Below are 57,671 nucleotides of genomic sequence, written 5' to 3'. Positions count from 1 at the left end.
CTGGCCCGCCGACGACCACGCGCAAAGGCGCACCCTCAAACGCATGCTGCAACGCGCCGGACTGCTCCGGTAATACGCGCACGCCAACACACGCGCCGGCGTCTGCGACGAAAGGCGTGCAGCGCAGATCAAAGCTATGGCTCACGCCATGACCTTGGCCTGCTCCAGTTCCACAAGCAGTGTGCTGGCCAGATCCTCGCGTGCGATCTCGAACTGCTGTTCGCGCACCAAGTCCTTGACCGCGACTACTCCACGCGCCAATTCGTCCTCGCCCGCCAGCACCACGAAGCGGATCCCGGCGCGGGCAGCGTACTGGAACTGCTTGCCGACCTTCTTCGGCTCCATCTGCACTTCGGTGTTGATCCCACCGGCACGCAAACGCCGGGCGATATCCAACGCATCGGCCAACCTAGCTTCATCCATCAACGCAACCATGGCCTGCACGCTACTGGAAGCGATGCCATCGATCAGCCCCGCCTCGCGCAACTGCCAGAACAACCGGGTCAGGCCGATGGAGATGCCCACGCCGGGCAGCCTGGACTTGCTGTAGTGGCTGGCCAGATCCTCGTAACGCCCACCCGAGCAGATCGAGCCGATCTGCGGGTAATCGTTCAACAAGGTCTCGTAGACGGTGCCGGTGTAGTAGTCCAGACCGCGGGCAATGGAAAAATTCAGGCAATACGCCCGCTCCGGCACGCCCAGCGCCTTGACCAGCGCCAACACTTCGCGCAACTCGGCCACACCCTCGCGCAGCGTCGCACTGGCACCGGCCGCTGCCTCCAACGCGTCCAGCCGCGCCAACGCATCGTCATGCCCCCTGGAACGCACCGCGACGAACTGCAAAATCTGCTCGACCTGCGCAGCCGGGATACCGAAACCCTCGCCGGCCAACGTCTCGCGCACGTAGTCGGCACCGCGCTTGTCCAGCTTGTCGACCTCGCGCAACACCGCAAGCTGGCGCTCACCCTCGGCCACGCCCAGGCTCTGGAAAAAGCCGCGCATCAGCTTGCGATTGTTCAACTGCACCGCGAACGCACCGATGCCCAGCTCGGCAAACACCGCGTGGATCACCGCCAGCACCTCGGCATCGTAGCGAATGCTCAGCGCATCCTTGCCGATCACATCGATATCGCACTGGTAGAACTCGCGAAAACGTCCGCGCTGGGCGCGCTCGCCACGGTAGACGCGCTGCATCTGGTAGCGGCGGAAGGGGAAGCTCAGTTCGTGTTCGTGTTCGGCCACGTAGCGCGCCAGCGGCACGGTCAAATCGAAGCGCAGCGCCAACTCCGGCATCGCCCCCTCCGCGCCTTCGGCCGCGGCATTGGCCAGGGCGCCGGTGGACTGCACGAAGTACACTTGGCGCTCGGTTTCGCCACCGGACTTGGTCAACAGCACATCGGACAACTCGAACACCGGCGTCTCCACCGGCAGGAACCCGAACCGCTCATAGTTGCGGCGGATGACGTCCAGCATGCGCTGGAACGCGATCTGCTCGCGCGGCAGCAATTCCATGATGCCGGGCGGCGTACGGGGCTTGATCACGAGTGGAGCTCCTGCGATTCGGGAGGTGGGCGGGACGCCAATTCTAGCCGCACCGAACGCAGACGACCGCAATGGCGTATGACGTCCACCTGTCGCCGGCGTTGCCTTCACCTCGACCACGTGGCAATTGCGCATGTTCAGCAGGTCTCCGACTGCGCAGACAAGCGGCCATGGACACTGCGCATCGAAGTGATGCCGCCCAGGGCCATGTCCGACACGCGCGATTGTCAGAACGAGCCACTTCACCAGGCAAAGTGGCCGCAGCACATTGATGAAGCAGACAAGCGAGCACATCAGTCAAGTGAATGTCGATCCGACATTCGAGACGGATGCGCCGCGTGTGCGTTCCAAGAAACCAGGCACAAGGGCGTTCAACGATCCGGCCATCCAGCGGCTGCCGCTGCGCGACTGATTCAACAGGGCCTGAAGCAGACGCTGCCAGACACCGGCCGCCTGCCAGGCTCATCCATGCTGCGGCTGTTCCAAGGTGCTGCAAATCGCGCCTTTAATACCGCGCTTGAAAATATCGTGAAGAAAAATTTATATATTGCACGCAATCATCACACAACATAAAACATGCTGTTCAATACACAAAGTGCGACCTACTCGCGAAGTGAATTTTCACAGCCATTCTTATATCGCACACGCACTCTTCAATCAAGGAAAAAATAAACAAAAATCGAAAAATAATATTCCCGCACACATATCGTAAAGATGCAATCCCGCTAATTCAAGCAGAAAACACGAATTTATCCGCCAATACACCGCATTGGCGTTATGCACTTTCGCACACCATTTTTATATATCACCCTTAATCCAACCATACGAGGATGACAATGAAAATTTTTTCCGGCTTCCAAAATTTACGTACAGTCATGCTATGCGCCGTATTTGTCATGATCGCCGGCACCGCCACATCGGCAGGTGCGGACCCATACGAATCACAACCTGCAGGGCCATATATTGCCACACGCATATTAAATTACAATCCGAATGTCAAAGCCATATTTGCCTACACCGCTTTCGGGGCTTCTTGCACCCCGTTGACAACGGGAACCAGCGTACGCGGCCCGTTGTTGACTATCAATATCTGGGATCATGACGAATTTCACGCCATGTCTAACATCTACTGCGCAGCTGGCAGTGAAATTCAAAGTTTCACCCCTCTTTCAGCAACCTATGATCATCTGGTTCAAAACTTATATCTTGTTGTGGGCAGCAGCGATATGAGACTCCTTATCAAACAATAACCAACTCAGCACTGATTCGTGCCCTGTCGCATATTCGCAGAACACATGTTGCCTCGAGTGCGCCCAGTAGGAGCAACGACATCGGCGCAGCGACGGCCATCTGGCTCGCTACCGCTGATTTGATTCAACACAGGCACATCGCTGACGTGCATCGTGCTGTCTTGCGGTGCACGTCACGGCATGCCAGCAGGCCACTGCGCCGGGTGCTTCAAAATGTCGAGCAATCCCCGGCCAGCAGCTTGATGCTCCACACCGATGTCAGCCCACTCCATACTAGCGCCGACACACACGCTGGACTGCACCACCGCAAGCCACGCACGACGCCTGCGCTGGTGCACATCGCCCGTCCGCACACGGTGGTGAGCGCTTGCCGACTCACCCAGCCAGCAAGCGAGCGCGCAAGCCGGCATAGTCCGCTGCAATCGGCTCGGCATAGGCAGGGCGCTGTAACAACTCGGCCAATGCCGCTGGCACCGGCACCGGCTGTCCAATCAATGGCTCCACCACCGCCTCGAATTTGGCCGGATGCGCGGTCGCCACCACCGCCCAATCGCCGGCATCGGCCTGCGCCGCCTCGGCACGCAGCTGCTGCAGCACATGCAAGGCCGTCGCGGTGTGCGGACAATGCACTTCGCCATAGCGCCGGAAGCGCTCACCGATCACCTGACGGATCTGCGCATCGTCCACCGAATACGCCCGGAACTGCATGCGCAGCGCCGCATCGTCGCTGCGATACAACCACCGCAAGCGTTCGAAATTGCTTGGTGCGCCGACATCCATCGCGTTGGCGAGCGTGGCGATGCTGGACTGCGCCACGTATGCCGCGCCCGCGAAATACTCCGGCAATACACGATTGGCGTTGGTTGCCAGCACGATCTGGCCCAGCGGCACGCCCAACCCGCGCGCCAGAATCGCCGCCAGCGCATTGCCCAGATTGCCGGTCGGCACCACTAGATTCAGAGACCGCGCATGCGCGGCGTGATGGGTCAGCGCCGCATGCGCGTAATAGCTCATCTGCGGCAACAGCCGCCCCAGGCTGATGCTGTTGGCCGAACTCAACGGTACCTGCGCCTGCAGCGTGGCATCGTTGAGGGCCTGCTTGACCAACGCCTGGCAGTCATCGAACGAACCGGCCACGCGCAGGGCCTGGATGTTGTCGCCGAAACAGCCCAACTGGTGCGCCTGCCGCGGTGACACGCGGCCATCCGGATACAACACCACCACGCGCAAGCCAGGCTGGCGATGGAACGCGGCCGCGACCGCGGCACCGGTATCGCCGGAGGTAGCGACCAGGATGGTCAACGGCGTCGCCGTGTCGCGCCGCAAACGCGTCAGGCAGGCGGCAAGGAAGCGCGCGCCGAAGTCCTTGAACGCGGCGGTCGGCCCATGGAACAACTCCAAGGCGTGATCGCCCGGCGTGGCCAGCGGTTGCAGCGGCGCAGCGAAATCGAACGCCTCGGCGCAAAGCGCCGGCAATTCCGGCGCCAGCGCATCGGCCTCAAAAAACGGCGCCAGCAACACTGCGGCGGTCTCGGCCAGGCGAGCGCCGGGCGTCAAAGCCCGTGCTGGCGGCAGGCACTCAGGGACGTAAAGGCCGCCATCGGGCGCCAGACCGGCAGCGATGGCTTGGCTGAGCGAAACGGCCGGCGCGGTGTTACGGGTGGAAATGAAGTTCATTGTGATCCATGAAAAAAAGACGCAACCAAGGCGGTCTTATACCGCTTTTGCCCTGCACTGCCTCTGCACAGCAGGCACAGCGAACGGAAAGATCGGATTGGCGCTCGAAGCACTTTTGTGGAGCACAGTGAATAGAATGCTCCGCCATCGGGAACCACCATCGGGCCCCAACAGCCGTCGCGCATGCGTCACTGACACTCGCCAGTTGCGAACGTTACCAGATGACGAGGACACGGGCTTTCCCAGGGCCGGTATGGACTGGCCAGACGCGCCACAAACGAGCGCTTAGCCCAGCACGAAACGGCTTTGTCGCGACATGTCTGGCAGCGGGCATCGGGGTGGGCAGCACCGATGTCGCCGTGGGGAAGACTCTTGCGTCGGCGGCGTGGCGATCGCATCGTGCGCCCAGCTTTTTTGTGTACCCGCTGCTCTCGAGGTAAGGCCAGCGCCTACTCGTCGGCAGGTGTGCGCCGCCATACCTGCGGCCAAGGCCCACACGAGGCGAGCCGTTTCCAAGGAATGAAAAACACTCGGCCCATCGAGCGTGCAACCACCAACGCTCGCGTCCAACAGACGCGAGCGTTGCGTTCGTTTATCGGCCGTGCGACAGCACGCTCGCAGGCGCAGCCGAACCATCAAGGTACGCGCCACGCGGCCCGTCCACACAGATGAAGTTTTGCGCATCGTTGGTGCTGCCCATACCAATCCAGAGCGCGGATTGCGGATAGCGACACAGCGGCCGAGTGCGGATCACGCCTTTGGTAGGATCGTCACCGACATACTTTGCCGCAACAATGCGCTCCGGTGCGACGCCATGTTCAACCCATGCTTCCAACGCGGACAGCACATCGTGCTGGGGATCAATGGCTAACCCGGGTGGTCCAAAGAGCGCACCGAAGGCAGAAGTACCAGGCCCACCAGTGAAGTGGCCCATGCCTGGAACCAGAAACAGACGGAAGAATTGCTGTGTCTGCGCAAGAGCGCCCTCGGAGCTGTCGGTCTGACCATTGTCCAAGCCTTGCTTGGCGACGACCGATTCGTAATAGCTGATTGCGCCCCGCGGCGGAATCACCGCATCTTCCCAACCGATGTAGAGGATCAATTTACCATTGCGTGCGCGAAAGCCGCTCAAATCGGGAGAAGTAGCGTCAATCACACTGGCAAGCGACTGGCCGTTGATCGGCGTGCGTTCGGCGCGGGCGACATCGGTTCCGAAATTCACTTGCGTATGGTCGAAGGCGGTACCGGTGCCAAACACCATGTTCGCGAAGAACTGGTTGGCAAGGATCGAATGGCCGCCGCCGGGGACAGCAGCGTTGCCGGTGACATACGTGTCCCACAACCCCGGAGTGGCGACTGCGAACGGCTCAAATCCACTGTAGATGCGCTGACCGGTCTGCGGGTCGACCGGACCAGCCAGGATCGCCGAGAGGGTCTGGATCTGCCGCGCAGTGAGACAACTGTCGGTCTCGGCGCCTGAGCACAACAACACACTAGGATCGAAGTGGCATCGACGTGGATCATTGACCACACCGTCGGCAGTGTGGTCTTTGGCATCGCATTGGGCGAGCGCCGCCGCCTGGATAGCCGGCAGCTTGGCCGTAGAGATGGTTGCAGCCGAACTGGCGAATTCGGCATCCTCCGACCATAGCCAAGAGAACGCGTTGTGGATCCAGGCGTTGGACGGCGCATCGGCAATCACGCCGTCGAAGGCCTGCGGAAAGCGCTGCGCCGCAATCAGCGCATCCCGGCCGCCATTGGAAGCACCGAAAAAGTAGGAGTAGCGCGGTGTGCTATGCGTATACGCGGAAACCACCGACTTGCCATTCGAGATTGTGACGGCGAGCGCCTGGTAGCCCCAGTCGATGATCTTCTGCGGGTGGCCGAGCGCAAACGTCGCATCGCCAACCGATCCGGTGTGACCACCATCCGTGGTTGCGGTCGCATAACCACGCCGTAAAGCGAAACCGAGCGACTTATATTCGATGGTCCCGGCGAACACGATCGTGCCGACCTGCAGGTATTTCTGGTTCCAGCCCGACGACGGAATCCAAACCTCGAACCCGATCTGCGAATCGTCGACAGGTCGCGACACTCCAACGACACGACAGAACGCAGGTAGCTTATCGATCACACTGCCATCCGGAGCGGTAAAGTCACCGGCGGGCACATCCTCGGCCGTGGTGATCGTCGTGGACGGTAGTGTCAACTTAAGCAAATCCGAGCATGCGGCCGACGCTGATGCCGCCACCGACAACGAAACAACGCCTGCCGCAACACGCAGCAGTAATCCTGACCAGCTTAAACGAACCATGGCAATCTCCTTTCATCGAGGAGCCTGACCAGACTGCCGGCCAGGGCGTCTTGCACGCTGCGCAGCAGCGATCATGCAATTTAAGGTTCAAAATACATTCATACGCTGCGCAATGTAAAAACAGCGTATACGGTGCGTTTTTTGCCACAATCATGCGCGCATCGCGAAATGACAGCCAGCCACGCCGCCAAAACCCGATGGGATGAATTGAATTGTGTCCGCCTCGCACAATCGACCTTAATCAAGCCGGTGCAATCCGCAGCAACGTCAATCCGCACATTCTCAACCCGCTCAACGCGTAAACGACAAGGCGCCTGCCGAGCGGGCGGGTACGCCGACGCAACGCCGTTGGGGGCTGACGCTCACCTTGCAGCCACCTTCTCGTCAGTCCGCCGGTGTTTACTCGGGAGTAACGGCAGTCCGCAGGACAGGGGTGAAGGCACGGTAGACACGCACTCGCTACAACAGCCTGGCACCCTGGCAGTTCAACGCCGACACCCAATACTGACTATCCAAGCCGGCCGCAGCGAACGCCGCCTGCACTGCCGGTGCCGCCGCCTCGGCCTCAGCGCGGGTGGCGAACCAGGCGAATACGCTCGGACCGGCGCCGGAAATCCCCGCGCCCATCGCACCGGCGGCCAACGCGGCAGCCTTGGCCGCATCGAAGCCGACGATCAACGACGCCCGCCGCGGCTCGATCAGCGTGTCGTGCAGGCCGGCACGCACCAGCGCTGCGTCGCTGGCATAACAGCCTGCCAACACCAGCGCCAGATTGGCGCTTTGTGCGACGAATTCGCCGAGTTGGTAATCGCCGGCCAACGCCACACGCGCGCGGCGCGTCTCCAGCACGGCATCCGGATGCACCAGCAGGCTGTACCATTCCGTCGCCACCGGTACCGGCACCATCCGTTGCAAGGTGGACAGCACCAAACCGCCGAGGAACATCGGCCCGAGATTGTCGCCATGCCGGCTACCGCTGGCCACGGCCTCGCCATCGAGCGCATAGAGATAGAGTTGGTCCCGCGACAAGGGCACTTCCAACAGCGCATTGGCCGCCACCAACGCCGCCACGCACGATGCTGCCGAGCCGCCCATGCCGGAACTGAGTGGGATCCCCTTGTCGATCTCCAGCTCGAACCCGAATGGCAAACCCAGCGCCTCGCGCAGCGCGATCAGCGCCACGCCGGCGGTATTGCGCGTCGCCTCCAACGGCAACGCCGCGGTGGTGCCGCGGATCGCGGCAATGCGTACCTCGGGAGCGGCGATGCGACGCACGCTGACCGTGTCGCCAACGCCCTCCAGCGCATAGCCCAGCAGATCGAAGCCCACCGCCACATTGGCCACCGAGGCAGGTGCGAAGGCGCGTGCCTGTTGCGGTATGTTGCCCATATTCGCAGAGCCTGTCGGCGCGGTTTGCGCCTTGCTCACAAACGTGCCCCCTCGCCCGCCGCCACCCGCAGCAAATCGGCGAACACGCCCGCAGCGGTGACTTCCGGGCCAGCGCCGGGGCCTTGCACCACCAATGGATTGGCGCAATAACGGCGTGTCGTGAACTGGACCACGTTGTCGGTCAAGCGCAAATTGGCGAAAGCATGATCGGTCGGCAGTTCCACCAGGCCGACGCTGGGTGCGCGTCCCGGCGCCAACTGCGCTACGTAGCGCAACACGCAGCCGCGCGCCCGTGCCGCCTGCAAGCGCTGCGCGAACGCCGCATCCACTTCTTGCAAGCGCGTCATGAAATCGTCCACGCTGGCTTGGCGCAGCGTTTCCGGCACCAGGCTTTCCACCGCCACATCCTCCAGGCTCAATGCGTGCCCGGCCTCGCGCGCCAGGATCACCAACTTGCGCGCCACATCGGTGCCGGACAGGTCATCGCGCGGATCGGGCTCGGTATAACCCATGCCACGCGCCTGACTGACCAACTGCGAGAACGGCACACTGCCGTCGTATTTGTTGAACAGCCAAGCCAGCGTGCCGGAAAAGATGCCCTCGATCGCGGTGACTTCGTCGCCGGTATCGACCAGATCGCGCAACGTGGTGATGACCGGCAGGCCGGCGCCGACCGTGGCCTCGTAGCGGAAACGCGCACCACTGCTCTGCGCGGCGGCGCGGATCGCGTGAAAGCGCGCCAGCGGGCCGGCGCCCGCCTGCTTGTTCGGCGTCACCACATGGATGCCGGCGGCCAGCCAGGCCGCGTAGCGGTCGGCAACGTCGGCGCTGCCGCTACAGTCGATGATGACGACATGCGGCAGATGCGCCGAAAGCAGATGTGCTGTGAACGCATCCAGATCGGTGGGTTGCTTGCCGGCCGCCAGCGCCTGCCGCCAATCGCCGGCGAAGGCACGCGCTTCCAGCCGCATCGCGCTGCGCGAGGCAATCGCGCGCAGGCGCAGGTCGAGATTGGCCTTGGCCAACAGTTGCGGCTGCGCCGCGTGCAATTGGTCGAGCAGCGCAGCGCCGACATTGCCCGGACCGATCACACCGACCGAAAACGTCTGCGGCGACAGCCAGAAGCCGGCATGCGCGGCACGCAGTGCCTTGGTCGCGTGTGCGCTATCGATGGCAACGGAAATATTGCGCTCCGACGAGCCCTGCGCGATGGCACGGATATTGACCTGGGCGCGACCCAGCGATTCGAACAAACGCGCGGCCACGCCAGGCTGCCCGGTCATGCCGTCGCCGACCGCTGCCAACACGCTGATCCCGCTTGTGATCTGCACCCGCTGCACCTGCCCTACAGCCAGTTCATGGGCAAAGGCCGACAGTACGGCGCTGCGCGCGCGCTCGGCCTCGTGCTGCCGCACCACGCAGCAGATCGAATGCTCGGACGATCCCTGCGAGATCATCACCACCGACACCCGCGCATTGCGCAGCGCAGCGAACACGCGCTCGGCGGTACCGGGCACGCCGATCAGGCCAGTACCTTCGAGATTGAGCACAGCCAAGTCCGGACTCAGGGTCAAGCCCTTGATCGGTCCGCTGGTGGCGCTGCTGGCGGTAATGCGCGTCCCGGGGTGTTCTGGCTGAAAGGTATTGCGAATGATGATCGGCAAGCCGCGCTCGATCGCCGGCGACATGGTCTGCGGATGCACCACCTTGGCGCCGAAGTACGCCAGTTCGCAAGCCTCGTCGTAGCTGAGGGTTTCCAGTTGCACCGCTTCGGGCACCACGCGCGGGTCGGCCGAGAGCACGCCGTCGACATCGGTCCAGATGTGCAACTCGTCGGCATCGAACAGGGCGGCGAAGATCGCTCCGGAATAATCGCTACCGTTACGACCGAGCGTGGCGATACGTCCGGCACGGTCGCGGGCGACGAAGCCGGTGACCACGATCCGCTGCTGTGGATGCTGCGCACGCCACTGCGCCAGGCGCTGTGCGCTGGCGTCCCAGTCCACGTCCACGCCGAGTTCACCACGATCGACCACCAGCACCTCGCGCGCATCCAGGATCGCGCAGTCCTCGCCGAGCGCGCGCAGATGCTCGCCGAGCAATTGCGCCGAATACACCTCACCCAGACCCTGGACGCGCTCCAACACTTCGCGCGGCAGTTCGCCGATCACCGCCAACGCGGCGAGGATCTCGGCCAGATGTTCGAAACGCACATCCAGCCATTCCACCGTGGCGCCGGCGTGTTCGCCGAGCAACGCCACGGCCGCGGCGCGATGCCGGGCACGGGTCTGGTGCCAGCGCTCGCGCCAGTCGGCATTTTCGCGCACCGCCAGTTCGGCCAGCTCGATCAAGGCATCGGTGACGCCTTTCATCGCCGACACCACCGTGATCTGCAAGCCATCTTCACGCGCCAGCAACAGTTGCGCGACATGGCGATAGCACTCGGCATCGGCCACCGAGGAGCCACCGAACTTATGAACGACGGTACGCGCGGCGAGCGCAGGTGCTGGGACAGACGAGACGGCGGCGGACGACATGGGAGACCTCGGAGTGGAGGCCCCGCTCGTCTCAGGCTGCGGAGTGACCCGCATCCTGATCCGGGTGCGGGGCCGTGGTGTTCGACAGTTAGGCGAAGACGACGGACCGCACCGGATCAATGGTGTGGGTGGTAATCCCCGTGGTAATACCGGCACCGTACCCTGCCGCGTGCCGAAGCAAACGCGGGATCACAGCGACGATGCGGGCGGAGACCATAGGCATTGCCTACAAGAGGACATCATGCGCCGGGGCGCTGTCAAGCCGCCCGTCCACGTGTCACCAGCACGCCATCCAGCCAAGCGAAACGGTTGCAAAAGCGACTATCGTTTACAGGCTAGGCGAAATGTCCCGCCGACACCCGCGGCCACCACAGGTCTGGGGTCCGGCCTGGAGGGACTGCGCCTCTCGCGCACACCCCAGCCGAGCCGTCCCGGCATAGGGCGCGCAAACGGTGATGGTGATGGTGATGCCGCCGGGATGACGCTGGAGGCGTCAATGCTGCTTGCGATCCGTCGGCGGCGGTTGCTGCGGATCGGTGGGATGCATACCGCCCTGGGTCGCATCCTGGTGCTGCATCGTTCCCTGACCGGCGTCGGTTTCGCTGGATTTGCCAGCTGCTTCTCCACTGGTGCCGCCAGCCTGGCTGCCATCGGCGACGGCTGTTGGCGGCGGCGCCGCGCCCTGATCTGGAGCGGGCTTGCCGTCATCGCGGTGGCAGGCGACCAAGGCCGCCAGAATCGAACCGATCAGTAGCGTTTTCAACATTCTGCTCATGAGTGACTCCTGCTTCGCATTCGTACACGTGGTTGGAGGCTCGCACGGGAATGGCCGGTCATACCAGACGTATTCCTCGCCGAAGCCGGGACCACCGATGCATCGGCGGTGTTTGCCAGGTCTTCGCCATGCAGTGCAGGCAAGACATCTGCGGCACACGTGGCGGCAGTCGACCCGCCCATCGTGCTGTCCACCATGATCGAAGCGACGCGGGATCGCATGCCAAGGCGGTGCGGCGCTGCATTGGCGGACACGCACAGGATAGGCAAGACGATGCTCAGACCGCGTCGGCACAAGGTGTAATTGGCGTTATTGCAGCTCCGGTCATGAAAGCCAACGACACGCACGCATTTGCGCACCCGATGCCATGCGCGCACTGCGGCAAACTGCGCTCCATTCGCATCGTCCCGCCACACAGAGCGGGGCAGAAAAACCATTAAGGGAAAAGATGGTGACCCCGGCGCGATTTGAACGCACGACCTGTCCCTTAGGAGGGGACCGCTCTATCCAGCTGAGCTACGGGGCCATAAGGCTTTCAGGGCATCTATCGGAAGCGCTGTGCTATTTCTGTGCTGACGCCCTGGCCCATTCTATCACTGGCTCAGTGCTGCCTAATGGTGCCGGCCAGGCGCTGCTCAGGCGCCACGCGGGTTGAGCGGCCATCATGGCGCCGCGTCCGGCCAAGTAGCTGAACAAGTCAGATGGTTGTCCCTGAACCCACGATGCCAAGCCTCAAGTCTGTGACGGCGTCCTGGGAACTTGGCCGATGCCGCAAGGATGGGGCGGCGCCATCGCAGGGACCGGGATTTGAGGCGAAGGCTGACTTCCGGACCAACGGCAGTGCGAACTTGACGGCGATCACTTGCCTATACAATCTATAGGCTATAGTCTTCCTCTAGGAACAAGGCGGTGCCAATGACAGCGCAGAAAGTGGTGGCATTCCGGCTGACCGATGCAGCCGCAAAACGGCTGATGTCGAAGATTGCCGATAACAGCGCAAACGTCATCTTCACGGAGCACGCCGTGAAGCAGATGAAGAAGCGAAAGATCACGCGTACGCAGGTCATTGACTGCCTCAAGAAGGGAAGGATTGTTGAGTCTCCGTTTTTGGATCGCTACGGCATGTGGAAGGTAACTGTCGAGCGATACTCATGCGGCGAAACGATAGGTTGTGGAGTAGCGATCGACAACTCTCGAATCAGGAACATTGTCATCACTGCTTTCAGGGCTAGCAGATCATGAAGAACACCGAGGGAATGTATCACTACACGGAATCCGGATTGCGCAACGTTTGGCTGCGCAATGGCTTCACCGTGCACAAGACGCCGTATGGCGATGGCGTTGCAATTGAGGACGTGGATGGGCTGCACAAGGCTCTTGCACTTGCTCTAACCATGAAGCCACGCAAGCTCTCCAGCACTGAGATTCGATTCCTGCGAAAAGAAATGCAGATGTCGCAGATCGCGCTTGCTGCGGCCTTGGATGTGAATGTGCAGACCTTGGCGACTTGGGAGAAAGCAAAAGCCAAAATTTCTGGACCTGCAGACCGAATGCTGAGAGTGTTGCTTAAGGGTCACTTCAACAACAATGTTCATGTGCGTAGGCTGATTGAAACACTAAACAGCCTTGATCAAGAGCATCACGAACAAATGATGATTTTCCAGGAAGAAGGGCGTCGCTGGAAACAGACCGTCTAACAGCAAGAACCCCGCTCCGGCGGGGTTTTTGCTGTCAGGGACTGGCTCCCCGGCTCAATCAGTGGTCGCCGCGTCATTGTGTCAGGGTTTCCCTACCCGGCACGATCAGCCTCTAGGCAATTCGATCAGCAGTGAAGTATGTGGCGAATGGATAGCTCTTGATGGTGTAGCTGCCGACAGAGTTTGAGTAGGCCGTGATTGTGACTACGTCGCCTGCGGATAGCTGTACAACCGTTACTCCGCCACTCATGCCGCCGGCACCGGGTGCTGGCGCAATGCTGCCATACAGCGAGACCTCACTGATGCGCACAGCCTCTGAGCCATTTACATACAACAGCATCAGGATGCTGCGACTCAGTACTTGGTGCGAAGTAGGCTGATGCGCCCATCTGGTATTTCCCAGACCTCTGCGGGATGAATTGGAAAGTGCTCGTGTTATATTCGTTTCGTGCATCATACAGCTTGTTATCAAAGCTGAAAGTATTATGCTCGTTTTAACGGGGGATGAAGGCGTCGGCAGGTCACGCCGGCCAACGAGCAGGAGCGGGCCCAGGTGCGCTCGCTGGCGCAGGAAGTCCAGTATGTCACCGGCGAAACGGTGAAGCTCGCCTTCGTCGATCAAGGCTACACCGGCAAAGACCCGGCCGAAGCTGCGCGGGAGGAAGGCATCGAACTGCACTTCGTGAAGCTGCCGGAGGCCAAGAAGGGCTTTGTGCTGCTGCCGCATCGCTGGGTCGTGGAACGCAGTTTCGGTTGGCTCAATCGGTTCCGAAGCTTGGCCCGTGACGACGAACGCTTGCCTGAAACACTGGCAGGACTTCACTTCGTCGTTTTCACCATCCTCATGCTCGGAAATGCGGCATCTCTACTTCAAAGTTCATAACACGCTCTAGGTTCGGCTCGGTCAAACGGATCAGCTTCTTCAAAATCGATGCTGTTCCGCGCTGCACTGCCCGAATGAGAGGATAACTATGCGAGACGCTGTTCAAGTGCGGGAGCAAAGCATCGACGAGCGGCTCGTCCCTGGCTTCGACCGCCAGATCCAAGATCTCCCATGCAAAGCGCGATGGATCTTCCGCCGCCTGGACCAGTTGGATGATGGCCGCATGGTCTTTAATGTGCATCGCCGCTTGGATTAACGCTTTGCTTTCTCCGTTCATATGTCTCCTTTGTGAACATCCAGGCTAAGGCAGTCGGGGCATTCGTCAAGGCGCCCCAAAAAAGCACTGCACCTCCCCGCTCGTTCGCATGCATTTGCGCTTCGGAGAGGATTGCTGCCGCGCGAGTCCCTGGGACGGTGTCTCACATCTCGCAACTAATTTCTGGTTAGCGATAATTGAAAATAACTAAAGATCATAAGATCACATTTAGTCATCAATCCTGACTAAATAAACACTATAACGCTTTCTATACGGATCTCATCGTGACCACGGGCGCAGTCTTTGCTGCCTTGCGAGCAGGGAGCCAGGCGGCAAGCTGACCAAGCGCGCAAACCAAAACAAAGCCAGCGATGAGGAATGCGCCAGGCAGCTTCGGGGCACCGTAGTGAGCGGAGACCCACATGCTCAATGCCGCCGCCAGACCGCTCCCGACTCCCGCACCCACGACCGTTAAAAGCATGTTCTCCGTCATGAAATACCGACTGATGTCGATGGAGCGCGCGCCCAGCGATCGACGAATCCCGATGTATCGGTAGCGCTGGCGAACCCAAAAGCTCACCAAGCCGTAGACTCCAATCCCAGTGACTACCACTAATGAGGCGCCAGCTGCGAGAAAGAGGTAAGCCATCATTCGATCACGCCGGAAGTAGCCGTGGCGAAGCGCCTCGTAGCTCATGACCCGAGGAGTCATTCGATTTCGATCCAGGGCTCGGATCCCTGCCTCTGCATCGCTCAGCACACTGTTCAATCGATCGGGGTCACTTCGGATAGCATAAATCACACGCTTGGCATCCGGAACCAACGGCAAGAGCATCGACACATCATTGCCTTGACCGCTTCCCAGAAGCGGGCGGGACAAATGGTCAGCAACGCCTACGATGTGAACCGGATGCTTGCCATCGACAAAGATCGCCCTACCAAGCGCACTCTCTCCTGGAAACAGCGCCTGCGCTAAGGCCTTTGAGATGATGACCTCACCCGCGTCATAAAGCCCTGAGTAGTCATTGCTCGCGACCATGGGAACATAGGCATCAGGCGAGAAATCGCGTCCAGCCGAAAGTGCGATGCCAAGCGTTTGCAGTGCACCGGGTGAAACGCTATAAACGGATGGCTCTGCTTCAATCACACCGCGAAGATCGTTTCGGTCTGGAAGCTTGTTGGTGATGCCAACGGTCCAGTTGTTTTGACTCAATGGCAGCGCTTCAACGGCGGCGACATTTTGAACTCCTGGCACCTCGCGAATGCGCTGCAAATCAGCAAGCACCTTGGGCCGTGCGTCATCGCTTCCTTCACCGAGGAACTCGGTCTCGACAATGCCAAGCCCCCCTTCACCCAGTCCTGTCTGGTAGGTCAGAAGTTCAACCCGATCAGCCAGCAATGAGGAAACATTGCTAATGACCGCCGTGGTGATGATGATCTGCAAGAGAAAAATAGCAGAAATAAACCGATGCCGTCTGAGGCTGCGCGCAATGACCGGGATCTCAGAGATGCTCATTCTGCAACCTTGATTTGCATGGCTGTTCGACCAGAAGCGGTTCGGAAGGCCGGTAGCGCGGCAGCGGCGAGGCTCGATAGGCAGGCGAAAGCCAAGGTTGCTGCCACCATGGTCGGATCCAGGTGCGCTAACGCCGCGTAGTCTTCCGGCTGCGCTCTAACCACCGATAGCCCAACTTGACAGACGACCAGTGCGCCTAGCCCTCCGAGCACCCCGATCAGGAGCGCTTCGGTGCAAAGCTGCGCCAAGATATCGATCCTGCGAGCCCCCAGCGCCCGTCGCACCGCCACTTCATGGGTTCGCCGAATGAAACGTGAAAAGAGCAGCGCGCAGATGTTGACCATGCAGACAATCAAGAAGCCAATGGCCAATGCCAATTGGAGCTTCACATCATCTGGCACCACCTGACGCCGGATCAGAAAAGCTTCAAGCCCTTCCAAGCGAGCTGGGCTGCGCCGCTCAAAGCGGCCACTATTTGCTTGCTGCTCCACATAGCTTTGGAGCTGCTCCGCATAGCGTTGTTGCGCGGCCCGATCTTCAAGATAGACCCAAAATTGCAACCAAGCGGTTGAGGGGCTTTCCATCTTATTGGACTCCTCGCCCTGCTCCCACGAGAACATGCTCGAACTGACACTGAGCCTGTCGTCAATTGCTGTGTGGAGGGGAATGAAGAAATCGTCTTGCCCCCTGAAAGTATCCTTTTGCAGATCAGTGTGGAAGCGCGGCATCGGTGCCCAGTTGCGCGAAATGCCCACGATGCGAAACGCTTTTGAACCCAATTGCAGGATTTTTCCGACTTCACCCGCTTGCCCGAGGCGTTTTCTAAAAGACTCACTGATCACCACTAGCGCAGCTCGTGACAGCTCCTCGTCTTCGGTCCAAGATCTACCCTGGATCAGATCAATCCCAAACATGCCAAAAATGTCGGGGGTTGCATACTGGCCATCAACAAAAAATGGCGCATCTACCCCATTCTGTGCCGCCACAAGCAGGTGACCTGTGGCCATGGCAGCGCTCGACGGTGCCGGAAGTCTGCGCATGATCTCTTTGGCATCGACCCAACTCACTGAGTTGCGGGGATCGAGCGAGGCTTTCGCTTCATAAGAGCGAGGCAAAGGATCGAAGTAGGGGTGAAACAAGTGAGTGCTGCGACCTGGCATGGGGTCCCATGACAGCACCCGAACTACCGTGAGCATTGTCATGCTTGCACCAACACCCAAAGCAAGTGCAACCGCCAGCGCCAGGGTCATCACCTTTGACGCCAAGATGTTTTGCTTTGCCAAAGTCAGGTAGTAGCTAAACATTGCACCCTGCATCTAGTGGAAAAATTTCACACCCGCTGCCTGAATATCGATGGGCTCGATCCTCACCCAGGCAGTGCTGTTTTGAGCGCGATCGCTCGTTTCGGTCAGGTGCATGAGGCGAAACGACGAGCGCCTCACCCTTGTTTCGAGGTGCTGAACGCCAAGCTCATCCAGCCCCTTGGTGAGCCCTGCGGGCAATCGCCCCTGGTTAAGATGCTCCACAATCTTTTCAAGTGCCAGGTAGCTCAGCCGATGCGTTGAAGCGCTATCAATGAAAATAGACGAGGTCTCCCGCATGACCGGAAGAAAAGCGCCAAGCAACGCCTGGATGCTCTCAGGCGAGTGATTGAAGTCCGAGAACACCATGTCGACCCCCGATTGAAACGCATCATCCGATGCCACTTCACCCATCGCGATATCGCCCAGGTGAACAACCACATGCTCCTCCGCCCCCACCCACGACAGCAAACTTCCGATGAAGGCATTGAAGCCATCCAAGCCATCTCGCAGGTTTGCAAACGAGTTCAGGGGTTCAGACAGACCACTGAGGAACTTCTTTGAAGGCTCACTGATGTAATGAGACCCGTTGTCATAGGTGTGCAAAACACCCCTTCCGGCCTCCTTCATCGCGGCCGCTATCCAAGCCGTAGAAACCCCCAGCCCTGTTCCAAGCTCCACGACCATGGCCGGCTTTTCTCGCTTGACCAAGCTGTAAAGCAATACGCAGAGATCTTCGCTTCCGTAAAGCCAACCCATCTCCTCCCGAATTCGAAGAAGCTGCTCAATGGATGATCCGAGGCGCAGCATCGGCGAGGCTCCTTACAGCGTCAAAATGAGGGGGCAACAGCCAATTGCTCAGCATCACTTGGAATGTGGGCTCTTCTGCCACCGAGAGTAGATGGGGTGAAAACGCATAAAAGCGCAACGCTTGGTCTTCTGCATAGAGCAGCACTTCACCAGCCTCAGCACAGAAAACGCGTCTGGCAGCGCCAACCACTTCCCTGACCTGCCCAAGGTCCACACCTACGCGCTCTCGGGGCCAAAGTACCTCCAAAGCATCCCCCGCAAAATAAGCGATCAATGGCACGCCACGCGGGGCCTCCACGAAGAACTGATGTCGCTTGGCCTCATCAGGACTCAACTGTCGTTCCACTTTCCAATCGAAGAGCGACCACACCGATTTTTGCAACGGAGACGCCAAAGCTGAGATGTCAGGATGCTCGTAGCCAAAGCCATACTCGAAAGCGGGAGTTAGCAGATCAGGCAAAGAGCGCCTCATCTCAAACCATTGCGCGTTCAGCGGGAGCAGCGAGCGCGACACGCCTCTAACTCCGGTGTCATACGATACGCTTCTTCCAAGCTTCAATAGATCTTGTAAGCGGATATGAAACCAGCACTCATCGACGCCCCAGGCGGACAAGCAAGATGAAAGCTCAGTGCCAGATAGGGTGAAGGCACGGTTGATGATTTTAGCGCCCGAAAACACTGCTTCGATATCCGCTGTTGTCGTCATGTCGAGCACCTTGGGCCAATCTTGGCGGCCCAAGAGCGGAATCAACTGGTCAACATGGATGCAAGCAATCTCTGCGCTCGCCTTATCGAGTGCCTTCAATGCAACCGGGTCGTTCCGATCTGAGTAAAGCACGACAGTCCTTGCGTTCATACCGCTGCCTCATATCCGTATTGGCGCTGCATGTCTGACTGCATCATGTCGACCATGCTGCCAATGTCGTAGTTTAGCGGTGCCGTGGACATCAGGCGCTGGCTCAGAGGTTGCTGAATGAGAAATCCCGACGCACAAACTGCCAATCGCTTGTGGACATGTGCAACCGCACTTTCAGCAAGGTCCTTTGATCTTGCCAGATGACTTCTCAGAAGACGGTGGCAGATGTAGTAAACAAAGACCGCGTGAATGAACGAGGAATTCGGGATCTGATTTCCAGACCAAGGAGAAACTACGCGATGCTTGTAGTCGTTGGCGACGAAAAAGCCGTGAGCAATCTCCCAAGCAGCGAGGAAATTATGCGTGCTCTCGTGCATTAAGCTCTCCATGCACGCTTCGACGCTGAGTTCATCCCGATGGATGTTGAGTAGTCTGAGCGAACCGGGCTGCCGTGGAACATGCTCGGACCCGTAGTGCTTAGGGCCTTGATCAGATCGCTCTTGCGACTTGCGCACAACGATGCGCCTGACGAAATTCCGGATGATCAAGCCATAAAGCGGCTCCGATTCGTCGATCAAACGCAGACTTTCGGCGATTTTCGTGCGCACCGCACTGCGTTCGGAATCGTCGAGCGGCAAGTAGGCCTGACTTAGCACACCTGATCGCGGCTCGTAGTTCGTAGCAACGGGACTATCAAAGTCAACCGCAATGCACTCACCCACACTTGGAACCTTCTCAAGATTCCAGCTGCCCGCACTTGATCGATTGGCATAAGTGTCACCAAGGGGACTGTAAACCTGCCACTGGCGCGACTCAGCCAGATACTTGCTCACACGACCTTTGCTCAGCTCGTCAATGGCATGTTCGCGACAAACCAGGTCGTAGAGAAGCGAAAAATTTCGCGCCAATTCCCAGACATCTTGTTGATCAGACCTTCCAGTGCTGATTTTGCGCTGTGCAGCTTCAATGGCCAGGTAGCATTCGCAAAATTCTGAGCTTAGAAGCAGACGCGCCTGGCGGTCTGGCGGAATAGATATATAAAGCTGATAGATCGCTTCGAGAAAAGTTTCGGCACCTCGCCCCTTCAACACCTCCTGGAGACGCATGCGCATGCGGTTCAACCGCGCCCACATGATGCCCTCCATCACCTCATCGGTATGAACAGACGCCGTGGTGAGTTCCATGAGGCAAAGTGGACGACTAATTTCAACGCTTTGGCTATCCAATACAGCATTCATAGCACCTCACTCCCTGAGCAGTCTTGACTCACGCCGAGGGGACCCCATGCCCCCTCGGCGATCACGCTGAAATTAAACGTCGAAGCGACCCGATTCGGCCTCGCGATAGGCCGTCGTTGCCGAGGCGATGGCATGATGGTGATGCGAGCCGATGGAGTCGTCGTGATGGCCATCAGCGGCGACCAAAAGATTGTTGGCCCTTGCAGCTTGGTCGAACTCATCCATCGCCAGATCGTTAAGTGAGGTCAACGACACAGCGGTTTCAAGCGCAGCGTTGGCGCTCGGGTCCGCATTCATTCCAGCCATGGCAACGCCTGCGGTTGAGCCCACAACGAGCAATGTCAGCGCGGAGAGGGTTTTGGTGAGATTGCGATGGTCATTCATAGCGAGCGATTGGTCCTTTAATGAAAAATGGCAGCGAACAATCAAACATCGAAGCGCGAGGCTGTGTCAGCCACTTTCACGCCATCTGTGCTGGCAATGGTGTGGTGATGATGCGAGCCAATCGAATCAGAATGGTGACCATCTGCGGCGGCCAGAAGCGACTCGGGTGAAGCGAACTCAGCCATGCGCAGACTGTCGAGATCGGCATTGATTGCCGTAGACGATTCGAGATTGTGAGTAGCGACCGAGGGCGCTTCCGAAGCTGAGGCCGACCCGGCTGCACCGGCGATGATCAGGGCCAAGGACGAGATCGCCTTGTTGGTGATGCTCTTGCTCATTTCATTCCTTCCTTTGACATTGAGGGTTATGCGATGAAACCCTTTGACTTCGGCCTCACTCGCCCCCCTAATGTAAAGCCAGTTGGAAGTGTCAATCAAACCCCTTGCTGTGCTGCGCACAGCAGCGACAGAAGCACCACATCGGCTCGCCTTAGAGATAGAACTCAGCTTTCTCCAACAGCGCGACAACACTGGCCAGGAATGAAACGGGAAGGTGCTTAGAGAGGTCGAGCATTCTGCCTTCGAGATGAGATCTTGAAGTGTTCGGAGAAGCCGCTCGGGATGCTTCTTCATCACCACTGGTGAGCCAGTCGATCGTGACTTCCAGTACAAGACTAAGCGAATGAAGATGTTGAAGGTTGGGCGCAAAGCTTTCGCCACTTTCCCAGTGTCCAACCGTTGCGCGATTGACGCCAAGGAGTCTTGATAGTTCCGTTTGAGAGAGGCCTCGATCATTGCGGGCTAAGCGGATGCGTTCTGCGATTGAAGCCATCAAGTAATCACCTCCATGTGCACGCCTATTCAGATAACGCGAATGCCATCTAGCGGAAGAATGCTTGCACAGGCAGTGGCTGTCAATCCTGCAAGGAACGGAACCGTGGCCATAGTCCACACGCGAGTGAAATAGAGCACAGCTAAGCGCCGAGACTTCTATTCCAAGATTCCGAGTAAGCATGGGTGGCAAATGGAGGCAGCCTGACCTTCGACCGGTCCGTCAACCGAAATGGATCCAAGCGAGAACAGTGAGACTTCGCGGCACGACTCGACCATCGCAGCAAGCGAAAGTCTAACGAGACTTCCTCACCCCATGTGCCCCGCGCAGCAGATACGAGCCGGCTGCTTGCAAGCGCACGAGCTCATTCTTCATCGTTCGCGCATGTGCCGCTGAGATTAAGCAAGCTACTGGGTGTTGCTTCGCGAGCTGCTAGAAAGAAACTGCAAACCGCCCGGAAATCAAAGAAGGGTCGATCTCCCTCCTTAGACGGAGAGGTTATCACGCTGACGACTCGCCCTAGCCTTCGCTTCCCCATAGCGAAGCTCTCTCAGCACTCGCGCCGCGACCTCAGCCAGCTCATCGGCCAATTCCTGCTCGCCAATGACCCCCATCACTTGCTCCCAGAAGCCTGCCGCACGCACGAAGCTCAAACGCGACCCAATGGCGGATCGTCGCCGCGAGGATGAAGGGGTGATGGTGGGGTGATGGCGGGGTGACCGGCTGAGTCGCTGGCGCTGGATCCAAGATCTCGGCCAACGCTTCAAGCGGCATCTGGATCAATCCGTCGATCTTGCGGGCCAATGGGTAGCGCCCTGACTGCATCCCCTTCGCGAACGCGCTGCACGACGCCCCTGGTGCTCTGACCACGAAGCACATGGGCCACTTCTTCGGACCGATGTGCGTAGCGCTGCGGATACAACTCTCGCAGCGTTTGGAGCGCGCTTGCAGACATGTGCGATAGGCCGTCCGTAGACCACTACAAGGGTCTTATAAGGCATGGCCATCGCTTTTTGAGCGTGCCACACGCCGAGCAAGCCGAAACGGGGCGGCTAAGCCCAGTCTGCTAAAATGACAATTTGGTCACACCTCGCGCTCCACGCTTACAGTTGCCGTCCCTGTCGCCTCGATTTTCCAGGAGATTCCATGTCCGCTGATTTGCTGAAGGCGCTCGGCCTGGCCGCATCCAACGCCGGCACCTATCTCGGCAACGGCGAGTGGTCCAGCGCCACAGGCGCCGGCATACTGCAACCGTTGAATCCATCCAGCAATGCGCTCATCGCCGAAGTACAGGCGACCACAGACGCGGACTACGAGACCGTGATCGCCCGTGCGCAAGCCGCGTTCAAGCTGTGGCGCAGCACGCCGGCCCCGCGCCGCGGCGAGGCGGTGCGACTGTGCGGCGAAGCGCTGCGTGCGCACAAGGACTCACTGGGGTCGCTGGTCGCGCTGGAGATGGGCAAGAGCAAGCCCGAAGGCGACGGCGAAGTGCAGGAAATGATCGACATCGCCGACTTCGCGGTCGGGCAAAGCCGCATGCTGTACGGCTACACGCTGCATTCGGAGCGTCCCGGCCACCGTATGTACGAACAGTACCAACCGCTCGGCTTGGTCGGCATCATCAGCGCATTCAACTTCCCGGTTGCGGTGTGGAGCTGGAACGCCTTCCTGGCAGCGATCTGCGGCGACATCTGCATCTGGAAGCCATCCAATAAAACGCCCCTGACCGCGATCGCCTCGATGAAGATCTGCAACGCGGCACTGCGCAATGCCGGCTTCCCGGACATCTTCTTCCTGATCAACGACGCCGGCACGGCGCTATCCGAACGCCTGGTCGAGGACAGCCGCGTCCCGCTGATCAGCTTCACCGGCTCCACCCAGGTCGGGCGCCGCGTCGCCGAGACGTGCGCGCGGCGGCTGGGCCGCTGCCTGCTGGAACTGGGCGGCAACAACGCGATCATTCTCGATGAGAGTGCAGACTTGAAGTTGGCGATCCCGGCCATCGTATTCGGTGCGGTCGGTACCGCCGGTCAGCGCTGCACCAGCACACGTCGATTGATCGTGCATGCCGCTATTTACGACACCGTACTGGCAACGCTGGTCAAGGCGTACAAACAGGTCGAAGGCAAGATCGGCGACCCGACAGACCCTGCGAATCTGATGGGGCCGTTGAACAGCCGCAGCGCGGTCACACAATTCCTGGCGTCGATCGCCAAGGCCAAGGCCGCCGGTGGCACCATCGAAACCGGCGGCACCGCACTGGAGCGTCCTGGCAACTTCGTGCTGCCGACGATCGTCAGCGGACTGAAGAACACCGACGCCATCGTGCAGCACGAAACCTTCGCCCCGATCCTGTACGTGATGAAATACACCACCCTCCAGGAAGCCATCGACATGCAGAACGGCGTGCCGCAAGGGCTGTCTTCCTCGATCTTCACCCAAAATCTGAAAGCGGCAGAGACCTTCCTGTCTGCGGCCGGCAGCGACTGCGGCATCGCCAACGTCAACATCGGCACCTCCGGCGCCGAGATCGGCGGCGCCTTCGGCGGCGAGAAGGACACCGGCGGCGGCCGCGAGTCCGGCTCGGACGCGTGGAAGGTGTACATGCGCCGGCAGACCAACACCATCAATTACTCCGATTCACTGCCGCTAGCACAGGGCATCAAATTCGACCTGTGACAGCGCGAACGCAGCCTTCTTAACGCACGAACACACATCTCTTCCATCTTCACCAGCAAAGGAGCGACACCGATGAATCAGATACGCGAAACGAACTCCCTGGCCGTGGTCAGCCTGGTCGCCGGCATCCTCGGTTGGACCTTGATGCCGCTGATCGGCAGCCTGAGCGCGATCATCACCGGACACATGGCGCGCGCGGAAATCCGCCGCAATCCGCAGCGTTTTGAGGGCGATGGCCTGGCGGTGGGTGGATTGGTGCTGGGGTGGAGCGCGGTGGTGCTCGCGGTCATCGCGCTGCTGACCATACTGGCGTTCTTGCTGTTCTTCGGCGGGTTAGCCTGGTTCGCGAGTACGCACGCATGAACATCGACGCCACCGATCCACAACACCGCTTCAGCAACCGCGTCGACGACTACGTGCGCTATCGCCCGGATTACCCACCGGCACTGATGGCCTGGGTGCACGGCACTCTGGGCGTGGCACCGACGGCGCTGGTGGCCGATATCGGCGCAGGCACTGGCATCTCCACCCGCATGTTCCTGCGCGCCGGGCACCCCACCCTGGCCGTGGAGCCGAACGCGGCGATGCGTCGCGCCGCCGAGAAGATGCTGCACAAGACACCGGGATTTCGCGCAATCGACGGCAGCGCCGAGGCCACCACCCTGGCCGACGCCAGCATCGAGCTGATCAGCGCCGCACAGGCATTCCACTGGTTCGATCCAGTGGCCGTGCGCCGCGAATGGGCACGGGTGCTACGTCCTGGTGGCTTGGCGCTGGTGTATTGGAACACGCGCCTACTCGACGCAACGCCGTTTCTGCAAGGCTACGAACAACTGCTGCTCGACTACGGCACCGACTACAGCGCCGTCTCCGAACGCCACCCGGACGATGCGACGATGCATCGCTGGTTCGGTGCTGGCCTGCGCGACAGTGCGCAGTTCCCCAATCTGCAACGCATGAATTTCGACTTCCTGCGCGGACGCTTGCTGTCGTCCTCATACGCGCCACTGCCCGAACATCCGCGCCATGCGCCCATGCTGGAAGCGCTGCGCGCGCTGTTCGACCAACACCAGGTCGATGGCACGGTCGAAATCCATTACCACACCCGCGCTTTTGCCGGGACGCTAAACTAAGCTGCATCGCCATGTATTCACTCGCTCGACCGTTTCTGTTCGCCCTCGATGCCGAGCGCGCCCATACCCTGGGCCTGCGCGCGCTCGAACTAGCCTATCGCACCGGCACGACCCCCCTGTTGGCGCCAGCGATCGCGCCGATACCCACGCAAGCCTTCGGCCTGACGTTTCCCAATCCGGTCGGGTTGGCAGCGGGCCTGGACAAGAACGGCGAGCACATCGATGCGCTGCTGGCGCTGGGCTTCGGTTTCGTCGAGGTCGGCACCATCACCCCACGGCCGCAGGCTGGCAATCCCAAACCGCGCATGTTCCGTCTACCGCAACAGCAGGCCGTCATCAACCGCCTGGGCTTCAACAACCTTGGAGTGGACGCCTTGGTGCGCAACGTCGCGCGCGCGCGCCGCCAGCGCGGCCTGCTCGGGATCAACATCGGGAAAAACAAGGACACACCGAACGAAGACGCCGTGGCCGACTACCTGCATTGCCTGGAAAAGGTCTATGCGCTTGCCGACTATGTCACGATCAACATCTCCTCGCCCAACACCGCCGGCTTACGCGAACTGCAGGAAGAGCAAGCGCTGCGACACTTGATCGCACGGCTGCGCGAAGCGCAGGAAACGCTGAGCGCGCGCCATGGCAGACGCGTGCCGATGCTGGTGAAGGTCGCGCCGGATCTGAGCGACAGCGACATCGATGCGGCGGCCCGGGTATTGTCGGACCTGCAGGTGGACGGGGTGATCGCCACCAACACCACCATCGCCCGGCCTGGCCTGGAACACGCGCCGCTCGGCGGCGAAAGCGGCGGCCTGTCCGGGGCGCCGCTGCTGGAACAATCGACACTGGTGCAACGCCGACTGCGCGCACGCCTACCCGAGGCGATCCCGCTGATCGGGGTCGGCGGGATCCTCTGCGGTGCCGACGCCGCAGCGAAGATGGCAGCCGGCGCGACACTGGTTCAGTGCTACAGCGGACTGGTGTTCCGCGGACCGGAACTGATCGGCGAATGCGTCGAAGCGATACGCCGACGCCGCGAAGCCCCCAGCCCTGGATCGGTAGCCGCACCATGAGCAACGCTTGGTCGCTTACCGCCAACGCGCCGCTGCAGGCGCTCAACACCTTCCACGTTACCGCGCAGGCGCCGTGGCTACTGCAGATCTACACCCCCGAGGCGTTGCCGGAGGCACTGCTGGCACCGCAACTGTCCGGCGCAACGCTGTTGCCGCTGGGCAGCGGCAGCAACGTGTTGTTCGCCAGCGATGCGCCCGGCGTGGTGTTGGCCTTCGGCAACCGCAGCATCGACACACTGGAACATCGCGCCGATTACGCCATCGTCCGCGCCGGCGCTGGCACGGGCTGGCACGAGTTGGTGGTGTGGTCGCTGGGACAGGGTCTGTCCGGCCTGGAAAATCTGGCTCTGATCCCCGGCACGGTCGGTGCCGCACCGATCCAGAATATCGGCGCCTACGGCGCGCAGGTCGAAGAGTTCATCCACGTCGTGGAAGCCTACGACCGTGCCGATGCGCGCTTCGTGCGGCTGGATACAGCGGCATGCGAATTCGGCTACCGCGACAGTCTGTTCAAGCGCCAGCCCGACCGTTATTTGATCGTCGCGGTGGAATTCAGGCTACCGCGCCTGCATGCGCTGCGCATGGACTACGCAGGCATCGCCGAGGAACTGGAGGCGATGGGCATCACCACGCCGAGCGCGCCCGACGTGGCCCAAGCAGTCATCAACCTTCGTCGGCGCAAGCTGCCCGATCCCGAAGTCCTCGGCAACGCCGGAAGCTTCTTCAAGAATCCAGTGCTGCCGCTAGAGCAGGTGCAGGCGCTGCAGCACGCGCATCCGGAGCTTCCGGTGTTCCACAGCGACGACCAGATGCAGCGCAAGCTCTCGGCCGCCTGGTTGATCGAGGCCTGCGGCTGGAAAGGCCACCGCGACGGCGATGCCGCGGTGTCCGCCACGCATGCCCTGGTGCTGGTCAACCATGGACACGCCAGCGGCACGGAATTGCTGGCGCTGGCAAGGCGGATCTCCGCTTCGGTACGCGAACGTTTCGGGGTGATCCTGGAACCGGAACCGCGCATCGTCGGCGCACAGTGGTAAGCGTACCCACACCGCTGCGCGCGGCGGCCCTGATGCTGGCCAGCACCATGGCCTTCGGGTTGATGGTGGTTGCCATCCGGTTAGCATCGGCGCAGCTAGCGACGGTGGAAATCGCCTTCTTCCGCAACCTGTTCGGCCTGCTGTTTCTGCTGCCGATACTGCTGCGTCCAGGCCGGCCGCTGCCACGCACGACACAGTTGCCGCGCTACCTGCTGCGCACGGCGATCGGCTTGGTGTCGATGCTGGCCGGGTTTTGGGCGATCGGCCATCTCCCGTTATCGCAGGCGATCGCCCTCTCCTATTCCACCCCGTTGTTCGTCACCCTAGCCGCGGCACTGTGGCTGGGCGAGATCGTGCGTCTGCGTCGCTGGCTGGCCGTGCTGTGCGGCTTCATCGGGGTGCTGATGATCGTCCGCCCCGGCGCCACTAACTTCAGCGCGGGCACCCTGGTCGCGGTGTTGGCCGCGCTGATGAGTGCATTGGTCGCCATCCAGATCAAGCAACTGGCGCGGGTCGATACCGCCAACACCGTCGTGTTCTACACCTATGCGTTCTGGCTGCCGATGTCGCTGCTGCCGGCGCTGTTCGCCTGGCAGTGGCCGCATGGCATCGCCTGGTTGTGGCTGCTGGCAACCGGCCTGTTCGGCACACTGGGGCAATTGCTCTGGACACGCGCGCTACGCCTGGGCGAGGTCTCGGCCCTGACCCCGATCAGCTTCATCCAATTGCCGCTGGTGACGTTATTCGGCTGGTGGCTGTTCGGCGAATCGCCGGACCGCTGGACGGTGCTGGGCGCGGCGATCATCCTCGCTGCCAACGCCTACATCGCCCATCGCGAGGCGCTGCTGGCGCGGCGCGCGGCAAATCGGAAAAATAGCGCCACGGCCACGCTCGACGCATAGCCCCCTTTGCGGCACAGATCGCATCAGGTATCGCCGGGCATTTGTTTACCGCATCGCATCGGCGCAGCACTAAGCTCTGCCCCCAAGTAGCGATTTCAGGGGGAAGCGACGATGGCCGAACTACTCCCCAGCTTTTCCTCGTGTTCGGCGCGGATGGAACCCGGCGAACGACGCCTCGCACAACGCCTTGCGGAGAAGCTAGACACCGAGGCTGTGTGCTGGTACGAGGCGTCGCTCGGCCCCCTGCAACGGTCTCCCGATTTTATCGTTCTACATCCACAGCAAGGCCTTCTGGTTCTGGAAGTCAAGGACTGGACATTGGGATCGTTTGAGCGGATCGACCCCGACAAGGTCGTCCTGAAAACCGAACGCGGCCCCAACGTCATCGCCAACCCGCTACGTCAGGCGCGCGAGTGCGCCCGTGAACTGTGCAAACTGCTGCAACACGACCCGGCACTGCGCCATCCCGACAACACCCCACGCGCCGGCAAGCTGCTCATACCCTGGGGATGGGGCGTGGTCCTGAGCAATATCACCCGCCGCCAGTTCGATGAGGCGCAGTTGCAGCGCGTCATTCCCTCGGCCAGCGTGCTGTGCAGCGACGAGATGAGCCAATCGGTCGACCCCGAAGCTTTCCGTAAACGGCTCTGGGGCATGTTCACGGTGCAGTTTGCCTGCAAACTATCGCCTGCCCAGATCGACCGCATCCGTTGGCATCTGTTTCCCGAACTGCGCATTCCGGTTCAAGCCGGCATGTTCGACAGCACGCCGGAAACACCTTCGTTGCTTGCCGAAATCCCTGACCTGATCAAGATCATGGATTTGCAGCAGGAACAACTGGCGCGCTCGCTGGGCGATGGGCATCGCGTTATCCACGGCGTTGCTGGTTCGGGCAAGACCATGATCCTTGGCTATCGTTGCGTGGAACTGGCACGCCGTCATGTCAAGCCCGTGCTCGTGCTGTGCTACAACAAGACCCTGGCCGGACGGCTGCGGCAGATCGTCGCGGACACGAATGTGCACGACCGGATCGTGGTGGCACACTTCCACGGCTGGTGCCGCCTGCAATTGGACACCTTCAAGGTGCTGCGTCCCGCGGCAGACACTGCAACTGCACAGGCCGCCGCGGACGCACTGGTGCAATGCGTGATCGATGGCCTCCACGCCAACGCCATTCCGCGCGGCCAATACGCCGCCGTGCTAATCGACGAAGGACACGATTTCCAACCCGAATGGTTCCAGTTGATCGTGCAAATGGTCGATCCGGACACCAACTCGCTGCTCGTGCTCTACGACGACGCGCAGTCACTTTATGAGAATGGACGCAAACGCAAGTTCACCTTCGCCAGTGTCGGCATCCAGGCCCAGGGACGCACGACCATCCTGCGCCTGAACTACCGCAACTCCCTCGAAGTGCTGGCGACAGCCAAAGCGTTCGCCCGCGAGTTGCTCGAAAACCACGACACGGATGAAGACCACGTCCCGGTCATCGCACCAGAGAGCGCCGGACGTCGTGGGCCACTGCCACAACTACTGCGTTGTCGGAACATCTGGGACGAGGCCGGGCACATCGCCGCGCACATCAGCAATGCCATCGGCAAAGGCGTAGGCATCGACGATTTTGCAGTGCTTTGCCGTAGCAGACAGCTGGCGAAATTGATCGCCGAGCGCCTGCTACAGGCGCAGATCCCGGTCGCACTTGCCGACGAGGGCAGCAAATGCAACCTGTTCGAGGGCGCACCGCGCGTGAAAGTGATGACGATGCATTCGAGTAAGGGGCTCGAATTCGACACCGTGTTCATTCCCGGCATCTGCGAAATAGGCCAGCACGGGCCGGATGACGAACAACGCAGGCAATTGGATGCAAAACTTCTTTATGTCGCGATGACCCGCGCGCTTGGAAAACTGGTGATGCTGCACCATGGCGAAGGCGGATTCGCGCACAAGATCAGCCTGGCATTGGATCAGGTACGCGAGCGCCTGCAGGCTGCCTAACCCCACGTAGGCACAATGCTACCATCACCGCACAAACAGCTCTCAACCGGACGCGACCGATACACGCCAAATCATGCACACTGCATTGGCCTAGAACCGTGTGCTGCAGAACGCGGAACCAGATGAACTTGTGCCGCCAACGACACGGACTGGCGGCGTTCCCGACAGGGGATTCACCCAACGCGACGCACATAGGTGCGCTCGACGTAATCGTCGATCAACGCAACGAACTCTTGGGCGATGTTCTCGCCACGCAAGGTGACGGTTTTTTCTCCATCGATGAACACCGGCGCCGCCGGCGCCTCACCGGTGCCGGGCAGGGAGATGCCGATGTTGGCATGACGCGACTCGCCCGGCCCATTGACCACGCAGCCCATCACCGCCAGGGTCATGTTCTCCGCGCCGGGATGCTGAATCTTCCACTCAGGCATCTTTGCACGCACATGGTTCTGCACCACTCTGGCTAGTTCCTGGAAGAACTCGGAAGTGGTACGGCCGCAACCTGGGCAGGCGGTGACCAGCGGGGTGAAGGCACGCTGACCGGTGGTCTGCAGCAGCTCCTGGGCAACAATCACCTCCTGCGTGCGCGACTGTCCCGGCTCCGGAGTCAACGAGATGCGGATGGTGTCGCCGATGCCTTCCTGCAACAAGACTGCCAGTGCCGCGCTGGACGCCACGATGCCCTTGCTGCCGATGCCGGCCTCGGTCAGGCCCAGGTGCAGAGCAAAATCCGAACGCTGCGCCAGGTCGCGATACACCGCGATCAACTCCTGCACCCCGCTGACCTTGCAGCTGAGCACGATGCGGTCGCGGCCCATGCCCAGCTCCACGGCGCGCTCGGCCGAATCCAGCGCCGAACGGATCAGCGCCTCGCGCAGCACCCGCGCAGCATCCCAGGGCACCGCGCGGCGCGAGTTCTCGTCCATCAGTTGCGTCGCCAACGCCTGGTCGAGCGAACCCCAGTTGGCGCCGATGCGCACCGGCTTGTCGTACTTCAGCGCAAATTCGATCAACTGCGCGAATTGGGTGTCCTTCTTCTTGCCGAAACCGACATTACCGGGGTTGATCCGGTACTTGGCCAAGGCCTGCGCGCAGGCTGGCTCAGCGGCCAGCAACTGGTGACCGTTGTAGTGAAAGTCGCCGATCAACGGCACCTCGATGCCCATCATCCGCAACTTGTCGACGATACGCGGGATCGCCGCGGCCGATTCGGGATTGTTGACCGTCAACCGCACCAGCTCCGAACCGGCGCGCCACAACTCCGCCACCTGCTTGACCGAGGCGGCCACGTCGGCGGTGTCGGTATTGGTCATCGACTGCACCACGACCGGCGCACCAGCGCCCATGGTGACGCCGCCGATGCGGACCGGTTGGGTCAGGCGGCGCGGGCCGGGCGCGGCGTCGGCGGAAGGGGCGGAACGGCTGACAGGGTCGGACATGCCGACATTTTAGCCTGCAAGGCGGGGGGCCGCCCCACTCCCAAGATGCCGGCGATTCAGCGAAACGGCGCGTACCGCAACCGGTAATCACAAGACGCACCGCTCCCGGCGCATACGATGCATGACATGGACTCCACCGACGCTTCCTTCCTACGCACCCTGTGCAGCCTGCGCTGGCTGGCCACCGCCGGGCAGGCAGCGACGATCCTCCTGGCGACCTGGCCGATGCGCTTGCTGTTGCCGCAAGCGCCGTTGTGGGCCGGCGTTGCCGTACTGGCGCTGTTCAACCTGTATGCGCAGTTACGCCTGCGCCATACCGCCGCGGCCACGCCGGCCACGGCATTTAGCCACATTTTGGTGGATATCACCGTACTGACCTGGATGGTCGGCTGGAGCGGGGGCATCGGCAACGCCTTCGGCTCCCTGTTCCTGGTGTTGATCGCACTGGCGGCACTGGCCTTGCCGCTGCGCTGGGCCTTGGCGGTGGCACTGGCCTGTATGAGCGGCTACGCGGTCAGCGCGCTGTTCGGGCTGCCACTGCCGCGCGGTCCGTATCAGGTGCTGGACCTACAGCGCTGGGGAATGGCAGCCAACTTCCTGCTGTCCACCGTGGTGGTGCTGGTGTTTTCCACCCGTCTGGCGATGGCCATGCGCGCACGCGAACGCGAACTGGCGCTGTTGCGTGAGCGCTTTACCCGCAACGAGGGCATCGTGGCCCTGGCCACCCATGCCGCCTCGGTCGCGCACGAATTGAACACGCCGCTGGCGACCATGACCCTGCTCACCGACGATATCGCCGAGCAGAGCATGCAGCCGGAACTACGCGAGGATCTGGACACGCTGCGGCAACTGCTGGTGCAGTGCCGAGAGCGGGTGCTGGCACTGGCTGCACCGGCTCAACGGGCAGGCGGGGGGATGGTCTCGCTGGCGCACGTCCTGCATCAATGGCAACTGGTGCGGCCGACCGTGCAACTGCACCGCAACGACGATGCGCCTTTACAACTGCGCATGGAAAGCGCAATCGGCCACTTGTTGCAAGTGCTACTGAACAATGCCGCCGACGCCGGCGAACGCACCGGTCAGCCACAAGTGGACCTGAACGTACACGTCACCGGCAGCGAATTGATCGGCGAGGTGCGCGATTATGGCGGCGGCTTCGACGCCAAGCAGGTCGGGCTGCCTGCCACCCTGTTCCGTAGCGGCAAGCCCGACAGCATGGGCGTCGGCTTGGCGCTGTCGCATGCGACCATCGAGCGCCTGGGCGGGGAACTGTGGACACAGCCCGCGCACGGTCACGGTACCCGGGTCGGATTTCGTCTGCCGCTGCTCGCTCTGGAGACCTCCGCATGACCACCGACACCCCACTAGGCCTACTGGTCGACGACGATCCGTTGTATCTGCGCACCCTGCAACGCACCCTGGCCCGCCGCGGCCTGGAAACCCTCACGGCCGAGAGTAGTGTGATGGCATTGATGCTGGCCGCAGCCAGCCCCCCGGATTACGCGCTGATCGACCTCAAGCTCGGCGACGAATCCGGCCTGGCACTGATTCAGCCGTTGCGCGCGATTCGCTCCGACATGCGCATTCTGCTGGTCACCGGTTACGCCAGCATCGCCACTGCGGTGGAAGCGATCAAGCTCGGCGCCGACGACTATCTGCCCAAACCGGCGACCGTGCCGATGATCCTGCGCGCGCTCGGCCTGGAGGCAGAGGACAACGAGGACGACGACGACGTACCTGACGCGATGACCCCGCTCAGCCGCTTGCAATGGGAACACATCCAGCAGGCCATGCACGAAACCGGCGGTAACGTCTCCGCCGCCGCACGCCTGCTCGGCATGCACCGGCGCTCGTTGCAACGCAAACTCGCCAAGCGCCCCAGCCCCAATCGTGATCCCCCCCGCTAAACCGTGCGGTCCGCATCGGCGCTTCAGCGCCTTGCATGAACGCTGCGCCTCCTACCCGTCCATCGTTCCTCAAGCCCTCTCCCCCAAGGCCGCTAAATCAGCATGTCCATCTTCCCTCCCCCCACGCTGCTGGACGAACCAACACGACTGAATGTCCTGCAGCAACTCTGCCTGCTGGACACCCCGGCGGACCTCGTCTTCGACCTGATCACGCAATTGGCCGCGCGTCACCTGAAGGTGCCGATCGCGATGGTGTCGCTGGTCGACGAGCGGCGCCAGTGGTTCAAGTCCAAAATCGGTGTGGACACCGCAGAAACCCCGCGCAGCCAGGCGTTCTGCGCATACACGATCCAGAGTACGGAACTACTGGTGGTCCTCGACGCCCGCGAGGATCCGCGTTTTCGCGACAGCGCGCTGGTGACCGGACCGCCATTCGTGCGTTTTTATGCCGGGGCCCCCCTATTGATGGCCGACGGCGCCAATCTGGGCGCGTTGTGCGTGGTCGACACCGAACCGCGCCAGGACTTCGACGAGTCGTCGCGTAAGACCCTGGAAGACCTGCGCGACATCCTGATGATCCGCATCGACGCCCTGCGCAACGCCGGATTCATCGACCCGCTCACCCAACTGCCCAACCGCCTGCGTTTCAACGAAGACCTGACCATGTGGCTCTCGCTGCAAGGCACGCAGCAGCACAACACCGCCGTGGCAGTGGACGTGTGCGGAACCAAGTACTTCCGCGAGATGGTCAAGGCGCTGGGATGGGAATACGCCGAAGGTTACCTGCTGTCCTCACGCGACCGGCTGGTGCAGGCACTGGATGGGATACCGCTCTATCGCATCGACACCACCACGTTCGTGTTCGTGATCGAAGGCAGCGACGAGGACAAGCTGGCGCAATGGTGCGATCGAGTCTGCGACGCCTTCACCTTGGCGATCGAACACCAGGGTATCCCGCACGTGGCCACCCCCTCGCTCGGCGCGGTCTACCTGGACGGCGGACTGAGCGCCAACCATACCCTGCGCTCACTGACGACCGCCGTGGATATGGCACGCCAGCGCGGCCTGCGCTGGAGCCTGTACGAACTCAGCCATGACGCCAACCAGCGCAGCGCATTCCGGATCCTGGCCGCGCTTCCGGAAGCGCTGAGCGCACACGGCCAACTGAGCCTGCACTACCAACCGCGAGTAAGCATGCACAGCGGTGCCTGCACCGGAGTGGAAGCGCTGCTGCGTTGGGAGCATCCGCTGCTGGGGGCGGTCGCGCCCAATAATTTCATTCCACTGGCAGAGAAGACCGCGCTGATGCCGCAGATCACCGCCTGGGTGCTGCAAACCGGTATCGCCCAGGCCGCGCTGTGGCAACAGCGTGGACATCGCTTCGCCGTGTCGTTGAACGTGTCGGCAGTGGATCTGGAGCAAGCGGATTTCATCACCAACCTGCGTAGCCTGCTGGCACAGCACGCACTTGCACCGGGCGCCATCGAAATCGAGTTCACCGAAAGCGCGATGATCCGCCATCCGCAACGGGTCGCCGAACAACTGCAACAAATCAGCGCACTCGGGGTGAAAATCGCCATCGACGACTTCGGCACCGGCTACAGCAACCTCGGTTACCTCAAAAGCATCCCCGCCCACGCCCTGAAGATCGACCAATCGTTCATCCGCACATTGCCCGCGAGCCGCAGCGACAGCGTGCTGGTACCAGCGATGATCCGTCTCGGCCACGACTTCGGCCAGCAGGTCGTGGCCGAGGGCATCGAGAGCGAAACCGTGTACCAGATGCTGCGCGACTGGGGCTGCGACGAAGGCCAGGGTTACTGGATCGCAAAGCCAATGTCGGCCGCCGCGCTGGACGCGTGGCTGGCAACACCCTGGCACGGCGCGTGAGCGCGTGGCGCCACCGCCCCTCGCCGGACAGCACTCACCAGAACACCGCGTAGAGCGCAATCAGAATCGTGATTACCACCGTGGCACCGAGCTTGAAGCCGAGCGCGGTGGCATAGCGCACGTCGTCGGTGCGGATCAAGTCTCGCGCTGGCGCCTGGGGAGTCAGTAGCGACACCAGCACCGCCGACAGCAGCGACAGCACGAACACCAATCCGATGCGGTCCATAAACGGCAGTTGCGGCCACAGTTTTTTCAACACGACCGACAACAGAACAGAACCGACCGCCGCACTCAGCGCACCTGCCTCGTTGGCACGCTTCCAGAACAAGCCCAGCATGAAGATCACCACCACGCCGGGGGTAAAAAAGCCGGTGAACTCCTGGATGAACTGGAAACCCTGGTCGAAATTACCCAACAGCGGGCGCGCGGCGAGAAGACCGATCAACACCGACGACACGGCGGCAAACCGGCCAACGCGCACCAAGCGTTTCTGGTCGGCTTGCGGGCGGAGCTTGGCGTAGAAGTCCAAAGTGAAGATGGTTGCCACCGAATTGATCTTCGATGCCAGCGAGGCCACGATCGCCGCCACCAACGCGGCGAACACTAGGCCGAGCATGCCGCTGGGCAACAGTTGCATCATGGTCGGATAGGCTTGGTCGGGTTTAGCCAGAGCCGGCGCCAGCACCACCGCGGCGATACCCGGCACCACCACCACCGCCGGCATCAACAGCTTCAAGAAGGCGGCGAACACGATGCCTTTCTGCGCTTGGCCGATGTTCTGGGCCGCCAATGCGCGCTGGATGATGTACTGATTGAAGCCCCAGTAGCTGATGTTCATCACCCACAGTCCGCCGAACAGCACGCTCAAGCCCGGCAGATCCTTGTAGAAGGGATTGTCCCTGGACAGGATCATGTGGAAGTGTTCCGGATGCGCGCTCCATAGATGCTTGAAGCCGGCCAGCACGCCAGCACCATCGCCGATACGCGACAGGGTCAGCCCGGCGACCAGCAAACCGCCCAGCACCAGCAAGGTGACCTGCACGATGTCGGTCAGCGCCACCGCCTTGAGGCCACCGTACAACTGATAGACAAGAGCGAACACACCGATCAAAGCCAGCGCCAGAGTCTGGTCCATGCCGGTAACCTGGCTCACCGCGATCGATCCCAACCACAGGATCGAGGTCAAGTTGACGAACACGTACAGCAGCAGCCAGAACACCGCCATCAGCGTGCGGATCCACTTGCCGTAGCGTTGTTCCAGGAACTGCGGCATGGTGTAGATGCCATTGCGTAGAAACACCGGCAGGAAGAACTTGCCGACGATCAACAAGGTCAGCGCCGCCATCCATTCGTAGGAAGCGATTGCCAGGCCGATCGCATAGCCGGAGCCGGCCATGCCGATGATCTGCTCGGCAGAAATGTTCGCTGCTATCAGCGAAGCGCCAATCGCCCACCACGGCAAGGTCTTGCCCGCCAGGAAGTAATCCTCGGCACTCTTGCGATGCCCGGCTTTCTCCCGCGACACCCACTGCGCAAGCACGAAGATGCCCGCCAAGTACACCAGCACGATCGCTACATCCAACCTCGCCAAACCCATGGCGTTCTCCTACGAGCCTCGGCCCTGTCGCATCGTTGAGTACGACGCCGCCCGCACGGGCAGCGCTCCTGACTATCACGCCTTTCTCACCCTGTGCGGCAGCATCGCACGCGTTGAACATCATCGGCGATGCGGCAATGTTCGCATCCGGCGAGGTTGAGCACCCACGCCGGCGCCACAGATCCGCCAATCAACGCAACGGACAATCGAGCATGCGCTGCGCGTCGTTGCTGGAACCCAGCGCAATTCGCGAGACCGAAAGATCCAATGCGGCATCGCTCTCGATCACGGGAAGCCGCTCGAGTTTGGCGAGGTCCGCACCGGCGACCGCGAAGCACTTCAGCGGTACTCCCAGCGTGTGCCATTCGCCCTTGGGCCACGCGGCCAACGCCTTGCCCCATGGCACCTGTGCCGCGCAACCATGACCACAATTCACACCGATGCTAGTGGCGCCAGCCGGCGGCGCATCCACTTTCATGGTCAGAATCAATTGCAGATCGCCATTGCTCTCACGCGAGACATCCAGCGGCCTGGGCAGCACCAGCGCCAACGCGGCCTTACCCTTGCCCGACCAGACGAAGCGACGTGCGTCCTCCTGCGCCTTGTAGTCGATCGCGGTGACCTTCAGCGCGCCGTCGGCCAGCGCCACCGGCACCGTCGCTGCCGGCAGATTGGCCTGCGTACCACCTTGCAGGATCAGGTTGATGCCCGCCGCGGGCTTGCCGCGTTCGAAGTACACCCCGCCCACCGCCTGCGCGCCGGACACGCCGGAAACTTCGGAAAGACGGTTCAGATCGCCCTTGTCGGCATAAGTCAGGCCCTCACCGAATGCGAACTGCGGGTTATAGTTTTTCTGCCCGACATTGTTGGCGTACTGCACCGCCGAACGCGGCCAGGAATAGCTGAGCTTGCCGTGGAAATCGTACTGAAGCTGCCCATCGGGTTTGCGCAGCAGCACATCGGCAATGCCGCCACCTTCCGATCCCGGCAACCAGGCAGCGACGAACGCATCGGCGGCGTTGATCTCGCGGTTCACCCACAACGGACGTCCGCTCAGGAACACCGCCACGACCGGAATACCATCGGCTTTGAGCTTTTTGATCAGTTGCAGATCGCTGTCGTCGCCGGGTTTGTACAGCAGCGTGGCGATGTCGCCCTGGAACTCGGCGTAGGGATTTTCGCCAAACACCACCACCGCCACATCAGGCTTATTCGTATACTTGCCGTCGATCGCCAACTCGGCGCTGCCACCGGCAGCCTGGATCTGTTCCCGCAGCCCCTCCCAGATGGTCGTGGCATGCGGATAGTCGGCGCGCTTGGTGCCGGTGCCCTGCCAGTTCAGGGTCCAACCGCCGCATTGCTTACCCATGTCGTTGGCGCCATCGCCAACGACCAGGAGCCGAGTCTGCGGCTTGAGCGGTAGCAGGTGGTTCTGGTTCTTCAAGAGCACCAGCGACTCGCGTACCGCCTGACGCGCCACTGCACGATGCGCGGGCGCGCCGAGCAGTTCGAACTTGCCGCCGAGCGGGCGCTGCGACGGCTTGCCGGCCTCGAACAGGCCCAGCCGCAGCTTCACCCGCAAAATCCGCCGCACCGCATCATCCAGCCGCGCCATCGGAATCTCGCCGGACTTCACCGCCTTCAGCGCACTTTCGTAATACCCCTTCCAACTATCTGGCGCCATCAGCATGTCCACGCCGGCGTTGAACGCCGCCGGACAATCGTCGTTGCGACAACCGGGAACCTGACCATGGCCGTTCCAGTCGCCGACCACGAACCCACCGAAATGCATCTGCCCCTTCAGCACGTCGGTCAGCATCACCTTGTTGCCGTGCATCTTGACGCCGTTGAAACTATTGAACGAGGCCATCACCGACTGCGCGCCAGCGGCAATCGCCGGTGGATAGCCCGCACCGTGGATGTCGCGCAACTGCAGCTCGCTGACCCGGGTATCGCCCTGATCCTTGCCGTCGGTGGTGCCGCCATCGCCGAGGAAATGCTTCACCGAGGAGATCACGTGGCTGCCATCGAGGAAACCCGGCTGGCCAGGCACGCCTTGCAAACCCTCGACCATCTTGCCGGCAAAACTGGACACCACCTCCGGCGATTCCGAATAGCCCTCGTAGGTGCGGCCCCAGCGGTCGTCCTGCGGCACCGCCACGGTCGGCGCGAAGGTCCACTCCATGCCGGTGGTGCGGGTCTCGGCGGCGGTGACTTCGCCGATCTTGCGTATCAGCTCCGGGTCGCGGGTGGCGCCAAGACCGATGTTGTGCGGGAACAGCGTGGCGCCGACGATATTGCTCTGCCCGTGCACGGCATCGATGCCGAAGATGATCGGGATCGCCGGGCCGGAGCCGGTCTTTTCCATCGATGCGGTGTAATACGCATCGGCCAACGCCAGCCACTGCGCCGGACTGGCGTCGTACTTGCCGCCGGGATCGGAGTTGCCACCGGCCAGCACCGAGCCGATGTGATACTTGCGCACATCCTCAGGAGTCATGCTGGCGATATCGCCCTGCACGATCTGCCCGACCTTCTGCTCCAGCGTCATCTGCGCCATCAGCTTGGTCAGGCGCGCCTCCAGCGCCGGGTCTTCCGGCAACGGCCAGGCCGGTGACGGCCACAGCGCCGGATGGATCACTGGCGTAGCGGCGGTCATAGCCGGTGCCGGAGCAGCGGCCGAAGAACGTCCAGCCGCCACAACCCCCAGGGCCAGCACCCCCACGGCCAACGCATGACGAAGCGGCGCGATCGCGCCAGCAAACTGTGTATCCAAGCAACTCCCTCCCAGGAACGGCGAACGCATGCCAGACAACGGCCGCCTCGCCCACCGCGATGCGCGACCGACGCCTACGCTTCCCGAATCGCCCCGAGGCTGTCAACCGTGCCACGCGATATGCCGTGGTTGTCGATGGATATCGACTGACGCTATAGCGATGAAATATCCGCTTTGGCTGTTCTACGCCGCCTTCGCATGCGCGGCGGCGGTGGCTGCACCAGCGACACTCCCGCGCTTTTTGTTGCGTCGCAATATGGACGAATTTGTAGACTGCGCGCGTGCGCGATGCAGCTTGGCGCGAAGCGTGGACAGGACGGCGCGTGCAAAAGCGGTCAGACCGGGCACGCAAAGGGGGCATGCAGCGCGACCTGCATCGACGTTGACCGTGTCTGGACTCGGAACAGGTCAAGCTCAGCGGCAAGTTCACCGACCCAGGTCATAACTTGAGAAGTGAACCAGCCCCCCCTACACCATGGATCGGGCCAAGATGATGATATGGTCCAATTGAGCGCACCACGCTGAAAAACGCATGGTGCGAACCACCAAAATGGATTGAATAAAGGATCGTCAACATGGGAATGAAGGCCCGTTTCGGAACCGCCCTGGTCTTGCTTCTGCTCGCCGCATTCGCTGGCCTGTACTTGTCCGGCTACATCACCTTAATGCTGCTCAAGCTCAACATCCCGCTCGAGTGGAACACCTATCTCCAATATGTCCGCGCCTTGGGCCTGCCGCAGGTCCAACCATACGCGATGAAAATCAAACTCGGCGGCATACTGGGTTTCGGCCTGACCTTCATCGTGTGGCTGCCGTTGAACGTCATGCTGCTCCGATTAAGTCGCCGGAATGAGTCACTGCATGGCGATGCCGGTTTTGCCAACCTGCACGACATGAAGCGCGCAGGCCTGTTGGAGAAAAAACCCGAAAGCATCATTATCGGCAAGTATCGCAGACACCACCTCTACATCAACGGTGCGCTCCACGTGATGGTGGTGGCCCCCACCCGCAGCGGTAAAACCACCTGCATTGCCATTCCGGTGCTGCTGACCTACGAGCACTCGATGTGCGTGCTCGACATCAAGGGCGAATTGTTCAAGGAAACCAGCGGCTGGCGCGCTGCGCAGGGACAGCGCATTTACAAGTTCGCCCCGTATGCCACCGATGGCAAAACCCACCGATTCAATCCGCTGTCCTTTGTCAGGCCCAGCCAGTACATCGCCGACCTGCAAACCATCGCCGCCATCCTCTACCCCGACGCACCCGGAAAGGACCCATTCTGGGCGACCCAAGCCCGCGCCATCTTCGTCGCCTTCGCCTCCTTCATGTTTGAAAAATGGGAGGACATGGAGCGCAAGGGTTTCCCAGGAGCTGACGCACAAGGCAAGCTCGACCTCCAAGCGCCTCTCGATCCCAACGTGGACCCTAGATTTCCAAGCTTTGAACGCATCCTGCGGCTCTCCTCCGGTGCGGGGAGCCAGAGCATCAAGGAAATCGTCGGAACCTGGCTCTCGGCCTCAGGCCAGCAGGAATTCTCCTTCATCAGTGAGCAGACCCGTACCACCCTGCGTAACCTGATCGGGATGGCCGAGCAGACCTTTTCCAGCGTGGTCGCCACCATGCAGGCGCCATTGCAGCAGTTCCTCAATCCGACCCTGGCGGCGGCCACCAATGCCACCGACTTCGACGTCACCGCCATCCGCAAGCGGAAAACCACCATTTACACGGTCATTCCCGCGCAGAAACTCGACGAGAGCGGCAAGTTGTTGAACATCTTCTTCAGCACCGTAATCGGCAACAATCTGGACAAGCAACTGGGTGATGAGCCCGCACTCAAGTACCAGATGTTGATGCTGATGGACGAATTCACCGCGATGGGGCGCGTGGACGTGTGGGCCAAGCGGATTTCGATCTCGGCCAGCTATGGGGTGCGCGACCTGTGCATCATCCAGAGCAACGCCCAACTGCGCTCGGTCTACGGCGAGCACGACGCCCAGAACTTCACCACCAACCACGCCGGCAGCGTGGTCTACACCCCGCACGAACAGACAGACGCCAATGCCTACAGCGAGCAATTGGGGTTCAAGACCATCCGCCGCAAGCACCGCTCTCAGGGCGGCGGCGCGCAAGGCAGCAGCTACAACATCCACTACACCGAAGAAAAACGCGCGTTGATGCTACCGCAGGAACTCAAGGAACTACCCAGCGATGACGCGCTGCTATTCCTGGAAGGATGCAAACCGATCCGCTGCAAGAAGAACTGGTTCTTCAAGGATGCTTTCTTCAAGCAGCGCATCCTGCCGCCGGTGGAGATTGTGCCGATAAACGTGGTACGCGATCCGCCGCCCGAGGCGAGCAAGGATGGGGAGTGAACACATGGATCGACGGCATCCATCGCAATGTGCCAAAAATTTCGACAACTTATTTAAAGCCATTGCAAGCAGAAACCATGCCTCCAGCACATCAAAAATCTACCGCGAATGAGACCAGAATAATGCAATGCACGCACCAATCCGAAAAATTATAATTCATCAAATTGGAAACTGATAAAATTTACGGAGATAAAAAATGAAACATTTCACTTACTTAATTCCATTAATTTCGATTGGATTTCTCACCCAAGCATTCGCCAAGGATAATAAATTCGATGGGAAATGGGTTTATGAACAAACCTGCGGCCCTCAGCAGGTGGCATCAATTGAATTGACCCAGAAAAAAAATCAAGTGGACGGAAAATGGAGCAATGGAAGCACAAGAGGGTCCGGAGTTTCTGGAAAACTCAAAGGAAACATCAAAAGTGGAAAGCTATTCGTAAATTATTGTGGAGATGATGAAAATTCAGATCATCCAATCTGTCCTGATTACGAATCCGAATCTAGTGATTATTTTGTTCGCCAAGGGAAAGACCTGATATGGTACAAGCTGACGATTGGCAAAAACGGACGTGAATTTGAAAAATATCTCTTGTTACACCCAACGGTCAACGGGAAAGTCGTAATTAAAGATGGCAAATGCACCAGTTGAAATTTAGATTCAACCCTTACAGGAAGAGGTAATGGATTATGCCAGTTTTAACAGATGAAGAAATGCGTGCCGCCGCATATTATGCAATCGGCGTTAGCTCAGAAGGTTCTGATATCGCTTATCAACTTAACTTCTGCGGCAATATAGTTAAAAACAAGGAAAATGGCTTAGAAATGCTGGAGCCAATTGGCAATAGTGGATACACGATAGGTGAAATGCAAACTGACTTTGGCGCCCACAAAGATATTGCCATAAATCTTGTAAATTCATTTCAAACATGGGCTGCGGCTAATCATCCAGATTGGATATTGAAAGAGGATGATGCTTCGCTTCTTGCATCCAGCCTAGGCCGAGATGGACATCACATTCGCGACTCATATTATGATGTTCACAACAAGAACTATATACAAGAACATCACGGATCGCAAATCCCAAGCAGCCTCTTGCCTGCCACTGGCGACGATATAGATAAAACATTAAAATCACACCTAAATATTTACCTTTCAACCGATGATGGGAAAAGCTTCGCCCATAAACAAGACGTCAAGCAGGTTGAAATTTTAATTAACACTATCGGAAGCCGCTTAAAAAATACCGCCCCATATAAAAATGCAACAACCGAAGAACAGATAAAAATTTTCTCATCTTTGGCAAAGGCATACAATCAAAGCCCAGCCCTTATTGTTGGATCAAAGCACACCTCAGGAATTCTTGAAGATATAGAAAGCAATAAAATAAGAAGCCTTTCCGAAATAAATAATAAGATAAATTCCTTCCCAGAATACATGCGAACTGGTCATGAAGCAGCATTATCTGGTGCCGAAACGCTCAATGCTATTCGACGTGTTAACGAACACAACCCTCTGCACGCCCACTGGCAGGCGGTCATGGCGAATCCCCTGGTCGATCCCACGCAACTCCACGCCGACCCCAAACGTCCCCATCTCGCCGAGCAATACGCCACGGTAAAAGCCCTCTTTGTCGATCCTGTCCAAGGGAAGGCGTTTGTAGAAGCCCTCGAACACGGCGGTTCCCACAATTACGGCAACCCCGCCAAATCCAACTCCCGTGGTTTCTACGCCGAAGGCAAGGACTTCGTGCAATGGGATCGGGATGGACACGGACGCGCCTTCGTCGGTGGCCAGTGGTCCGAGGTGTCGCGCAGCGAACTTGCCCTGGCTCAAAATCGCGACGGCACCCTCGACCTCAATCTCAACCGCAACGGCCAGACCCACAGCCTGCTGCACGTCACCCATCCCTCGCTTCACCACCACAGCCCTGCATCGGCGCACACGCACCACGGCCATGACGCCGGCACGCCACACCAAGGCACACCTGCGCGTGGGGCCACGCCAGATCACTCTCCCCCCGGCATCCCAGACGCGACGCACTCACAGAATGCCGCACGACACGAGACTCCGGTTGTGGGCGGGCAAACAGCGAGCCATGTGCCACATACCCCGGCGACGTCGAAACCATCCCACCTCTCGCTGACAACGACACAGTCCCTGGAGCCCGGTGACCGCGGCGCTGCGGTGCAAGCCTTGCAGCAACACTTGCAGACCCTCGGCGTCACCGACCGCGATGGCAACGCGATCCAGGACGACAAGGACTACGGCCCGCGCACCCAACAGGCGGTGGAGGATTTTCAGCGTTTGGCTGGCCGCGAGCCCACCGGCATCGCCGACCCTGGCACGCTCGAAGCACTGCAAACGCATGCCCAGTTCGCCGCGCGGCAGAAGGCGCAGCACCTCGCCCCCGACCGCTATTTGGCCGATCACGCTCAGCCTGCGCCTTCCCGTTCTAGCGATGCCATAACCCAGCACTCGGCCCCGCCTCGCCCCGACCAGCCCCCTGCACAACAGCAGCCCGCACCCAAGGCGTTGGAACCCTACAGCAGCCCCACGTCCCCGCTGCACGCGCTCTACGCTCAGACCAAGGCCACCATAGATAACAGGGGCGTGTCGATGTCCGAGGAGCGCATGCACCAGCTCGTCGGCAAGATGGCGCTCCAAGGAATGACAACAGAAGGGAAAAACGATTTCGCGGTCAAGGGCGATACGCTCTATGGCTGCAATCTCGATGTCCCTTATAACCACTTCATGCTGGACCTGCGCGAACCAGCTCCATCGGTGCAATCCACGCTCCAGCAAGTGCAGACCCAGCAGCAGGTAAAGGAAGCAGAGTTGACGGCAATGCGGCAGCAGCAACAACAGTCGTATGGCCGATAGCGAGACGGATCGCATAAGCGCCACTGAACCCAACACACGGAGACTGTGCCTTGTTCAATAAACGAAAGACTGCCCAATTGCAGGTGAATGCCGCCACCCTGATGACGCTGCGCCAGCGTCAACTCCCAGTGATGCAGACCTGCCAAGCCAAACTCGTACAAGGCACACGGCAGTTACAGACCACGGGGAAGATGACAGCCACCCTGATCTATGCGTGGTTCGGCCTCGAAGCATTGGCCGATACCCATGCGGCAGCGATGCGGGCGTTAACGGACAAACACGATTTTGGAGCCCAGATACTGGCACAGGGCAGCATTGAGATGGCGGTCGACGTCCTCTATCTGCTTGGCGACCAGGAGGGAGATCGCATCGCGGCCGCATTGCGACACCATATCGACGCCCAGATCGCCCGCTTCAAGGCATGGCAGGTGGCGCAACCGGAAGATACCCTCGCCAGCCAATGGGCAAATAGATTGGCATCCGACAGCCGCAAGACCTCTTGGTACGCCGATGCTCCCCACTGGCCCGACCTGGGAGCCCGGGCCGATGCCGCAGAAGTCGGTCGCTGGATTCACCCGGTGATGGCGTCGGCGGCAAACGCCACACAGCTATTGGCCGCCGGCGCGCAAAATTTCCTGCTCTGCGAACAGGGGGCGCCTGACCTGCAAAGAGGCAAGCACGCCTATCGCTCGGCGAAAATAAGGTCAGATGCGGCCTACATGGAAGCCGTCGGGTTGTATCTGTTCGCCCAGGCGCTGCATGCCATCGCCACAATTCTGGGAGATAAGATGGCTCTTACGATTGCGCAATCGGCTGTCAAGAAAATGGACACTCTACTGGTCGAACACCAGAAATTTGTCGAGGCACGCCAGAACGACGACAACGTCCATATGAAGTTCTTGTAATAAACAGGGAGCAAGCCGAAATCCACACACAAACAGTGGGCGAGTTGATCGCCCACTCAAGATTGGCACCAAGTCACAGGTAACGCCACATGCGGCCCTCAGGTGGACCGAAACCACCCTACACTGCAAGAAACGCTCAGCCGCGCAAGCGCGCTAGCACCGCGCGTGTCACCGGGTCGGCGACCTCGGTGGCTTTGCCTTGCAACGCCGGCAACAATTGGCTGGCCAACTGCTTGCCTAGTTCCACGCCGAACTGGTCGAACGCGTTGATCCCCCAGATCACCGATTGCACGTACACGCTGTGTTCGTACATCGCGATCAGCGCACCCAACGCTTGCGGGGTCAACGCATCAAGCAGGATCAGCGTGCTCGGACGGCCACCGGGGTAGTCGCGGGCCGGATCGTCGCTGCCCTGCCCGTTGGCCAGCGCCTCGGTCTGCGCCAGCAGGTTGGCCAGCAAGGCTTGGTGGTTGACGGTATACGGGTCGTCGCTGCGCACGCAGCCGATGAAGTCGGCCGGCACGATGCTGGTGCCCTGGTGCAGCGCCTGGAAGAAGCTGTGCTGCACATCGGTCCCCGCACCGCCCCACCACACCGGCACGGTGTCGGACTGGACCGAACTGCCGTCCAGACGCACGCGCTTGCCCAGGCTCTCCATCACCAACTGCTGCAGATACGCCGGCAACAATGCCAGCCGCTGGTCGTAGGTCATCACCGCCTGCGTCGCATGACCGAGCACGTTGCGGTTCCACAGCGTGGTCAAGGCATGCAGTACCGCCACGTTCTGCTGCAACGGCGCGTTCAAGGCGTGATCGTCGAACTGCGCCGCGCCGGCCAGCAATTGCTCGAACGCATCGGCACCGATCGCCAGCGCGATGGGGAAACCAACCGCCGACCACAACGAATAGCGGCCACCGACCCAATCCCACATCGGCAGCACGCGTCCGGCGGCGATGTCGAACGCCTTGGCCGCACGCTCGGGATTGGCACTGACCGCGTACAGGCGCTCGCTGCCACCGAGCCAATCACGCAGGATTTGCCCGTTGAGCAGGGTTTCCTGCGTACCAAAGGTCTTGGAAATCAGCACGCCGGCGGTACGCGCCGGGTCCAGCGTGGCAAGCGTGCGCTGCATCGCCGCGCCGTCCACGTTGGACACGAAATGCACACGGAAGCGAGCGCCGCTGACCGGACGCAACGCATCGGCGACCAGACGCGGCCCCAGGTCGGAACCGCCGATGCCGACGCTGACGATGTCGGTGACCTCGGTCTGGGCCAACGCGGCAATCAGCGCACTCATGCGCTGCTGCACCTGGCGCGCGCTGGCGTGCGCCTGGCTGGCCACCGCCGCATCGGTGAGATCGCCGCGCAAGGCCGTGTGCAACGCGGCGCGGCCCTCGGTGACATTGACCGTTTCACCGCGGAACAGGCGCTGGAACGCACCGGCGACATCGTGCTCGGCAGCCAGCGCCAACAACGCCTGCAGCGCCGCGCGGTCGTATTTTTGCCGGGCGAAATTGAAGTACAGCGGCCCGACCTGCAGGGCCAAGGCATCGGCACGGCCAGGTTCGGCCGCGAGCAGTTCGGGAAGGCGCGCCCCGCGCAGGCGCTGGGCGTGGGAGAGCAGTGCGTCGAAACCGGTGGACTGTGTCATGCGGCCTGCTTTGGAATGCTGTGGTTGGTGTGAGTAATCGCGTTGTTGCCGTCCACGTACACCAGAGTCGGCTGGAAGCGCGCGGCCTCTTCCTCGCTCATGCTGGCGAAGGCAGCGATGATGACGAGATCGCCGACCTGCACATGGCGTGCCGCGCCACCGTTGAGCGAGATGATGCCACTACCCTCGTCGGCACGGATCGCGTAGGTGCTCAGGCGCGCGCCGTTGGTGACGTCCCAGATATGCACCTGCTCGAACTCGCGAATCCCGGTGGCATCCAGCAGCAGTCCGTCGATCGCGACCGATCCTTCGTAGTTGAGTTCGGAATGGGTGACGGTGGCGCGATGGATCTTGGTTTTCAACAGGCTCAGTTGCATGCGGACGGCACTGCGGTCAGGAAAGGCGTGCAGTTTAGCAGTCGAGGGGTGCGGCGGCGTCCGCTCCTCGCCGCAGTAGCCTGGCGGCCAACGGCTCAGAACTCCAGGTTGTCGATCAACCGGGTCCGCCCCAGGCGCGCGGCGATCAGCGCCACGCGCGGGCCGGCCCGATCCTGCGGTTCGCTCAGGTCGGGCCGGCGCAGCACCGTGTAATCCACCTCGAAACCAACCGCCTGCAACTGCGCGGCCGCCGCCGCCTCCACCTGCGCGCGCGCAAGCCCGGCCAGATGGCCCTCGCGCATCGCCTGCAGGGTGCGGTGGATGTGCGCCGCGCGCGGCCGCTCCTCGGCGGACAGATACTGGTTACGCGAGCTCATCGCCAGGCCGTCGGCATCGCGCACGATGGCCCCGCCGATGATCTGGATCGGGAATGCGAGGTCGGCGACCATCTGCCGGATCACCGCCAGTTGTTGATAATCCTTTTTGCCGAACACGGCCAAGTCAGGCTGCACCTGGTTGAACAGACGCGCGACCACCGTGCAGACGCCATCGAAATGACCGGGACGGCACGCGCCTTCCAGCACCTCGCTCACACCCGGGGTATGCATACGCAAGGCCAGCTCCACGCCCAAGGGATACATGCTCTCCACGGTCGGCAGCCACAGTACGTCGCAACCGGCTTGGTACAGCCCGCTGGTGTCGGCCTCGGGCGTGCGCGGGTAGCGGGTGAAGTCCTCGTTTGGCCCGAACTGGGTCGGATTGACGAACACGCTGGACACCACGCGGTCGGCCTGCTGCCGGGCCAAGGTCACCAGCGAGAAATGCCCCGGGTGCAGATTGCCCATGGTCGGGACAAAGGCCACGCGCAGGCCCTGCCGCTTCCAATCACTGACGACCGCTCGCAAGCTCGCCAGTTCGGTGATGGTCTGGATCATTGGGCGTAGGCGTGTTCGGCGTCGGGGAAAGTCCCGGCGCGTACCGCCTCGGCATACGCGCGCGCCGCACCGGCGACAGAGCCGCCTTCGGCCAGGAAATCCTTGACGAAGCGCGGACGGCGGTGACCGCTGTCCAGACCGAGAAAGTCGTGCATCACCAACACCTGGCCGTCGCACCCGGGGCCGGCGCCGATGCCGATCGTGGGAATGGTCAGCTCGGCGGTGATGCGTGCGGCCAGCGGCGACGGCACGCATTCCAGCACCACCAGCGCGGCGCCGGCGGCAGCCACGGCGTTGGCATCCTCGCGCAGTTTGGCGGCGGCGGCGGCCTCGCGGCCCTGTACCTTATAACCGCCGAAGGTCAACACCGATTGCGGGGTCAGCCCCAGATGCGCGCAGACCGGGATATCGCGTTCGCTAAGGAAACGGATCACCTCGAGCTTGTAACCGGCACCTTCCAACTTGACCATTTCCGCCCCGGCCTGCAACAGCCGTGTCGCCGCATCCAAGGCACGTTCGGGCGTGGCATCGGACTGGAACGGCAGGTCGGCGACCAGCAGCGCCCGTTGCAACACCCGCGCCACCGCCGCGGTGTGGTAGGCGATATCGTCCACACTGACAGGAAGGGTCGAATCGTGGCCCTGCACCACCATGCCCAGCGAATCGCCGATCAGGATCATGTCCACGCCACTGGCGTCGAACACGCGGGCGAAGCCGGCATCGTAGGCCGTCAACATCACCAGCTTCTGCTGGCGGCGCTTGGCATCGGCCAGGGCGGGAACGGTCCAGGGCTTGCTGTCGGCGTGGCTGCTCATAAGCTCATGTGCGGCGGTAATGAGCCGACCATTATCTACCGATTGGCACGATTGCGCTGGTGTCGATGCGCTCGCATGCTTCGCGCACCGTGCCATGGCCGGGAATCGTCACCCCGGCAGCGATCTCGGCCAGCGGCAGCAGCGCGAAACCACGCGCGTGCAGGAACGGATGCGGCACCTGCAGCCCAGGAAGGTCGATCACCGCCTCAGCGTACAGCAACAGATCCAAGTCCAGGGTACGCGGCCCCCAGCGCTCGGCCGGATGGCGCTGCCGGCCATGCCGGGTTTCCAACGCAAGCAGAGCCTGCAATAACGCCGAAGCCGATAGCCCGGTTGACACCAGCGCGGCGGCATTGATGAAATCCGGCTGCGCCTGATTGCCCCAGGCTGGGCTTCGGTACAACTGCGAGGCACATAGCAGGCGCGTTTGCGGCAGCGTGTCCAATGCGGCCAATCCCGCGCGTAGTGTCGCCACAGCGTCGCCGAGGTTGCCACCTAAGCCAATGCAGGCATGGACAGGGGCAACGGCACCCGCGCTCACTCGACGGGAGCGGCGGCATCCGGACGCCGCCGACGACGCCGACGGCGCTTGGGAGTTTCTTCGCTATCGGCCGGTGGTGCCAAGGGCAGTTCGTCGCCGACATAGTCGATCTCCGGATCGAAGCCGCGCGGTGGCGGCGCGTAACCCGGCTGTTGTTGCAGTTCGCGCCAATACGCGATATCGGCAGCGTGCTCGTCGGAAGCGGATTGGCGCACGATCAGAAAATCGAACGCGGCACGGAAACGCGGGTGCGACAGCGTCCGCATCACCCGCTTGCGCTGACGCGAGCTGAAACGCGATTGCAACAACCAGATTTCCTGCATCGGCAGCGAAAAGCGCCGCGGCAGCGCCACGGTCCCCAATTGATGCAAGGTCACCCGGTCGGCGGCACGGCGCTGGGCCTCTTCCGTCTGCATGCCTTGCTTTTGCAGGGTCATCAGCGCGCGGCAGTAGGCTGGCCACAATAGCAACGCGAACAAGAACGCCGGCGACACCGGTTCGTCGTTAGCAACCCGCGTATCGGTGTTGCGAAGACCATCGATCAACATCCGTCGTAACGCACCACTGCGGTTGGAATGCAGCGCCGCTGTACTTTCCGGAAACAGCGCGGCAAGCAAGCCGTGCCGCTCCAGTCCTTCGAAGCTAGCCACGCCGTGGCCGGACAGAAACAGCTTGAGTACCTCCTCGAACAGCCGCGCTGGCGCCGCTTCGGCCAGTAACCCCGCCAGACGCGGGATCGGTTCGGCGGTACCGGCATCGATCTGGAAACCGAGCTTGGCCGCCAGCCGCACCGCGCGCAACATACGCACCGGATCCTCGCGATAGCGCTGCTCGGGATCGCCGATCAACTTCATCAGCCGCGCCTGCACGTCCTCGAAGCCACCGGTGTAGTCGCGCACCGAGAAATCCTCGATGGCGTAATACAAGGCATTGCAGGTGAAATCGCGGCGGAGCGCGTCGTCCTCGATGCTGCCGTAAACGTTGTCGCGAACCAAACGACCATTGTCGAGCTCGCGGTCGCCGCTGCCGTCGTCAACATTTGCGCGGAAGGTAGCGACCTCGATGATTTCGCGGCCATAGACCACGTGCGCCAGACGGAAGCGCCGCCCGATCAAACGGCAGTTGCGAAAAAGCTGCTTGACCTGCTCGGGGGTGGCGTCGGTGGCGACATCGAAATCCTTTGGCTGCCACTGGACCAGCAAATCGCGGACCGCGCCGCCAACCAGATAGGCGCCGAAACCGGCTTCGCGCAACCTATACAGCACGCGCAGAGCGTTGGGGCTGATGTCCTTGCGCGAGATCGTGTGCTGATCGCGTGGGATCACGCACGGGGTGAACGGCGGTGGAACTGGCGGATTGATGATGGCGCTTCCGTATCGGGTTGCAGGATTGCCGAAGGGCGGCGTGGCCCATATACTAGCGCGCTGCAATCGCGCGACCAAACGCTCCCTTCGTCTAGTGGTTAGGACATGGCCCTCTCAAGGCTAAAACAGGGGTTCGAGCCCCCTAGGGAGCGCCATTTTCGCCTGATCTGCCGCCGATGCGTCAAAAGAAAACCCCGCCTCGGCGGGGTTTTGTGTCTACGCGGTCGGCATCTGCCGAACTTGCCGGTTCACTGGATCAGCGCATCGCCTCGACAGGTCTGCTCGACGTCAGCGCGGCCTCGGCCACCGCATCGTGCGCATGCAGGCTCTCCAGATGACGGACCTGCACCTGTACATCCGCATGGCGTGCGCCCAGCGCCTGCTGCAAGCGCCGAGCGGCATCCTCCACGTACATCAGGTTGGCGCCATTACGGCGGGCGAACTCCTGTTCGTCGGCACGCCGCACCGCCGCCTGTACCGGCGTGGCCAGCGCCTGCTCGACCAGGTCGATCAGGGCCTCCACGTCAAAGCCCAAGGCAAGTGTGGAGACGCCGACCTGCACCGCCGCCACACTCCGCTGACTGTGCGGGGTGGCGTAACTACCATACTGTGCGAGCCAGTCGGCAACCGCCTCGCGCGGCAGCAAAACCTGCTCGGCATGATCGCGCAAGAACGCCTCGCTGAGCAGCTGCCGCGCCAGCGCCGCAGAACACGGACAGGTGGAGGAATACAACACCTCCACGCCCAACGTGATGCGAACCATCCCCTGGCAAAACTCCGAATCGATCCGCAGCGGATACGCCTTCCACCCGGCCAAGCCTTCGCTACGCAGGGCCGGACTACGCCGCAGCAGGCTGCTACGCAACGACAGCCGCGCGGCTGTGGAAGCGCAGTCGGCATGGCTATCGACCATCTCGCGCAGCAGCTGTGCCAACCGCGACGGGGTCAGCGGCTGCTGCGCATGCGCATCCAGCAAACGGTATAGGCGCGACATGTGGATGCCCTTGGCCTGGGTCGATGGCAGATCGACGTACAGCGCAGCCAGCGCGGCCAGCGGTGCGCTGCTCTGGCCTTCGTCAAAGCGAATCGGCATGGCAATGCCATCCATGCCCACCCAGCGCAGCGGCGCGGCGATCGCAGAAGGTTCGTCGGTGGCGACATCGGGCAACGGCAAGCGGATCGGCAGGTTCATCGGTTCTTGGCAGTTTGGAAAAAAGGAGCCATCGGCGACAGCGGCAGCGGCTCAGGCATGCAATGGGAAAGCCTGGAAATAGTCGTCGATCCCCAGGAGCAACGATTGCGCCAATTCGTCCTGATGACGATCCGTGATCAAGCGCCTGCAATCATCCTGGTTGCTCATGAAGCCAGTTTCGACCAGCAGCGACGGGATGTCCGGTGACTTGAGCACGGCGAAACCGGCCTGTCCGACTTCGTCTTGGTGCAGACGAGTCACCTGTTGCAGGCGCCCGAGCATGGTTTTGCCGAACTGCAGGCTGGACGCGATGGTGCCACTCATCGACAGATCCACCAACACCTTGGACAACACCGGGTCCTTCTGCCGTAGATAACGTTCGGCGGCACTGGCATAGCGGTCGGCACTGTTCTCGCTGTCGGCGATCCAGCGCGCCAGCGCGGAACTGGAGCCATTCTCCGACAGGGCGTAGACCGAGGCTCCCTGGGCGCTGCGATTGGGGGCGGCGTCGGCATGGATGGATACGAACAGATCGGCATTGCGCTGATGCGCAATCACCACCCGCTCGTGCAACGGCACGAAACGGTCGTCGCTGCGGATCAGCGTCGGTCGGTAGCGTGGATCGGCCTGCAACGCCTGGTACAGGCGCCCCGCCACGCCCATCGCCACATGCTTCTCGTAGCGCGCATCGGCACTGACCGCACCCGGATCCTTGCCGCCGTGGCCGGCGTCGATAGCAACCACGCGTGGCCGCGAGGTCACGACGATGGCGCTACGCGGCGGCGGCGCAACCGTAGCGGCTGCCTGCGCTGCCGTATCGGCGACGGTGTCCGCCGCGGAAGAAGCCGGCCCTAGATCCAGCAACAATTGCGCAGGGGTATCGGGTGCGGTCGCGTCCCAGTGCGCGTGGGCCGCCACCGGCTGGCGCAGGTCCAATACCAAGCGTAGGCCATTGTGCTGCGTACCACTGCGGATTGCAGCGACCACACTGTCCTGTGCCGACATCGCGATCGGCGGCGGCATCGCATCGACACCAGCCAGATCGACGACCAATCGTTCCGGTGCAGACAGCGCGAACACGCGGTAGTCCACGACAGCATCCAGCTGCAGACGCAGTTGCAGACGCCCCGACGCGGTTTCCAGCACGCAAGCCGATACCCGCGGCACCGCGGCGCGCGCGAATCCCGGCATCCACAGCATCGCCGCGCCCGCGCCGGCCAAGCCCAGCCACTCACGGCGATTCATACCAGACCTGGGCATAGCATGGGTTCAACGTAGACGAATACGGCACACGCAACGCAACGAGCAGGCACGAAGGCAACCCATTATTTTATAATTGTTATAAAGTAACATAAATACATGCCGCTGTCTTTGTGACTATGTTGGATGCAGCTCATCCGCCATCATCACAAAATTCTACGGGGTCGTAGACAAGTTCGCACTGACATCGAATCGTATTACATGCGTGACTGAAGCTGTCTTTCCCACAGCGAGTCACGCCCATGCATCTCCCCGCATTTCGTAGAACCCTGCTGGCCATCGCACTGTGCAGCAGCATTGCCAACGCTGCTGCCATGCCTGGCAACGACTGGGTCGCCACCGCGACCGCCAGCCAAGTAGTCGCCGGTCATCCCATCGCGCAACCGAACCAGTCACTGACGCCGGCGCCATTGGACGCCACTTTGGAGATCAGTATCCTGCTGCACCCCACAGACCAGGCGGCGCTGCAACGGGCCACCGCAGCACTGACTGCGCAGGTCGTGAGCGATCCCACACTGCGCGCACGAGTAAAAGCCCTCGCGATGCCGAACGTCACCGACGTACAACGGGTCAAGGACTATCTGCTAGGCAAGGGCATCAGCGACGTCCGCGTGGCCGGCAACGGCAGGCTGCTGCAGGCCAAGGCGAGCGTAGCCGCGATCCAAACCGCGTTCGACACCGCGATCCGCAGCTACACCGATAACGGCCAGCGTTACTACGTCAACGATGGGGCGGCCAAGGTGCCGGCCGCGTTGGCCGGCAGTGTGGCCGGCGTACTCGGTTTGGACAACATACGCAACGCGGCGACGCCGAAGATCACCACACAGCAGGCCATGCAGACCATCGCATCGACGCAAGCGGCAACGCAGGCGACGCCGGACCTAGTGCCGGTGACGCACCAGGTGGAAGACCTGCCCATCCTGTACGACGCTGCCAGCCTGCCGGCGGCGACCAGCACCACCGCAGCGATCATCGCGGTCGGTAACATGGGCGAGACCTTGCGGCACCTGGCCAGCTTCCAGGCGCAGCACAACCTGCACACGATGGTGCGCGTGGTGCAGACCGGCGATCCTGCCTCGCCCGGCTACCGACCGACCGGCTCCCTCTCGGCCGACATCGAGTGGGATATTGACACCCAGTTGCTGATCGGCACGTCCGGCGGACTGAAAACGCTGATCATTTACAACGTGCCAGACTTTTCCTGGAAGAGCATCATCGACGGCATGCAGCGCGCGGCCGACGACGACCAGGCGCGGGTGATCAGCGTCTCGATCTATGGTTCGGAAGCACAGGTCTATCAGGACACCTTGCAGGCGGTGAATGCGGCGCTGAACCAGGCGGTGAGCAATGGCCAGAACTTCGTGTTCTCCAGCGGCGACGACGGCATCTATATGCCGCTGAGCTCCACTTCCACTCCGCCCTACTATCCGGACCTAACGAACCATCCGGAACAGCGCGAAGTCGCCTTCCCAGCCTCCAGCCCGTACGTGATCGCGGTCGGCGCAACCGAGCTGCGCACCCCGGCCGGCGCCCCCACCACGTATGGCGAGGAGGTAGTCTGGAACGCTCATCGCAACTACGGCATCACCCAGGGCGGGCTCAGCAAGATGTACAGAGCACCGAGCTGGCAGAAGCGCGTAATCCCGAACATGGTCGCCAATGGCTACCGCGCGGTGCCCGACGTCAGCTTCAACGGCTCGGGCGACAGCAGTGCATATGTTCTGCAGACTGGCAACACCTACGGGACCGAGGTCAGCACCTATGCCTACGGGACCAGCGCCGCGGCGCCAACCTTCGCCGGCCTGCTCGCACGGGTCCTGCAAGTCAATGGCAACCGGGTGGGCTTCGTCGGCCCGGCGTTGTATGACTATGCCAAGAACGCGAACAGCAAGTACGACGTCCTAATCGGCGACAACGGCATGTATCGCGACGGCTACAGCGCCGGCCCGGGTTGGGACTATGCGTCCGGCTGGGGCAGCGTGGACATGCTCGCCTTTAGCCGCTACCTGCAGTCGCATTGAGTCGGACGCGGCGCGCACGATACGCGCGCCGCTCCCGGTGACGCCGGCGCGCCTCGCACGCGCCGGCACCGGGGTCAGCCCTGCATCTGCTCCAGTTCCTTGCCCTTGGTCTCGTACACGTACTTGAGCACGAAAAACACCGACAGGAACGCGGCGACGCTGTAAATACCGTAGGCGCCGGCCAAGCCGATGCTGCCAAGCAGAACCGGGAAGGTCACGGTGATCGCGAAGTTGGACGTCCATTGCGCGGCACCGGCCACCGCCAGGCCCGAGCCACGGATCTGGTTGGGGAACATCTCGCCCAGCATCACCCACATCACCGGTCCCCAGGACATGTTGAAGAAGACCACGTAGACATTGGCCGCAACCAGCGCCAACCGGCCCATGCCCGGGGACATCGCCAGCTTGCCGGCCGCATCCAGCGAGGCACTGGCGAAGGCGATGGTGACCAACGCCAACGCCAACGCCATGCCTGCCGAACCGATCCACAGCAGCGGCTTGCGCCCGATCTTGTCGATCAACACGACGGTGATCAGGCAGGCACCGATACTCAGCGCGCCGGACAGCACGTTGATCAGCAGTGCGTCGCTCTCGGAAAAACCCACCGCCTGCCACAGCACCGCGCCGTAGTAGAACACCACATTGATACCGACCAACTGCTGGAAAGTCGCCAGACCGATGCCGACCCACACGATCGGCCGGATCTTGCCGGTGACCTGGCTGATCAGGTCCGACAGCCGCGGCTTGTGCAGGTCGGCCGACAACGAAGCGGAGATCTCGGTCAGCTTGGTCTGCGCCGTACTGGCGCCATACAGCCGCGTCAGCACAGTCAAAGCTTGCTCGCGGCGGCCCTTCACCACCAGAAAGCGCGGGCTTTCCGGAATCACCAGCAACAGCAGCAGAAAGGCCGCCGATGGCAGCGCCTGCATCCAGAACATCCAACGCCACGCCGGCTGCTCCAGCCACAGCGCCTGGGTAGAAACGCCAGCGGCCTTGGCCAACAGGTAATTACTGAGAAAAGCGCAGAACAGACCACCGATGATGGCGATCTGCTGCACGGTGGCCAGACGCCCGCGGTAGCGCGCCGAAGCGACCTCGGCGATATAGGCCGGCGACATCACACTGGCCGCCCCGACGGCGAAGCCGCCCATCATCCGCGCGCACACGAACAGCAGCGAGTTATGCGCCGCACCGGCCCCCAACGCCGACAACAGGAACAGCGCCGCAGAGACGATCAACACCGTGCGCCGCCCCCAGCGATCGGCCAACGAGCCGGCGAGGAACGCGCCAACCGCGCAGCCAAGCAGCATCGAGGCGACCTCGAAACCGGTACCGGCGGAACTGGACTGGAACGTCTGCCTTAGGCCGTCGACGGTGCCGTTGATGACACCGCTATCGAAGCCGAACAGAAAGCCGCCGATGGTGGCAACGCAACTGATCAGGATGATGAGGCGGGTGTTCTCGCCCGCGTCGGCGTGGCGATCGATCGAAACACTGGACATGGATTCACCTGATGGCATGCAAGAAGGAGACAGCCGGCGCGGGGAAAACAGCATGACGCTGCGGCGGCGCACCGGCCACCGCAGCACACCGCATCAACGCAGCAGATACTGGTTGATCAGGTTCTCGTAGGCTTCCTGGCGGCCACTGCGCTGCGTCGGTTCGCCGACCTTGCCC

48 protein-coding genes, 2 tRNA genes and 1 pseudogene (1 of these 51 running past the window's edge) are annotated in these 57,671 nt (G+C 61.4%); 22 read left to right on the top strand and 29 right to left on the bottom strand.

The features are described 5' to 3' along the window. Positions 1-73, top strand: the final stretch of a protein-coding gene (locus tag XalbCFBP2523_RS00235) for a hypothetical protein (protein WP_045765602.1). The gene continues 1,070 nt to the left of window position 1, outside the view; the window shows 73 of its 1,143 coding nt (coding positions 1,071-1,143); its start codon lies off the left edge, out of view; its stop codon occupies positions 71-73. Between the two features lie 68 nt (positions 74-141). On the opposite strand, the gene hisS is transcribed toward XalbCFBP2523_RS00235, so the two are convergent. After that, positions 142-1,542, bottom strand: coding sequence for a histidine--tRNA ligase (gene hisS / locus XalbCFBP2523_RS00230; RefSeq protein ID WP_045757950.1), 1,401 nt, complete (start codon positions 1,540-1,542; stop codon positions 142-144). 120 nt (positions 1,543-1,662) lie between these two features. Here hisS and XalbCFBP2523_RS16175 point away from each other — a divergent pair, with 120 nt between their 5' ends. After that, positions 1,663-2,115, top strand: coding sequence for a hypothetical protein (locus tag XalbCFBP2523_RS16175; protein ID WP_146083999.1), 453 nt, complete (start codon positions 1,663-1,665; stop codon positions 2,113-2,115). Between the two features lie 263 nt (positions 2,116-2,378). After that, positions 2,379-2,792: a hypothetical protein gene (locus tag XalbCFBP2523_RS16170; protein ID WP_146083998.1), complete on the top strand. Its 414-nt coding sequence runs from the start codon at positions 2,379-2,381 to the stop codon at positions 2,790-2,792. A 375-nt stretch (positions 2,793-3,167) separates the two neighbouring features. On the opposite strand, the gene thrC is transcribed toward XalbCFBP2523_RS16170, so the two are convergent. From thrC to XalbCFBP2523_RS00200, 6 genes are all read right to left on the bottom strand, one after another. Beyond that, entirely contained in the window at positions 3,168-4,469 is a 1,302-nt protein-coding gene (gene thrC / locus XalbCFBP2523_RS00225; protein WP_045765601.1) for a threonine synthase, read from the bottom strand. A gap of 592 nt (positions 4,470-5,061) precedes the next feature. Next, a complete protein-coding gene (locus XalbCFBP2523_RS00220; RefSeq protein WP_080928072.1) occupies positions 5,062-6,783 on the bottom strand; it encodes a tannase/feruloyl esterase family alpha/beta hydrolase in 1,722 nt (573 codons plus the stop codon). Positions 6,784-7,242: 459 nt separating this feature from the next. Next, on the bottom strand, positions 7,243-8,172 hold the full coding sequence (locus XalbCFBP2523_RS00215) for a homoserine kinase (protein ID WP_045766688.1): 930 nt from the start codon (positions 8,170-8,172) through the stop codon (positions 7,243-7,245). 35 nt (positions 8,173-8,207) lie between these two features. After that, a complete protein-coding gene (thrA, locus tag XalbCFBP2523_RS00210; protein ID WP_045756804.1) occupies positions 8,208-10,709 on the bottom strand; it encodes a bifunctional aspartate kinase/homoserine dehydrogenase I in 2,502 nt (833 codons plus the stop codon). A gap of 493 nt (positions 10,710-11,202) precedes the next feature. Further along, positions 11,203-11,484, bottom strand: coding sequence for a hypothetical protein (locus XalbCFBP2523_RS00205; RefSeq protein ID WP_045756803.1), 282 nt, complete (start codon positions 11,482-11,484; stop codon positions 11,203-11,205). Between the two features lie 449 nt (positions 11,485-11,933). Beyond that, positions 11,934-12,010, bottom strand: a tRNA-Arg gene (locus tag XalbCFBP2523_RS00200). Between the two features lie 389 nt (positions 12,011-12,399). Between XalbCFBP2523_RS00200 and XalbCFBP2523_RS00195 the strand changes: the two genes are divergently transcribed. The 3 genes and pseudogenes from XalbCFBP2523_RS00195 to XalbCFBP2523_RS00185 all read left to right on the top strand — a co-directional run. Next, a complete protein-coding gene (locus XalbCFBP2523_RS00195; RefSeq protein ID WP_045756802.1) occupies positions 12,400-12,726 on the top strand; it encodes a DUF4258 domain-containing protein in 327 nt (108 codons plus the stop codon). After that, entirely contained in the window at positions 12,723-13,181 is a 459-nt protein-coding gene (locus XalbCFBP2523_RS00190) for a helix-turn-helix domain-containing protein (RefSeq protein ID WP_012915749.1), read from the top strand. The genes XalbCFBP2523_RS00195 and XalbCFBP2523_RS00190 overlap by 4 nt, the downstream gene beginning before the upstream one ends. Positions 13,182-13,701: 520 nt before the next feature. Continuing rightward, positions 13,702-14,064, top strand: a pseudogene (locus XalbCFBP2523_RS00185) (transposase); the annotation flags it as partial. On the opposite strand, the gene XalbCFBP2523_RS16165 reads toward XalbCFBP2523_RS00185, so the two are convergent. The 9 genes from XalbCFBP2523_RS16165 to XalbCFBP2523_RS00145 all read right to left on the bottom strand — a co-directional run bounded on the left by XalbCFBP2523_RS16165 (position 14,024) and on the right by XalbCFBP2523_RS00145 (position 21,256). Then, on the bottom strand, positions 14,024-14,341 hold the full coding sequence (locus XalbCFBP2523_RS16165) for a hypothetical protein (protein WP_146083997.1): 318 nt from the start codon (positions 14,339-14,341) through the stop codon (positions 14,024-14,026). The pseudogene XalbCFBP2523_RS00185 and the gene XalbCFBP2523_RS16165 sit on opposite strands and share 41 nt — an antisense overlap. A gap of 247 nt (positions 14,342-14,588) precedes the next feature. After that, positions 14,589-15,836, bottom strand: a complete 1,248-nt coding sequence (locus XalbCFBP2523_RS00180; protein ID WP_045765600.1) for an ABC transporter permease — start codon at positions 15,834-15,836, stop codon at positions 14,589-14,591. Further along, positions 15,833-17,140 (bottom strand): ABC transporter permease, encoded by a 1,308-nt coding sequence (locus XalbCFBP2523_RS00175; RefSeq protein ID WP_045761254.1) that lies wholly within the window; start codon positions 17,138-17,140, stop codon positions 15,833-15,835. Before XalbCFBP2523_RS00175 ends, XalbCFBP2523_RS00180 begins: the two co-directional genes overlap by 4 nt. 12 nt (positions 17,141-17,152) lie before the next feature. Next, the gene (locus tag XalbCFBP2523_RS00170) at positions 17,153-17,947 is read right to left on the bottom strand and encodes a class I SAM-dependent methyltransferase (RefSeq protein ID WP_045765599.1); all 795 of its coding nucleotides are present in this window, start codon (positions 17,945-17,947) and stop codon (positions 17,153-17,155) included. After that, on the bottom strand, positions 17,922-18,752 hold the full coding sequence (locus XalbCFBP2523_RS00165) for a hypothetical protein (RefSeq protein WP_146083996.1): 831 nt from the start codon (positions 18,750-18,752) through the stop codon (positions 17,922-17,924). Before XalbCFBP2523_RS00165 ends, XalbCFBP2523_RS00170 begins: the two co-directional genes overlap by 26 nt. Positions 18,753-18,799: 47 nt before the next feature. Continuing rightward, positions 18,800-20,041 carry a hypothetical protein gene (locus tag XalbCFBP2523_RS00160; RefSeq protein WP_146083995.1) on the bottom strand — a complete coding sequence of 414 codons (1,242 nt, stop codon included), beginning with the start codon at positions 20,039-20,041 and terminating at the stop codon, positions 18,800-18,802. A 72-nt stretch (positions 20,042-20,113) separates the two neighbouring features. Further along, entirely contained in the window at positions 20,114-20,425 is a 312-nt protein-coding gene (locus XalbCFBP2523_RS00155; protein ID WP_146083994.1) for a hypothetical protein, read from the bottom strand. A 41-nt stretch (positions 20,426-20,466) separates the two neighbouring features. Beyond that, entirely contained in the window at positions 20,467-20,763 is a 297-nt protein-coding gene (locus XalbCFBP2523_RS00150) for a hypothetical protein (protein WP_045756799.1), read from the bottom strand. A gap of 151 nt (positions 20,764-20,914) precedes the next feature. Beyond that, positions 20,915-21,256 (bottom strand): helix-turn-helix domain-containing protein, encoded by a 342-nt coding sequence (locus XalbCFBP2523_RS00145; protein ID WP_045760621.1) that lies wholly within the window; start codon positions 21,254-21,256, stop codon positions 20,915-20,917. 1,146 nt (positions 21,257-22,402) lie between these two features. Here XalbCFBP2523_RS00145 and amaB point away from each other — a divergent pair. From amaB to XalbCFBP2523_RS00105, 7 genes are all read left to right on the top strand, one after another. Continuing rightward, complete coding sequence (gene amaB / locus XalbCFBP2523_RS00135; RefSeq protein ID WP_045765597.1) at positions 22,403-23,935, top strand: L-piperidine-6-carboxylate dehydrogenase; 1,533 nt, start codon at positions 22,403-22,405, stop codon at positions 23,933-23,935. A gap of 72 nt (positions 23,936-24,007) precedes the next feature. Continuing rightward, positions 24,008-24,298, top strand: a complete 291-nt coding sequence (locus XalbCFBP2523_RS00130; RefSeq protein ID WP_045765596.1) for a DUF4190 domain-containing protein — start codon at positions 24,008-24,010, stop codon at positions 24,296-24,298. Beyond that, a complete protein-coding gene (locus XalbCFBP2523_RS00125; RefSeq protein ID WP_045757947.1) occupies positions 24,295-25,068 on the top strand; it encodes a class I SAM-dependent methyltransferase in 774 nt (257 codons plus the stop codon). The genes XalbCFBP2523_RS00130 and XalbCFBP2523_RS00125 overlap by 4 nt, the downstream gene beginning before the upstream one ends. An 11-nt stretch (positions 25,069-25,079) precedes the next feature. Further along, positions 25,080-26,135 carry a quinone-dependent dihydroorotate dehydrogenase gene (locus XalbCFBP2523_RS00120; protein WP_012915732.1) on the top strand — a complete coding sequence of 352 codons (1,056 nt, stop codon included), beginning with the start codon at positions 25,080-25,082 and terminating at the stop codon, positions 26,133-26,135. Next, positions 26,132-27,172: a UDP-N-acetylmuramate dehydrogenase gene (murB, locus tag XalbCFBP2523_RS00115; protein ID WP_045765595.1), complete on the top strand. Its 1,041-nt coding sequence runs from the start codon at positions 26,132-26,134 to the stop codon at positions 27,170-27,172. The genes XalbCFBP2523_RS00120 and murB overlap by 4 nt, the downstream gene beginning before the upstream one ends. 32 nt (positions 27,173-27,204) lie before the next feature. After that, positions 27,205-28,074 (top strand): DMT family transporter, encoded by an 870-nt coding sequence (locus XalbCFBP2523_RS00110; protein ID WP_045756797.1) that lies wholly within the window; start codon positions 27,205-27,207, stop codon positions 28,072-28,074. A gap of 111 nt (positions 28,075-28,185) precedes the next feature. Further along, entirely contained in the window at positions 28,186-30,069 is a 1,884-nt protein-coding gene (locus XalbCFBP2523_RS00105; RefSeq protein ID WP_230599046.1) for a DEAD/DEAH box helicase, read from the top strand. Between the two features lie 173 nt (positions 30,070-30,242). Here the strand turns inward: XalbCFBP2523_RS00105 and ispG are convergent, their stop codons facing one another. After that, positions 30,243-31,508: a flavodoxin-dependent (E)-4-hydroxy-3-methylbut-2-enyl-diphosphate synthase gene (gene ispG / locus XalbCFBP2523_RS00100; RefSeq protein WP_045765593.1), complete on the bottom strand. Its 1,266-nt coding sequence runs from the start codon at positions 31,506-31,508 to the stop codon at positions 30,243-30,245. 126 nt (positions 31,509-31,634) lie between these two features. On the opposite strand from ispG, the gene XalbCFBP2523_RS00095 reads away from it, so the two are divergent. From XalbCFBP2523_RS00095 to XalbCFBP2523_RS00085, 3 genes are all read left to right on the top strand, one after another. Next, positions 31,635-32,858, top strand: coding sequence for an ATP-binding protein (locus tag XalbCFBP2523_RS00095; protein ID WP_045765592.1), 1,224 nt, complete (start codon positions 31,635-31,637; stop codon positions 32,856-32,858). Then, positions 32,855-33,415, top strand: coding sequence for a response regulator transcription factor (locus tag XalbCFBP2523_RS00090; protein WP_012915726.1), 561 nt, complete (start codon positions 32,855-32,857; stop codon positions 33,413-33,415). The genes XalbCFBP2523_RS00095 and XalbCFBP2523_RS00090 overlap by 4 nt, the downstream gene beginning before the upstream one ends. A gap of 102 nt (positions 33,416-33,517) precedes the next feature. Continuing rightward, complete coding sequence (locus XalbCFBP2523_RS00085; protein WP_012915725.1) at positions 33,518-35,305, top strand: putative bifunctional diguanylate cyclase/phosphodiesterase; 1,788 nt, start codon at positions 33,518-33,520, stop codon at positions 35,303-35,305. A gap of 34 nt (positions 35,306-35,339) precedes the next feature. Here the strand turns inward: XalbCFBP2523_RS00085 and XalbCFBP2523_RS00080 are convergent, their stop codons facing one another. After that, positions 35,340-36,902, bottom strand: coding sequence for a sodium/sugar symporter (locus XalbCFBP2523_RS00080; protein WP_045765591.1), 1,563 nt, complete (start codon positions 36,900-36,902; stop codon positions 35,340-35,342). Between the two features lie 190 nt (positions 36,903-37,092). After that, positions 37,093-39,678 (bottom strand): glycoside hydrolase family 3 protein, encoded by a 2,586-nt coding sequence (locus tag XalbCFBP2523_RS00075; RefSeq protein ID WP_407070975.1) that lies wholly within the window; start codon positions 39,676-39,678, stop codon positions 37,093-37,095. Positions 39,679-40,253: 575 nt separating this feature from the next. On the opposite strand from XalbCFBP2523_RS00075, the gene XalbCFBP2523_RS00070 reads away from it, so the two are divergent. The 4 genes from XalbCFBP2523_RS00070 (at position 40,254) to XalbCFBP2523_RS00060 (ending at position 45,838) form a co-directional block, all read left to right on the top strand. Then, positions 40,254-42,050: a type IV secretory system conjugative DNA transfer family protein gene (locus tag XalbCFBP2523_RS00070; RefSeq protein WP_045765589.1), complete on the top strand. Its 1,797-nt coding sequence runs from the start codon at positions 40,254-40,256 to the stop codon at positions 42,048-42,050. A gap of 196 nt (positions 42,051-42,246) precedes the next feature. Then, the gene (locus tag XalbCFBP2523_RS16160; RefSeq protein ID WP_146083993.1) at positions 42,247-42,702 is read left to right on the top strand and encodes a hypothetical protein; all 456 of its coding nucleotides are present in this window, start codon (positions 42,247-42,249) and stop codon (positions 42,700-42,702) included. 62 nt (positions 42,703-42,764) lie between these two features. Beyond that, positions 42,765-44,933, top strand: a complete 2,169-nt coding sequence (locus XalbCFBP2523_RS00065) for a peptidoglycan-binding protein (RefSeq protein WP_158250762.1) — start codon at positions 42,765-42,767, stop codon at positions 44,931-44,933. 50 nt (positions 44,934-44,983) lie between these two features. After that, a complete protein-coding gene (locus tag XalbCFBP2523_RS00060) occupies positions 44,984-45,838 on the top strand; it encodes a hypothetical protein (RefSeq protein WP_146083992.1) in 855 nt (284 codons plus the stop codon). Positions 45,839-45,974: 136 nt separating this feature from the next. Here XalbCFBP2523_RS00060 and pgi read toward each other — a convergent pair whose 3' ends face one another. The 6 genes from pgi to pcnB form a co-directional block, all read right to left on the bottom strand. Continuing rightward, positions 45,975-47,489 (bottom strand): glucose-6-phosphate isomerase, encoded by a 1,515-nt coding sequence (pgi, locus tag XalbCFBP2523_RS00055; protein ID WP_045765585.1) that lies wholly within the window; start codon positions 47,487-47,489, stop codon positions 45,975-45,977. Beyond that, positions 47,486-47,866 carry an aspartate 1-decarboxylase gene (panD, locus tag XalbCFBP2523_RS00050; protein WP_045765584.1) on the bottom strand — a complete coding sequence of 127 codons (381 nt, stop codon included), beginning with the start codon at positions 47,864-47,866 and terminating at the stop codon, positions 47,486-47,488. Before panD ends, pgi begins: the two co-directional genes overlap by 4 nt. Before the next feature lie 95 nt (positions 47,867-47,961). After that, positions 47,962-48,801, bottom strand: a complete 840-nt coding sequence (gene panC, locus XalbCFBP2523_RS00045) for a pantoate--beta-alanine ligase (protein ID WP_045765583.1) — start codon at positions 48,799-48,801, stop codon at positions 47,962-47,964. After that, entirely contained in the window at positions 48,798-49,616 is an 819-nt protein-coding gene (gene panB / locus XalbCFBP2523_RS00040) for a 3-methyl-2-oxobutanoate hydroxymethyltransferase (RefSeq protein WP_012915719.1), read from the bottom strand. The genes panC and panB overlap by 4 nt, the downstream gene beginning before the upstream one ends. Positions 49,617-49,647: 31 nt before the next feature. Beyond that, positions 49,648-50,157 (bottom strand): 2-amino-4-hydroxy-6-hydroxymethyldihydropteridine diphosphokinase, encoded by a 510-nt coding sequence (folK, locus tag XalbCFBP2523_RS00035; RefSeq protein WP_045765582.1) that lies wholly within the window; start codon positions 50,155-50,157, stop codon positions 49,648-49,650. After that, the gene (gene pcnB / locus XalbCFBP2523_RS00030) at positions 50,154-51,572 is read right to left on the bottom strand and encodes a polynucleotide adenylyltransferase PcnB (protein WP_080928195.1); all 1,419 of its coding nucleotides are present in this window, start codon (positions 51,570-51,572) and stop codon (positions 50,154-50,156) included. The genes folK and pcnB overlap by 4 nt, the downstream gene beginning before the upstream one ends. Positions 51,573-51,601: 29 nt before the next feature. Between pcnB and XalbCFBP2523_RS00025 the strand changes: the two genes are divergently transcribed. Then, positions 51,602-51,676, top strand: a tRNA-Glu gene (locus XalbCFBP2523_RS00025). 101 nt (positions 51,677-51,777) lie between these two features. Here the strand turns inward: XalbCFBP2523_RS00025 and folE2 are convergent. Continuing rightward, the gene (folE2, locus tag XalbCFBP2523_RS00020) at positions 51,778-52,701 is read right to left on the bottom strand and encodes a GTP cyclohydrolase FolE2 (RefSeq protein WP_196296901.1); all 924 of its coding nucleotides are present in this window, start codon (positions 52,699-52,701) and stop codon (positions 51,778-51,780) included. 63 nt (positions 52,702-52,764) lie between these two features. Continuing rightward, positions 52,765-53,958: an N-acetylmuramoyl-L-alanine amidase gene (locus XalbCFBP2523_RS00015; protein ID WP_045765580.1), complete on the bottom strand. Its 1,194-nt coding sequence runs from the start codon at positions 53,956-53,958 to the stop codon at positions 52,765-52,767. A gap of 257 nt (positions 53,959-54,215) precedes the next feature. On the opposite strand from XalbCFBP2523_RS00015, the gene XalbCFBP2523_RS00010 reads away from it, so the two are divergent. Beyond that, positions 54,216-55,994, top strand: coding sequence for a S53 family peptidase (locus tag XalbCFBP2523_RS00010; protein ID WP_045765579.1), 1,779 nt, complete (start codon positions 54,216-54,218; stop codon positions 55,992-55,994). 74 nt (positions 55,995-56,068) lie between these two features. Here XalbCFBP2523_RS00010 and XalbCFBP2523_RS00005 read toward each other — a convergent pair whose 3' ends face one another. Then, positions 56,069-57,496 carry a sugar porter family MFS transporter gene (locus XalbCFBP2523_RS00005; RefSeq protein ID WP_045757936.1) on the bottom strand — a complete coding sequence of 476 codons (1,428 nt, stop codon included), beginning with the start codon at positions 57,494-57,496 and terminating at the stop codon, positions 56,069-56,071. Positions 57,497-57,589: 93 nt separating this feature from the next. After that, positions 57,590-57,671, bottom strand: an 82-nt coding sequence (locus XalbCFBP2523_RS17510; RefSeq protein WP_488175800.1) for a hypothetical protein, incomplete at its 5' end; no start/stop codon positions are given.

The sequence above is a fragment of the Xanthomonas albilineans genome, from assembly GCF_002939705.1.
In the GTDB taxonomy this organism is placed as follows: Bacteria; Pseudomonadota; Gammaproteobacteria; order Xanthomonadales; family Xanthomonadaceae; genus Xanthomonas_A; species Xanthomonas_A albilineans.
The sequence above is the reverse complement of the archived record's forward strand: the minus strand, read 5'-3'. Positions and strand labels throughout refer to the sequence as shown.

Bases quoted from the DNA above. Each gene is read 5' to 3' on its own strand.
- XalbCFBP2523_RS16170 (WP_146083998.1), top strand. From the start codon at position 2,379: ATGAAAATTTTTTCCGGCTTCCAAAATTTACGTACAGTCATGCTATGC.
- thrC (WP_045765601.1), bottom strand. From the start codon at position 4,469: ATGAACTTCATTTCCACCCGTAACACCGCGCCGGCCGTTTCGCTCAGC.
- XalbCFBP2523_RS00220 (WP_080928072.1), bottom strand. From the start codon at position 6,783: ATGGTTCGTTTAAGCTGGTCAGGATTACTGCTGCGTGTTGCGGCAGGC.
- XalbCFBP2523_RS00215 (WP_045766688.1), bottom strand. From the start codon at position 8,172: ATGGGCAACATACCGCAACAGGCACGCGCCTTCGCACCTGCCTCGGTG.
- thrA (WP_045756804.1), bottom strand. From the start codon at position 10,709: ATGTCGTCCGCCGCCGTCTCGTCTGTCCCAGCACCTGCGCTCGCCGCG.
- XalbCFBP2523_RS00205 (WP_045756803.1), bottom strand. From the start codon at position 11,484: ATGAGCAGAATGTTGAAAACGCTACTGATCGGTTCGATTCTGGCGGCC.
- XalbCFBP2523_RS00195 (WP_045756802.1), top strand. From the start codon at position 12,400: ATGACAGCGCAGAAAGTGGTGGCATTCCGGCTGACCGATGCAGCCGCA.
- XalbCFBP2523_RS00190 (WP_012915749.1), top strand. From the start codon at position 12,723: ATGAAGAACACCGAGGGAATGTATCACTACACGGAATCCGGATTGCGC.
- XalbCFBP2523_RS16165 (WP_146083997.1), bottom strand. From the start codon at position 14,341: ATGAACGGAGAAAGCAAAGCGTTAATCCAAGCGGCGATGCACATTAAA.
- XalbCFBP2523_RS00180 (WP_045765600.1), bottom strand. From the start codon at position 15,836: ATGAGCATCTCTGAGATCCCGGTCATTGCGCGCAGCCTCAGACGGCAT.
- XalbCFBP2523_RS00175 (WP_045761254.1), bottom strand. From the start codon at position 17,140: ATGTTTAGCTACTACCTGACTTTGGCAAAGCAAAACATCTTGGCGTCA.
- XalbCFBP2523_RS00170 (WP_045765599.1), bottom strand. From the start codon at position 17,947: ATGCTGCGCCTCGGATCATCCATTGAGCAGCTTCTTCGAATTCGGGAG.
- XalbCFBP2523_RS00160 (WP_146083995.1), bottom strand. From the start codon at position 20,041: ATGAATGCTGTATTGGATAGCCAAAGCGTTGAAATTAGTCGTCCACTT.
- XalbCFBP2523_RS00155 (WP_146083994.1), bottom strand. From the start codon at position 20,425: ATGAATGACCATCGCAATCTCACCAAAACCCTCTCCGCGCTGACATTG.
- XalbCFBP2523_RS00150 (WP_045756799.1), bottom strand. From the start codon at position 20,763: ATGAGCAAGAGCATCACCAACAAGGCGATCTCGTCCTTGGCCCTGATC.
- XalbCFBP2523_RS00145 (WP_045760621.1), bottom strand. From the start codon at position 21,256: ATGGCTTCAATCGCAGAACGCATCCGCTTAGCCCGCAATGATCGAGGC.
- amaB (WP_045765597.1), top strand. From the start codon at position 22,403: ATGTCCGCTGATTTGCTGAAGGCGCTCGGCCTGGCCGCATCCAACGCC.
- XalbCFBP2523_RS00130 (WP_045765596.1), top strand. From the start codon at position 24,008: ATGAATCAGATACGCGAAACGAACTCCCTGGCCGTGGTCAGCCTGGTC.
- XalbCFBP2523_RS00125 (WP_045757947.1), top strand. From the start codon at position 24,295: ATGAACATCGACGCCACCGATCCACAACACCGCTTCAGCAACCGCGTC.
- XalbCFBP2523_RS00120 (WP_012915732.1), top strand. From the start codon at position 25,080: ATGTATTCACTCGCTCGACCGTTTCTGTTCGCCCTCGATGCCGAGCGC.
- murB (WP_045765595.1), top strand. From the start codon at position 26,132: ATGAGCAACGCTTGGTCGCTTACCGCCAACGCGCCGCTGCAGGCGCTC.
- XalbCFBP2523_RS00110 (WP_045756797.1), top strand. From the start codon at position 27,205: ATGCTGGCCAGCACCATGGCCTTCGGGTTGATGGTGGTTGCCATCCGG.
- XalbCFBP2523_RS00105 (WP_230599046.1), top strand. From the start codon at position 28,186: ATGGCCGAACTACTCCCCAGCTTTTCCTCGTGTTCGGCGCGGATGGAA.
- ispG (WP_045765593.1), bottom strand. From the start codon at position 31,508: ATGTCCGACCCTGTCAGCCGTTCCGCCCCTTCCGCCGACGCCGCGCCC.
- XalbCFBP2523_RS00095 (WP_045765592.1), top strand. From the start codon at position 31,635: ATGGACTCCACCGACGCTTCCTTCCTACGCACCCTGTGCAGCCTGCGC.
- XalbCFBP2523_RS00090 (WP_012915726.1), top strand. From the start codon at position 32,855: ATGACCACCGACACCCCACTAGGCCTACTGGTCGACGACGATCCGTTG.
- XalbCFBP2523_RS00085 (WP_012915725.1), top strand. From the start codon at position 33,518: ATGTCCATCTTCCCTCCCCCCACGCTGCTGGACGAACCAACACGACTG.
- XalbCFBP2523_RS00080 (WP_045765591.1), bottom strand. From the start codon at position 36,902: ATGGGTTTGGCGAGGTTGGATGTAGCGATCGTGCTGGTGTACTTGGCG.
- XalbCFBP2523_RS00070 (WP_045765589.1), top strand. From the start codon at position 40,254: ATGGGAATGAAGGCCCGTTTCGGAACCGCCCTGGTCTTGCTTCTGCTC.
- XalbCFBP2523_RS16160 (WP_146083993.1), top strand. From the start codon at position 42,247: ATGAAACATTTCACTTACTTAATTCCATTAATTTCGATTGGATTTCTC.
- XalbCFBP2523_RS00065 (WP_158250762.1), top strand. From the start codon at position 42,765: ATGCGTGCCGCCGCATATTATGCAATCGGCGTTAGCTCAGAAGGTTCT.
- pgi (WP_045765585.1), bottom strand. From the start codon at position 47,489: ATGACACAGTCCACCGGTTTCGACGCACTGCTCTCCCACGCCCAGCGC.
- panD (WP_045765584.1), bottom strand. From the start codon at position 47,866: ATGCAACTGAGCCTGTTGAAAACCAAGATCCATCGCGCCACCGTCACC.
- panC (WP_045765583.1), bottom strand. From the start codon at position 48,801: ATGATCCAGACCATCACCGAACTGGCGAGCTTGCGAGCGGTCGTCAGT.
- panB (WP_012915719.1), bottom strand. From the start codon at position 49,616: ATGAGCAGCCACGCCGACAGCAAGCCCTGGACCGTTCCCGCCCTGGCC.
- XalbCFBP2523_RS00015 (WP_045765580.1), bottom strand. From the start codon at position 53,958: ATGAATCGCCGTGAGTGGCTGGGCTTGGCCGGCGCGGGCGCGGCGATG.
- XalbCFBP2523_RS00010 (WP_045765579.1), top strand. From the start codon at position 54,216: ATGCATCTCCCCGCATTTCGTAGAACCCTGCTGGCCATCGCACTGTGC.
- XalbCFBP2523_RS00005 (WP_045757936.1), bottom strand. From the start codon at position 57,496: ATGTCCAGTGTTTCGATCGATCGCCACGCCGACGCGGGCGAGAACACC.